Source organism: Parabacteroides sp. AF14-59 (assembly GCF_003479515.1).
GTDB lineage: Bacteria > Bacteroidota > Bacteroidia > Bacteroidales > Tannerellaceae > Parabacteroides > Parabacteroides faecis.
On sequence record NZ_QUHH01000018.1, the window covers coordinates 94,855 to 137,231 of the forward strand.

The 42,377-nt window shown below is 41.4% G+C and carries 26 protein-coding genes and 1 riboswitch; of the genes, 15 read left to right on the top strand and 11 right to left on the bottom strand.

Going from position 1 to position 42,377, the window contains the following annotated elements:
- Nucleotides 1-85: 85 nt before the first annotated feature.
- Nucleotides 86-568, top strand: a complete 483-nt coding sequence (locus DWW23_RS18180; RefSeq protein WP_122354827.1) for a CYTH domain-containing protein — start codon at nt 86-88, stop codon at nt 566-568.
- A gap of 18 nt (nt 569-586) precedes the next feature.
- Nucleotides 587-2,746, top strand: coding sequence for a S46 family peptidase (locus DWW23_RS18185; RefSeq protein WP_122354829.1), 2,160 nt, complete (start codon nt 587-589; stop codon nt 2,744-2,746).
- A gap of 79 nt (nt 2,747-2,825) precedes the next feature.
- Here the strand turns inward: DWW23_RS18185 and DWW23_RS26575 are convergent, their stop codons facing one another.
- The 3 genes from DWW23_RS26575 to hemW form a co-directional block, all read right to left on the bottom strand.
- Nucleotides 2,826-2,996: a hypothetical protein gene (locus DWW23_RS26575; protein WP_165359785.1), complete on the bottom strand. Its 171-nt coding sequence runs from the start codon at nt 2,994-2,996 to the stop codon at nt 2,826-2,828.
- Nucleotides 2,989-3,564 carry a zeta toxin family protein gene (locus tag DWW23_RS18190; RefSeq protein WP_122354831.1) on the bottom strand — a complete coding sequence of 192 codons (576 nt, stop codon included), beginning with the start codon at nt 3,562-3,564 and terminating at the stop codon, nt 2,989-2,991. The genes DWW23_RS26575 and DWW23_RS18190 overlap by 8 nt, the downstream gene beginning before the upstream one ends.
- A 140-nt stretch (nt 3,565-3,704) precedes the next feature.
- Nucleotides 3,705-4,832 (bottom strand): radical SAM family heme chaperone HemW, encoded by a 1,128-nt coding sequence (gene hemW, locus DWW23_RS18200; RefSeq protein WP_122354833.1) that lies wholly within the window; start codon nt 4,830-4,832, stop codon nt 3,705-3,707.
- A gap of 181 nt (nt 4,833-5,013) precedes the next feature.
- On the opposite strand from hemW, the gene DWW23_RS18205 reads away from it, so the two are divergent.
- The 6 genes from DWW23_RS18205 (at nt 5,014) to DWW23_RS18230 (ending at nt 16,266) form a co-directional block, all read left to right on the top strand.
- Nucleotides 5,014-7,170, top strand: coding sequence for a translation factor GTPase family protein (locus DWW23_RS18205; RefSeq protein WP_122354835.1), 2,157 nt, complete (start codon nt 5,014-5,016; stop codon nt 7,168-7,170).
- A gap of 193 nt (nt 7,171-7,363) precedes the next feature.
- Nucleotides 7,364-7,918: an RNA polymerase sigma-70 factor gene (locus DWW23_RS18210; protein ID WP_122354837.1), complete on the top strand. Its 555-nt coding sequence runs from the start codon at nt 7,364-7,366 to the stop codon at nt 7,916-7,918.
- A 54-nt stretch (nt 7,919-7,972) separates the two neighbouring features.
- A complete protein-coding gene (locus DWW23_RS18215; RefSeq protein WP_122354839.1) occupies nt 7,973-9,025 on the top strand; it encodes a FecR family protein in 1,053 nt (350 codons plus the stop codon).
- Nucleotides 9,026-9,262: 237 nt separating this feature from the next.
- Nucleotides 9,263-12,478, top strand: a complete 3,216-nt coding sequence (locus DWW23_RS18220) for a TonB-dependent receptor (RefSeq protein ID WP_233564383.1) — start codon at nt 9,263-9,265, stop codon at nt 12,476-12,478.
- 12 nt (nt 12,479-12,490) lie between these two features.
- Nucleotides 12,491-14,029, top strand: coding sequence for a RagB/SusD family nutrient uptake outer membrane protein (locus DWW23_RS18225; protein ID WP_122354841.1), 1,539 nt, complete (start codon nt 12,491-12,493; stop codon nt 14,027-14,029).
- A gap of 14 nt (nt 14,030-14,043) precedes the next feature.
- Entirely contained in the window at nt 14,044-16,266 is a 2,223-nt protein-coding gene (locus DWW23_RS18230) for a trehalase family glycosidase (protein ID WP_122354844.1), read from the top strand.
- A gap of 52 nt (nt 16,267-16,318) precedes the next feature.
- Here the strand turns inward: DWW23_RS18230 and DWW23_RS18235 are convergent, their stop codons facing one another.
- Entirely contained in the window at nt 16,319-16,801 is a 483-nt protein-coding gene (locus DWW23_RS18235; protein ID WP_122354874.1) for a YkgJ family cysteine cluster protein, read from the bottom strand.
- A gap of 132 nt (nt 16,802-16,933) precedes the next feature.
- On the opposite strand from DWW23_RS18235, the gene DWW23_RS18240 reads away from it, so the two are divergent.
- From DWW23_RS18240 to DWW23_RS18250, 3 genes are all read left to right on the top strand, one after another.
- Nucleotides 16,934-17,737: a UDP-2,3-diacylglucosamine diphosphatase gene (locus DWW23_RS18240; RefSeq protein WP_122354876.1), complete on the top strand. Its 804-nt coding sequence runs from the start codon at nt 16,934-16,936 to the stop codon at nt 17,735-17,737.
- Entirely contained in the window at nt 17,734-18,888 is a 1,155-nt protein-coding gene (locus tag DWW23_RS18245) for a glycosyltransferase family protein (RefSeq protein ID WP_122354846.1), read from the top strand. Before DWW23_RS18240 ends, DWW23_RS18245 begins: the two co-directional genes overlap by 4 nt.
- A 399-nt stretch (nt 18,889-19,287) precedes the next feature.
- Nucleotides 19,288-22,428, top strand: a complete 3,141-nt coding sequence (locus DWW23_RS18250) for a DUF6383 domain-containing protein (protein ID WP_122354848.1) — start codon at nt 19,288-19,290, stop codon at nt 22,426-22,428.
- Between the two features lie 265 nt (nt 22,429-22,693).
- Here DWW23_RS18250 and DWW23_RS18255 read toward each other — a convergent pair whose 3' ends face one another.
- A complete protein-coding gene (locus tag DWW23_RS18255) occupies nt 22,694-22,984 on the bottom strand; it encodes a hypothetical protein (RefSeq protein ID WP_233564384.1) in 291 nt (96 codons plus the stop codon).
- A gap of 107 nt (nt 22,985-23,091) precedes the next feature.
- Nucleotides 23,092-24,372 (bottom strand): O-acetylhomoserine aminocarboxypropyltransferase/cysteine synthase family protein, encoded by a 1,281-nt coding sequence (locus DWW23_RS18260; RefSeq protein WP_122354850.1) that lies wholly within the window; start codon nt 24,370-24,372, stop codon nt 23,092-23,094.
- 119 nt (nt 24,373-24,491) lie between these two features.
- Nucleotides 24,492-24,695: riboswitch (cobalamin riboswitch) on the top strand.
- Nucleotides 24,696-24,826: 131 nt separating this feature from the next.
- Here DWW23_RS18260 and DWW23_RS18265 point away from each other — a divergent pair.
- The 3 genes from DWW23_RS18265 (at nt 24,827) to DWW23_RS18275 (ending at nt 30,215) form a co-directional block, all read left to right on the top strand.
- Entirely contained in the window at nt 24,827-27,178 is a 2,352-nt protein-coding gene (locus DWW23_RS18265) for a TonB-dependent receptor (protein ID WP_122354852.1), read from the top strand.
- An 18-nt stretch (nt 27,179-27,196) separates the two neighbouring features.
- Entirely contained in the window at nt 27,197-28,471 is a 1,275-nt protein-coding gene (locus tag DWW23_RS18270) for a hypothetical protein (protein WP_122354854.1), read from the top strand.
- Between the two features lie 850 nt (nt 28,472-29,321).
- Entirely contained in the window at nt 29,322-30,215 is an 894-nt protein-coding gene (locus DWW23_RS18275; protein ID WP_122354856.1) for a transcriptional regulator, read from the top strand.
- 5 nt (nt 30,216-30,220) lie between these two features.
- On the opposite strand, the gene DWW23_RS18280 is transcribed toward DWW23_RS18275, so the two are convergent.
- Entirely contained in the window at nt 30,221-31,552 is a 1,332-nt protein-coding gene (locus tag DWW23_RS18280; RefSeq protein ID WP_122354858.1) for an MATE family efflux transporter, read from the bottom strand.
- Nucleotides 31,553-31,653: 101 nt separating this feature from the next.
- Here DWW23_RS18280 and DWW23_RS18285 point away from each other — a divergent pair, with 101 nt between their 5' ends.
- A complete protein-coding gene (locus DWW23_RS18285) occupies nt 31,654-31,896 on the top strand; it encodes a DUF6722 family protein (protein WP_122354860.1) in 243 nt (80 codons plus the stop codon).
- Between the two features lie 216 nt (nt 31,897-32,112).
- Here the strand turns inward: DWW23_RS18285 and DWW23_RS18290 are convergent, their stop codons facing one another.
- From DWW23_RS18290 to DWW23_RS18305, 4 genes are all read right to left on the bottom strand, one after another.
- The gene (locus DWW23_RS18290) at nt 32,113-33,909 is read right to left on the bottom strand and encodes a TonB-dependent receptor (RefSeq protein ID WP_122354862.1); all 1,797 of its coding nucleotides are present in this window, start codon (nt 33,907-33,909) and stop codon (nt 32,113-32,115) included.
- 9 nt (nt 33,910-33,918) lie between these two features.
- Nucleotides 33,919-36,918, bottom strand: a complete 3,000-nt coding sequence (locus tag DWW23_RS18295) for a tetratricopeptide repeat protein (protein ID WP_122354864.1) — start codon at nt 36,916-36,918, stop codon at nt 33,919-33,921.
- A gap of 316 nt (nt 36,919-37,234) precedes the next feature.
- Nucleotides 37,235-38,842 (bottom strand): SusD/RagB family nutrient-binding outer membrane lipoprotein, encoded by a 1,608-nt coding sequence (locus DWW23_RS18300; RefSeq protein ID WP_122354878.1) that lies wholly within the window; start codon nt 38,840-38,842, stop codon nt 37,235-37,237.
- Between the two features lie 34 nt (nt 38,843-38,876).
- Nucleotides 38,877-42,284 (bottom strand): SusC/RagA family TonB-linked outer membrane protein, encoded by a 3,408-nt coding sequence (locus DWW23_RS18305; RefSeq protein WP_122354866.1) that lies wholly within the window; start codon nt 42,282-42,284, stop codon nt 38,877-38,879.
- Between the last annotated feature and the right edge of the window lie 93 nt (nt 42,285-42,377).

Here is a 42,377-nt window from a genome sequence, read left to right on the forward strand (position 1 = left end):
ACCTGTAATGGCTAAGTCACTTTGATTAAGGGATAGCTCATTATTGATAATTATTGAAATATTCAAATCTGATAATAAATAAACTATGGCAACCGAAATAGAAAGAAAATTCATTGTTAAAGGGGACTTCTCTAAAGATGTCTATAGTTCTCAGCGGATTGTGCAGGGATATATCTGTTCCCAACCCGGTCGTACGGTACGTGTTCGTATCCGTGGCGATAAAGGGTATCTGACTATTAAAGGTCCGTCGGACGATAAAGGGTTGAGCCGTTATGAGTTCGAACAGGAAATACCATTGACGGATGCAGAGCAATTGCTGAAACTCTGTGAGCCGGGTGCCATAGATAAAGTACGTCATCTGATCCGTGCCGGACGACATACCTGGGAGGTCGATGTTTTTCACGGAGCTAACGAAGGATTGATCATGGCCGAAATAGAACTGGCCTCCGAAGACGAACCTTTCGAAAAACCGGAATGGATAGGAGAGGAAGTTAGTGGCGACCGCAGGTATTACAATTCGATGTTGACTAAAGAACCCTATACCGGGTGGGCGAAGAAACAATATTAATTTAAACAATAAAACACCATGAAGAAAATCTTATTATCTGTCCTGGCTGCTGCCTTATCGTTGCCTGCAATAGCGGACGAGGGTATGTGGTTGCTTCCGTTGCTCAAGCAACAGAAGTTTCCCGAAATGCAGGCACTAGGACTTAAATTGCAGGACTATGATATATATAGTCCTGATTCTGCATCCCTGAAAGATGCTGTCGTCATTTTTGGCGGAGGTTGTACGGGTGAAATCGTCTCGCCGGACGGTCTGCTGCTGACTAACCATCATTGCGGATATGGTCAGATCCAGCAGCACAGTACACTGGAACATGATTACCTGACGGACGGTTTCTGGGCAGTTTCCCGCGACCAGGAATTACCGAATCCGGGCTTGACTGTCACATTCATTGATAAAATAGAAGATGTCACCGATTATGTAAAGGCGGAACTGACAAAAGACACCGATCCGAACAGCATGAATTTCCTCTCTCCCAAATATCTGAATGGACTGGCTAAAACCAGGGTCGGCGAGAAGTTCCTGCAGGATAACCCCGGGACGGATGTCGAGATCAAAGCATTCTACGGAGGTAACGTATATTATATGTTCACGAAGAAAATCTATTCGGATATCCGATTGGTAGGTGCTCCTCCTTCATCTGTAGGTAAGTTCGGTGCCGATACCGACAACTGGATGTGGCCGCGTCATACCGGAGACTTCTCTGTATTCCGTGTATATGCCGATGTTAACGGTAATCCGGCAGAGTATTCTGAGTCGAACGTCCCGTTGCGTCCAAAGCGCTGGTTTAAAATCTCTATCAAGGGCGTTGAGGAAGACGATTATGCGATGATGATGGGTTTCCCCGGCCGTACCAATAAATATTATACCTCCTGGGAAGTAGCGGAGCGCCGTGATATCGACAATACGGTCCGTATCAATATCCGTAATCTCCGCCAGGAAGTCATGTTGGATGAAATGCTGAAAGACCCTTCTGTCCGTATCCAGTATGCAAGTAAATATGCCGGATCGACTAATGCCTATAAAAATGCGATCGGCAGTAACTGGGCGATTAAAAAGCGTAATTTCGAGCAGGTAAAGAAAGAGGAACAAGACCTTTTGATTGCCTGGGCACAGAAGAATAACGAAACAACCTATCCCGAAGCCTTGTCCACGTTGGAACAGATCGTTTCCGACCGTAAAGACCTGCGTTTTCGTAGCTGGATGTTGGATGAAGCGATCCTCCGTGGTATCGAGTTTACAAAGGTACCGGCGGAAGTACAATCCGTATGTAATGTCCTGAAAGGGAAAGACCGTAACGAACAGCAGAAGCAGATACGTTTGCTGGATATGTCTTATCACCGCTTTGCCGATAAAGACTATTCGCCGGAAGTAGACCGGAAGATAGCTAAGGTGATGTTGAAAGAATATCGCCGCCTGATCCCTGCCAAGTCTCAACCTGCTTACTTTGCTTTGATCGATAAAAAATTCAAAGGGGATGTCGACCGCTTTGTCGATTATCTCTTCGAAAAGTCTATCTACGGAAGTGAAGAGAACTTTGAAAAGTTCAAAACACGTCCGTCTGTTAAGACACTCGAGGAAGATCCCATGATTCTCTTTGCCAAATCGGTACAGGAAGAAAAAGCGAACCTGAATGCAGCATTGGCAGACTTTGACACTGGCTATGCCCTGGCACACCGGGAGTATGTGAAAGGTCTGTTAGCCATGTATCAGGATAAAGCGAACTTTCCCGATGCCAATTTCTCCTTACGTCTGACTTACGGGCAAGTAAAAGGCTATCGTCCGAAGGATGCAGTCTATTATAACTGCCAGACCACTCTTGACGGTGTCATGGAAAAAGAGGATTCGACAAATTGGGAATTTGTTGTTCCGGGCCGTTTGAAGGCTTTGTATGAAGCTAAAGATTTCGGTCGTTATCAATTGGCTGACGGAAGAATGCCGGTAGCCTTCAGTGCGACGACACATACGACCGGAGGTAATTCGGGAAGCCCGGTATTGAATGCGAACGGAGAGCTGATCGGTATTAATTTCGACCGTAACTGGGAAGGTGTAGGAGGCGATATCCAATATTTGCCCGATTATCAGCGCAGTATCATTGTGGATATCCGTTATGTCTTGTTCCTGATAGACAAATATGCCGGAGCAAGTTACCTGTTGAAGGAAATGGAACTGGTTGAATAGAAGGAAAGTAAACCTTTCTGGGTATAATAAAAAAAGCGAATGATCGATAATCACTCGCTTTTTTTATATTCTGAAATAATTAAAATATGCCTTTTTCCAGATCAGCCGCTTTAACGCGGAAAATATATCCGTTACGTGAGAATACTAATTCTCCGTCTTCTTTCTTTTTCTGGTTAACTAAGCGTTGAAAAGCTATATTGGCACCTTTTACTATATTCTCTTCAAATTCTCTTACTTCTTGTTCACTCATGATGTTCAAGTTTAGTGTAAATATCCGAATTATATATCTCTTTTTTATCCTTCCTGAATCCTTTGGCTATTACTTCCATCGGAGACATAGAATTGTCTGTTATCATCCAATAATCACTAATAGGGAGATATAGTTCAAACAAGTTGTGGATACCCGCCTCATATCTGCGACGGATTGTACTCTCCGGTATGTTATGACCACCGGCGGCCACTCTCATTTTTACCCGTTCCACTGCTAAATCCGGCGTATTCAACCAGAAATACAACAATGTAACATAATAACCTTCCCTTTGTGCTTCCCTGATCAGGTTTGCGACTGACCGGGTGGCGAGCGTAGTTTCCATTGCAAAAGTCTCACCGGCTGCGATGAGTTCCTTAATGCGTTTATACATAATACGGCTTGCTTCTACAGCTACGGCGATGCTATCTGCGTTAAAAGGGGAAAGCCCCTTGGCTATCTCGTCGGAGTTCACAAACTCTTTACACTTCAACATTTCCGGAAGAATTGTAAATGAAGCTGTGGTCTTCCCTGCTCCGTTGCAACCTGATATTATATATAAATATGGCACTATTTGCTGCTTTTTGACAGGGCAAATATAGATAATAGTTTTATATGTTGTACAATTTATTTCTCAAAAATAGTAAAAATGTGCAGAATTTGTACGAATAACCCGCCATTTCGTTGTTTCGGAGGCCTGTTTTGTTAATTTTAGACCCATAAAAGATCACTCATTATACTATCGGATATGAAAATTCCGTTGCGGGAAAGCGTGAGAATATCCTCTTTTTGGACGAGTAATCCCTGTTTGAGATAAGGGGAGGCCTGCTTCTTACAATAGATTAATTTGTCATTTCCGTACTGTCTTTGAATTTCGGTTAAACTGACTCCCCACATGGTACGAAGTCCGGTAATAATGAAATCATTGTAACGGGTGTTTATATCCAGTTCTTCCACTTCTATGTTCGGCAATCCCTTCTCAATCCCCCGGATGTAGGCCGGAAGGGAGGATATATTCCATTGGCGGCTTTTTCCGTTGTAGGAATGGGCAGACGGTCCTATACCCAGATATTTCTCGCCGGTCCAGTAAGAACTGTTATGGCGTGAGATCATTCCGGGACGTGCAAAGTTGGATATTTCATAGTGAAGATAGCCGTTTGCCGTCAGTCGGTCGATCAGGGAGGTGAAAAGAGTTACGCTGACCTCTTCTTCAACAGGAGATATCTTTCCCGCTTCCTTTAATTTATATAAGGCGGTCCCTTCTTCATATATTAAATGGTAAGCGGAAATATGGGGAATATCCAGGCGGATAGTCCTATCGAGGTTAGACTCCCATTCTTCCAATGTTTGTCCGGGTAAACCGTAGATCAGGTCGATACTTATATTCGACAGGCCGTTTTCCTTACATAACTCTACAGCCCGTAAAGCTTGTTCCCGGTTATGGCGGCGATTCAGGAAACGGAGGTCCTCTTCTTTGAAACTCTGTACCCCCATACTGATGCGGTTAAAAGGGAATGAACATAGAGAAGTCACATATTCAGGTGTCATATCATCCGGATTGGCTTCCAGCGTGATCTCAGAACAATGACTTACATCGAACAAGCGATGAATGGCATTGAATATGCGTTCGAAGTCTTTCGACTGTAGTTGCGAAGGTGTCCCTCCTCCGAAATAGATCGTTTCAAGCGGCTCGCCATCTATATAATCCTTCCGCATTTCCAACTCACGGATCAATGCGTCGACATACGGTTCTTTATATTTCATCTCCGTATTGGAGAAAAAATCACAGTACAAACAACGTTTTGCACAAAAGGGAATATGGATGTAAAGGCCTGCCATACTTTCTGTTTATTTCATGACAAAAGTAATGATTCTATTGTTTAAATCATAGGCCTGTTACATAACATAGTTCTCAAACAGGAGGCAGATAATTGCTTTTTTCCTGTACATTCTCTAATTTGCGGCCTCGTGAGTATTTCACGTAATGATATTTATTGTTAAACTCAAATTACCTGATATCATGAAAGTATACCAAACAAACGAAATTAAGAACATCTCTATCTTGGGAAGTTCGGGCTCTGGGAAAACCACTCTCGCTGAAGCAATGCTTTACGAGGGTGGAGTTATAAAACGTCGCGGCTCTGTAGACGCAGGAAATACGGTGAGCGACTATTTCCCGGTTGAGAAAGAGTATGGCTACTCAGTGTTCTCAACCGTTTTCAGTGTTGAATGGCAGGACAGGAAGCTGAATTTCATCGATTGCCCGGGTTCGGACGACTTTATCGGTGGAGCTGTTTCCGCTCTGAACGTGACTGATACAGCACTGATGGTGTTGAATGCCCAGTATGGAGTGGAAGTAGGAACATTGAACCAGTTCCGGTATACAGAACAATTTCATAAACCCGTTATTTTCGTTGTCAACCAGTTGGATAACGATAAAGCGGACTACGACGGAACTATTGCCCAGCTGAGAGATCAGTTCGGCAGCAAGATCGTTCCTATCCAGTATCCGGTGAATACAGGAGTAGCTTTCAATGCCATTGTCGATGTGTTGAAGATGAAGATGTATCGCTGGAAACCCGAAGGCGGTGTGCCTGAAGTATTGGAAGTTCCCGCAGAAGAAATGGATAAAGCAATGGAGCTTCATAAAGCACTCGTTGAGGCTGCTGCCGAGAATGACGATATGCTGATGGAGAAATTCTTTGAAGAAGGCACTTTAAGTGAAGACGATATGCGTGCAGGAATCCGTGCAGGTCTGGTGACCCGCAGTATGTTCCCTGTATTCTGTGTTTGCGCAGGACGTGATATGTGCGTTCGCCGTACTCTGGAATTCCTGGGTAATGTGGTGCCTTGTACCGATAAGATGCCTCGTCCGGTAACTACCGAAGGAGTGGAGGTTACTCCGGTGTCAGACGGTCCGACCAGCCTGTTCTTCTTCAAGACTACGGTAGAACCGCATATCGGCCAGGTTTCCTATTTTAAAGTGATATCAGGAAAGATAAAAGAAGGAGACGATTTGCTGAATGCCGACCGTGGCTCAAAAGAACGTATCGCACAGCTCTTTTCTGTTGCCGGCCAGACCCGTAACGAGGTGACTGAAATGGTAGCAGGTGATATCGGTGCAACCGTAAAACTGAAAGATGTACGTCGTGGTAATACCCTGAATGGTAAGGGATGCGATTACAAATTCGACTTCATCAAATATCCGGATCCGAAATACCGCCGAGCCGTTAAGCCGGTCAATGAAGCAGATTCGGAAAAAATGATGGAAATATTGAACCGTATGCGTGAGGAAGATCCGACATGGGTGATCGAGCAGTCTAAGGAACTGAAACAAACGATTATTTCCGGACAAGGAGAATTCCATTTGCGTACGTTGAAATGGAGAATTGAAAATAATGATAAGCTGCCGATCGAATATATCGAACCGAAGATTCCGTATCGTGAGACGATTACCAAAGCTGCCCGTGCAGACTATCGTCATAAAAAACAATCCGGTGGTGCTGGTCAGTTCGGTGAAGTTCACCTGATTGTGGAACCTTATTACGAAGGTATGCCGGCTCCGGATATGTATCGTTTCGGCGGACAAGAATTTAAAATTAGCGTACGTGATACGCAAACTATTGATTTGGACTGGGGTGGTAAGCTGGTATTTATTAACAGTATCGTTGGTGGAGCCATCGATGCACGTTTTTTACCGGCTATTCTGAAAGGTATTATGGCACGTATGGAACAGGGACCGTTGACCGGTTCGTACGCCCGTGACGTGCGCATCATTGTTTATGATGGCAAGATGCACCCGGTTGACAGTAATGAAATTTCTTTCATGCTGGCCGGTCGTAATGCCTTCAGTACTGCCTTTAAAGAAGCGGGTCCGAAGATCCTTGAACCTGTTTATGATGTAGAAGTTTCCGTTCCCGGCGATTACCTGGGTGATGTAATGAGTGACCTGCAAGGTCGTCGTGCCATCATTATGGGTATGAACAGTGAAAAGGGATTTGAAAAGTTGCTGGCAAAAGTTCCTCTGAAAGAAATGTCGAGCTATTCAACCTCCTTGAGTTCAATTACCGGTGGCCGTGCTTCGTTCACCATGAAGTTTGCTGCTTACGAACTTGTTCCGACCGATGTTCAGGACAAATTGCTGAAAGCATACGCTGCTACGCAAACAGACGAATAATTAATAGATTATTATTGAATATGAAAGCACTCTCTGTATCAGGGGGTGCTTTTTTTGTAGTTGTCTGGCATATGATATAATGGTAAATATCCAAATAGAGGAAACTTTTCCTAAAAAAGAATCGTATCGTATAAGTAAATGATGGAGGTAAGTCGTTTATACTTGTAAAGAGGATTCTTTGTTGACTACGAATATGAAGAAAATCGAAGAGGAAGATCGGGAATTAAATCAATTCAGGATGTTGTACAAAACAAATGTCCCGATGTTGATCTTTTATGCCCGTAAGTTTGTGGATCCCGCAACTGCGGAAGATTTAGTGCAAGATATTTTTTTAAGAGTATGGCAAAAGAGATTATTTCAATTTTTACAGGATGGAATAAAAACGTATTTATATCGTTCGGTCAGACACGCTTGTTTGGATTACCTGAAGCATCAGGATGTAAGAGGTGACTATGTAAAATCAATGGTTACTCGTCTGAAAATCGAAGAAATCTACTATAATGATGATCCCCGGTTCCTTTTCCCCGAAGATGAACGTATAGCATTTATTTATAAAGAAATGGAAAAACTTCCTGACAAATGTCGGGAAATATTCTCTATGTCTTATTTGGAAGAAAGAAAGACGGTGGAAATAGCTGATTTACTGAATATTTCACCTCGAACGGTAGAGGCGCAATTATATAAAGCTTTAAAATTGCTTAGAGCTGTGTTGATGGCAGTTTTCTTTTTTCTGATAAAATATTACTGAATGAGTAAGTAAAAAAGTAAAGTAAGTCGTGTATAATATAAATACAAGTAAATTATGTCGGAAAAAAATAGTATAGAAACTTTGATTGTCCGTTATCTAAAGCAGGAAATTGACGAGCATGAACTTCGGATTTTGGATGCTTGGCTGGAAGAATCTCCGGAGAATAAATCTTATTTTTTCCAACTAAAAAATGTTTCTGACGAAGCTATATATTTGTCTTTTACCCCTGAAAGTGTGGGTGAGGAGAGTTGGCAGAAAATGAAAAAACGAATGTTTCCAGAAAAAACAGAAATTATTTTATCAAAGAAACAGTTTTTTAAGAATGATCTGTTTTTTTCTTATTTTAAATATTCAGCAATTATTCTGTTGACTTTGAGTATAGGTTGGGGGATTAGTGAGTTTAGGTATCACAGTCAAAATTTATCTTCAAATACAGAAGAGGTTGTTTATAATGAAATCTCAGTTCAAAAAGGTGGGAGAGCAAATACTTTGATGCTTTCGGATGGTAGTAAGGTTATTTTGAATGCTGCCACAAAATTTCGGTATCCTGCCAATTTTACAACTGATACACGTACTGTTTATTTGGAGGGTGAAGCATATTTTGAAGTTACTAAAGATGTAAAAAGGCCCTTTATAGTAAAAGTAAAAAGGCAGGATATTACGGTTCTAGGTACCACCTTTAATGTGGAAGCATATAAAGATTTTCCTTTCAGTGTGGTGACTTTATTGAGTGGGAGCGTAGCACTTAAAGCTTTTGATGATAAAGGAAAAGTTATAAGTCATATGCTCTTAAGACCCAACCAGAAAGCTTTTTTTGATAACTATAGTGGTTCTTTGTCCGTCGAGAATGTAAATGCGGCGTTAGTTACTTCCTGGGTGAGAGGTGAGTTTAAATTTAAAGATGCCCCGTTAATTGCAATAATTACGCATCTGGAACATTATTACAATGTGCGTATACATTTGGATGATCAACGATTAGGTTGTATTAAATATACGGGGACATTCTCTTTAGATCAGAATATTGAAGAAGTATTGAAAATTATTGATTATGAAAAAGCTTTTATTTTCAAAAAGATAGGAAAGGACATTTATATTTCAAGAAACTGATTGTTTAACTTTTAAATACTGTTAGCCTATGTAATATGAATTTGAATACAACAAAAAGGGGTCAGAAAATGATTGAGACATCTTCTGACCCGGATTTAATTTTAATTAGTTAACCATTCTCAATCGCCTGTGTCTGGAAAATACTGCGAATGAGATAATTTAATAATAAAAACATTCAAATATATGGAAAAAGAGCGAGATAAGTATGTCTTATTGTATCAAAAAATTAGACGTGTTATGAAAATCACAACAATATTCCTTTTAGTAGGAATTCTGCAATTGTCTGCAACTACTTATGCACAGGAACAGCGTATCTCTGTAACTTTAAATAATGGGACATTTTATGATTTGGTTTCTCAGATAGAAAAACAATCAGAATTCATGTTTTTTTATAAGAGTGAAGAGATTGATAGTAATCAACGATTTAACTTGAAAGCGGATAATAAGGAGATTTCAGAAATTCTTAATGAGGTAACGAAAAAAAATAATTTGTCATATGCAATAACCGGAAAGCATATTATTATCACAAAGATAACGGGAGTGAGTCAGCAATCAAGGAAGATAACAGGTGTCGTTTTGGATGAGGCTGGTGAACCGATTATCGGAGCTAATGTGATTGAAAAAGGTACAACAAACGGAGTGATGACAGATATAAACGGAGCTTTTAGTTTGGAAGTGAAAAGAGGTTCGATTCTTCAGGTATCTTATATCGGTTATAAACCTATTGAGGTATCATCAGGATTAACTCCGTTTAAAGTTATTTTAGAGGAAGATAACCAACAGATAGAGGAAGTTGTTGTAGTAGGTTACGGAACGCAGAAAAAAATAAATCTGACAGGTGCGGTGAGTAATGTAAAAGCGGATATGCTTGAAAATAGAACAAGTTCGAGCCCGATCAATTTACTGACAGGTCAGGTTCCGGGTATGACAATTATTCAACGTTCTGGTCAACCGGGGGCTGACATGGGAACCCTTCGCGTGAGAGGTATCGGTACTTTGGGGAATGCTGAAGCAATGGTTGTTATTGACGGAGTAGAATCTTCTTTCAATAATGTCAGTCCCGATGATATTGAAAGTATATCTGTCCTGAAAGATGCGGCAGCATCATCTATTTATGGGGTCCGTGCAGCAAATGGAGTGATACTTATAACAACGAAGAAAGGCGTGGTAGGAGAACCTGTCGTTTCATATAATGGCTATGTGGGTTGGCAATCGGCTTGTCGTATGCCGGATTATTTGGACTCTTATCATTATGCTCAGTTGTTTAATGAGGCTTATGCCAACGATGGTTTACCTGCCCCTTATTCGGAACAAGACCTTCAAAAATTTAAAGATGGCAGCGATCCTGATCATTATCCGAACAGTAACTGGTTAAATACATTATTAAGTGAAAACGGTCTTTTTCATAATCACCATTTAAGTGTTGTCGGAGGAAATGATAATCTGAGATATTCTTTAGCACTTGGTTATCATGAGAAGAATGGTCTGATTCCTAACTCTGACTACAATAAGTTTACCGTGCGTTCTAATATTGATGCAAAAATAAACAGTCGTTTGAATATCGGCATGTATTTGAGTGCTTACCGGGATCGTTCTACATCTCCTGCAGGAGCAAGTATTGATGATATTTTTTATCATGCTTTGCGTGAAACACCTGTATCTCCGATTCAGTTCCGGAATGGTAATTATGGTTTGTATCTGAATGAACATAGTTCAGTCGCGGAAGCTCGTTTGGGAGGTAAAGACCAATTATATAATAATAATTTTCAGGGGAGTGCATTTTTTGAATATAAAATTATTGAAGGATTGACTTTAAAGGGCAATGCATCAGCAACTTTTAACTCGAACAATCAACATAAATTTCAGAAGAGCATCAAGTTCTATAATGCAGATTCGGATGATCCGATTAAAACAACCCGTAGTATGGCTGTCGATTTTGAAAAGAAAAGTTGGGAAGTTAATTTACAGGCTTATCTCAATTATAATAAATCTTTCGGTAAAAATAATATTGCAGCATTGCTTGGATATTCACAATTGTATAACCAATACAGGGAATTTGGAGCATCTCGTAAAGATTTACCGAGTAACAATAATCTGGGAGAAGTAAATGCAGGAGATGTGACCACACAGTCCAATCAAGGAAATATGGTGGAATATGCCTTGCGATCGGTGTTTGGTCGTGTAAACTATACTTTTGCCGATAAATATCTGTTTGAAGCAAATCTGCGTTATGACGGGACATCCCGTTTCCCTAAAAACAATCGTTTTGGTGCTTTTCCTTCATTCTCGGCAGGTTGGCGAATTTCGGAGGAAAGTTTTTATCATGCAGACTGGATGGATAATCTGAAGCTTAGAGCTTCCTGGGGACAATTGGGTAATCAGGAGATTGGAAATTATGCTTTTTATAATACCTATGTTTTCGGGCAGAATTACAGTTTTGGTAATATGTTGACCCCGGGTGTTTCTATTAATAGTAAGATGGGGAACTCTATTATTACTTGGGAAAAAACGGATCAGATAGATGCTGGTATTGATGCCTCTTTTCTGGCTGGGAAATTAAGTTTTTCTGGCGATTTCTTTATAAAGAATACAAGAGATATTTTGTTGGATTTGCCAATACCAGATGTCGTAGGGGTTGGTGCTCCGACTCAAAATGCCGGAAAGGTTCGTAATACCGGTGTTGAATTGCTATTGACACATAATAATCAGGTGCGTGATTTTAACTATTTTGCAACTATTAATTTCAGTTATGTGCATAATGAAATTACAGACCTAAAAGGTGGAGATACTCCTGGTCGTTCGGTAGGTGATCCGATTAATAATATTTATGGATATGTATGCGAAGGAATTTTTAAGGACCAGGCAGAAATAGATGCACACCCGAAACAGGTGACAGGTGATGTCGTTCCGGGGGATTTAAAATATAAAGACTTGAATGGGGATAATATAGTAAATGAAAAAGACCGTAAATCGTTAGGTACCTATTTCCCTAAAATAAACTTTGGTATTCGTCTTGGATTTGAATATCACAACTTCGATTTTTCTGCATTATTACAAGGTGCAGGGATGGTAGATGCGATTGTTCGTGAACAGGTAGGCAAAGCTTTCTACAATGGAGGTGGAGTTATAGTAGGTTATCTGGATAGGTGGACGCCTGATAATCCAAATGCAAAATATCCTCGTTTGTCAATGAAAGACACGCAGAAGAACTGGGAAACTTCAACTTTCTGGATGCAAAATGCCTCCTATCTGAAGATGCGTAATGTACAGTTGGGATATACAATTCCCCAAACGATCTTAAGCAAAAGTGGAATTTCCAATCTACGTATTTATTGCAGTATAGATAATCTGTTTACGATAACAGGCTTTGACAATGTAGATCCTGAAGTCCCTTATGGATCTTATTATCCTTTGACTAAGAATTATTCATTCGGTATCAATTTATCTTTTTAAAATCTAATCGATATGAAAAATACATATATAATAGTAACATTACTCTTTTGGGGATTAGTTAGTTGCAATGATTCTTTTTTGGACAGAGGTCCTAAAGATCAGTTGACGGACGAATCTTATTGGTCGACTGTCGAAGATGTGGAAATGTATACAACATCGGTTTATACTTATTTACTTGACCCTGTTAATTATATATTGATGACAGATGGTTATACAGATAATGCTGTTCCTGTTCATATCTATGATGCACAAGGAGCAATCTCTTCGGGTACTGCCACCTCTACGACACGTTATTTTGGGGAAACATGGAAAAATCAGTTTCAAGGTATACGCCGTTGTAATGTCTTTCTGGAAAATATAGAGCGGGTAGATATGAATGAAAACAGGAAACAAATCTTTATCGGTGAAGTGAAGTTCTTACGTGCATTCTTTTACACAACTTTGGTACGTTTGTTTGGAGGAGTGCCCATTTTGACAAAGCCTTTAGAATTGAATGAGGCTATTCCTGCCAGAGATTCTGAACAAGATGTATACGACTTTATTGTGAAAGATTTGGATGAGGCTGCTCAATTATTGCCTTTAAAACGAACTGAACAAACGGAAATAGGACGAGCAACTAAAGGTGCTGCATTATCATTGAAAACCTGTATCAGCACATATTTTAATAAATATGATGTAGCAGCCAGAACTGCTAAAGAAGTGATGGATTTAGGTGTATATGGCTTGTTTGATAATTATGAAAAACTATTTTTGCCGGAAGATGAAAACAATCAAGAGGTGATTTTTGACCATCAATATCTGGAAAATGCAAAAGATTTTACAGAAGGGAGCCTCATTGATCAGGCTTTTGGGCCACAAACTTCAAGTGGATGGGAAGCTTTGTCTCCTACACAAGATTTAGTTGACGATTATTTATGCACGGATGGAAAACCCATTGGTGAATCACCTCTTTATAATCCAATGAAACCTTATGAGAATAGGGATCCCCGTCTCGCTTATACGGTTTTATGGGAAGATGCTATTTTTGTAGGAAAGCCTTATAAACCGATGACTGGTTCTGCAAATGCTACCCGCACAGGTTATAATTTCCGTAAATATATTAACCCTAAAAATGATGGTTGTACAAAACCTGGTTGGACTAATTTTATCTATATGCGCTATGCTGAAATATTATTGTCATATGCAGAGGCTCAAAATGAAATTAGTGGTCCCGATCAATCTGTTTATGATGCAGTGAACCAGATTCGTCAGCGTCCTAGTGTTGATATGCCTCCTTTAACAAGAGGATTGACAAAAGAGCAGATGCGTGAAGTAATCCGTCATGAAAAAAGAATAGAATTTGCCTTTGAAGGTATTCGTTTATTGGATACCCGTCATTGGCGAATAACAGAAGATGTTGTGAAAAAGCCTGTTTATGGTGCAATGAAAGATGGAAAACATATCTTTGTAGAACAGCGTAATTTTAATCCGGAAAAAGACTATCTTTGGGCTATACCATTAACTGAGATAAATTTATCGAAAGGTGTTTTGGTGCAAAATCCCGGATATTAATAAATAGAATTAATATGAAAATACCAGTATCAAAAAAGGCTCAGATATGGATAACCGGACTGTTGCTGCTTGTGGGGTGTAACTTGCAGGCACAAGGCCAGGCTTTCGACCCGATGTCTGATCCTCAGTGTAAAATTCAGCCTTTTCCACAAAAGGAAGTGTGGAAAAGTTCTTATATGTGGTATCCGGGGCAATTAGCGGCACATATGCAAAAACTGCATAAAGAAAAATCAAAGGAACGATGTTCCTATGTCGGTTATCCTGGGAAATTCAATGAACCAATCGGACATGCTTATTTCAAAAAGACGATGAAGTTAGGAAAAGAGACGCTGGTGAAATGGAATGGGGCAGAAACTATTAGCTGTACTGTGAACGGTCGGAAAATGGAGAACTCTCATCGTTCTTGTACACTTCCCAAAGGTACAAATACATTGTTTTTTGAAGTACGATCCGAGAATAATCTGCCTTGTCTGATTATAGACGGAGAACAGGTTTCCGACTTGGTTGGTTGGCAGGTCAGTTTAGATAATAGTGAATGGAATAGTGCCGAAACGTATTCCATGTATGATCAACCAGATAAGCGACCGGATACAGAATGGGAAGAGACGGTCCGGATATTGCCTGATCAATATCTTTTTTTACGAAATACCGTTAGGGAAGGGAATAACCTGAAGTTGGGAAAACATGGTCGCCTGATTATTGATTTCCGCCATCTCGAAGTTGGTAATGTGTCTTTTACAGCAACAGGAAAAAGTAATTTGTCTTATAGGGTTGGGGAAAGTCCGGAAGAGGTATTGAATGAGGATGAGAAAGCCTTTGAACAAAAGGCTATTCCGTCCTATGTTCTTTCCGGCATAAAAGAGAAGATACGTTTGCCGGAACTGGCTTTGCGTTATTTGATAGTTGAATGTGATGAACCTTGTACGCTTTCGGATATTTATTTTGACGCGAAAATTTGGCCGGTGGATTTTCTGATGACATTTGAGTGCAACGATCCGAAGATGAATAATCTCTGGAATGCAGGTGTTGCAACGCTTCATACCTCCATGCATAATTTCTATTTGGACGGGGTAAAGCGAGACTATCTACCCTGGTCGATGGATGCAATTGTGAGTGCTTTTGCCGGAGACTATCTGTTTGGTGACGAACAGGTTTCCCGCAATGGTCTGTCAATAGCGTTGATGCCCCCTAATCCGAAAGTCTCAGATTTGGGAATTGTCGATTATCCGCTTCATGCCTTGATCGGTTTCAAACAGAACTATCTGCGTTATGGGAATTTAAGAACCTCTTTGCTTTATAAGAAGCGTATTATCCAAATGCTGGATTTTTATACTTCCATCCAGGATGAAAATGGGTTTATCTCAGCCAAGCACTCTACTTCCGGCTTTATCCCCGGGTGGTCTACTAAAATGGGACCGGATGGACAAGGGACGGCTGCTTACGGACAGATTATGCTATACTTGAATTTTAAGTATGGAGCTTATTTTGCTCGTCTATGGAAAGAGAAAACCCTTGCACACAAATATGAGCAGCGGGCTGAAGCGCTTCGCAAAAGTATATTGACACATTTCTGGGATGAAGGACAAAAGGCTTTTATTAACGGATATACGAAAGCGGGAGATAAGGATATGCGTATTTCCCATCATGCACAATATTGGGCTATTTTGGCAGACCTTTTCCCTTCTCAATATTTTGATAATCTATTTGATAAGGTATTACCTTCTATTAAATATTATAAGGAGAATATTAGTTATGAGAAAGGATATGAGTTTTTGGCCTATGTAAAAGCCGGACGGACCCGGGATATTTTTCCCTTCCTGAATGCTGTTTGGGGAGAATGGCTGGATCAAGGTTATACCCGCTTCCCTGAGAACTTTTCACCATACGCTTCGGTAAAGGAACAGCTTGTGTTTTACAATCGTCCTTTTGGGTTAAGTTTATGTCATGGAGGAAATGGTGTTCCTCCGGTGATAGCGGTATTGAACGGCTTGTTGGGGTTCTCGCAATCTGACCGGGATATTTCAGAATACAGTCTGGCTCCGCAGTTGATGGATCTGGATTGGGTAAAAGCCCGGATACCGGTTAAAGAAGGTTTTATTAAGCTGAATATCCAACGAACGGGTACAAGTACGATTGATATTCCGGCTGGTTGCGTTGTTCATTTGTATAATAAAGGTACGGCTTCACAAAAGAAAGTATTAAGAAAAGCCGGGCATTACGAATTTATTTATCAATAAGAATAATGGGAGGAGAATGAAATAGTTTTCCTCCTGTTTTATTCTACTCTTATCAAAACTCCCTCTTCAACTGTTCCAGTGCATGAAACACCGCCGGACAAGTCTCCGCATTCTTCACCGTCAGTGCATGTATCTGATAAAACTTCTTCCTGTCCGTATGTGGATATTCCCGGCAGGCTTTCGGTCTGTCCTCGTAAATACTGCAATAATTGTCATCTCCCAGGAAGGGGCAGGGCATCGACCGGAATACGTAATCCTTATCTTCATCGATATGCAAATGCCGTTGTACAACTTCATGTGGTTTAATGCGTAATGCCTGTGCGATCCGTTCGATATCACGGTCTGTGATACGTGGTCCCAATGTGCGGCAACAATTCCCGCAATCCAGGCAATCGATCGAATCGAATACCTCTTCATGGATGGCGTGTATCGTATCGTCCAGTTCCCGCATGCGGTTTTTCTTGATCGATTTGAAAAAAGCTTTTGTTTCCTTCTCAACTTTTTTAGCTCTCTCAGGGAGGGAGTTAATATCCATAAAATGATCCTGTTTTAATTTGAAGGGGCAAATGTAATCATTTACAGCGGAAAACGAAAAAGCATCTTCATACAGTTGTTGCAATACTGTAACAGCGACTATGTTTCTTTGTGTAGTGTAAATATCTTACGTATGAAACTAAGAAAATATTATCCGACCGTTGTGCTTTCCGACATTCACCTGGGTTCTGAACACTCCAGGACGAAAGAAGTAACCAATTTCCTGAAACATATCGACTGCGACCGCCTGATTCTGAACGGCGACATTATCGATGGCTGGCAACTACAAAAGTCCGGCAAGCGATGGAAGCAGGCACAGACCGATTTCTTCAAAGTCCTGATGAAGATGATGGAGAAGAAAGGGACACAGATCGTTTATGTACGTGGTAACCACGATGACTTCCTGGATAACCTGGTTCCTTTCCGCATCTCTAACATCTCTATTGTGAAAGACTATTTGCTGAATAGCCACGGGAAGCGTTACCTGGTGACTCATGGCGACATTTTTGACACGATAACCACAAATATGCGCTGGCTGGCCATGCTGGGTGATATCGGCTACACTTTCCTACTGTGGCTGAACAAAATTTATAACAAGAACCGTGAGAAGCACGGAAAACCTTACTTCTCCCTTTCGCAACATGTGAAGCACCGGGTGAAGAGTGCTGTTTCCTATATTTCCGATTTTGAGAAAGAACTGGTCAAGCTCGCTCAGATCAAGCATTTGGACGGGATTATCTGCGGTCATATCCATCAGGCTGCTAATGTCTGGTATGATAATGTCCATTACCTGAACTCCGGTGATTGGGTGGAAAGTATGACCGCCCTGGTAGAGAATGAACAAGGCGAGTGGAATATTGTTACTTACAATAAGGCAGAGTATGGTACGGACGAAGAGGCTGCCGGGAAACCTTTATTATATGCTGAAGTAATATGAAAATGCTGTTTATTATACAGGGAGAAGGCAGAGGGCATCTGACACAGGCTTTGTCTCTCCGTCAGAAGCTGGCTGATGAAGGCCATCAGGTAGTCGGTGTGCTTGTTGGGAAGAGTCCTGCCCGCCGTATTCCTGACTTCTTTACAGAGAAAATTGATGCACCGGTTTACCCTTTCGAAAGTCCGAATTTCCTCCCTACGGCAAAGAATAAACAGGTTAATTTGCTGAAAAGTGTGGGATATAATGTATTGCGTCTCCATACTTATGTGGCTAGCATACATTATATTAATCGGATGGTGAAGGAGACAGATGCAGACGTGGTTGTTAACTTTTACGAGTTACTGACAGGACTGACTTATCTGTTCTGCCGTCCGAAGGCGATGATGGTTTGTATTGCCCATCAATATCTGTTCCTGCATCCGGATTTCTCTTTCCCGAAGCTGAATGTTGTTTCTTTGTCCTTATTGAAGTTCTTTACCCGTATGACGGCTATCGGTGCGACGAAGAAGCTGGCTTTGTCTTTTCGGAAGATGCGCGAAGTGCCTGCCGATAAGATGGTTGTAGTTCCTCCTTTGTTACGTAAGGAAGTGATAAATAAGACTCCCCGCAAAGGACGCTATCTGCATGGCTATTTATTGAATAGCGGATTCAGTGAGGAAGTAAAGGAGTGGCATGCTGCTCATCCGGAAGTTTCGATGCACTTTTTCTGGGATAAGAAAGGGGCAGGGGAGGTTACCCGGATAGACAATACGCTTTCTTTTCATCAGTTGAACGATATTCGTTTTGTTAAATATATGGCAAATGCCAAGGCGTACGCAACGACTGCCGGCTTTGAATCTGTTTGCGAAGCGATGTACCTGGATAAGCCTGTATTGATGGTTCCTACTCATATTGAACAGGCTTGTAATGCCTATGATGCATCCTTATCAGGAGCTGGTGCGGTAGCTGATCGTTTTGACCTGGATGCTTTACTACATTTGTCAGAAAACCATCAATCGAATCCTGTGTTCCGTCATTGGGTACAACAGGCGGATTGGTTGATCTTGCGTGAGTTCCGCGAAGATTTGTTGATGGAGGAGATGCCGTCGTCAGTCTGGCATCGTTTGTCTATGCATTGGGTGTACCGGGTGGCAAAGACGTTCTCGATTTAATGTATGAAGCTCTTATTTGAACCAATAGATGGGGGCTATGAATCGAGATTGAGTAAAAGGTTTAATTATTAATGTACGTGTACATTAATATAATATTTACTTATGGTAGATAACCCATCTCTCTTTCTTTCTTGTTTTCCTGATTATAGTCAGTAATATAACCAAAAGCAAGGTTTGTCATTTTTATCGCCGATTTTGTACAGACTATCGTATTCAACTGATAAGAAAGGAGATGCCTACGTAAAAAAATCAATGAAAATAATTGCGGATAAAAAACTATTGTTTACTTTTGCTGAAGTATTTGACGATCGTATGAAAAGGCCGATAGAATAAGATTTCGGCATATTATATTTAGATAGAACTTTAAAATTACTTAGTATTAATATTAAATTTTTGATTATGAACAAAAAGTTTTCTACTTTTTTGGCTGGTGCTGCGCTGCTAGGTGCAATATCAGCTAACGCAGGAACTCCAGTTGATGGTATTGATACCACTAAAGGGCATCTTTATCAGTTAAAATCTGATGCTTCCGGTGTACTTGCCATGGATAAAGATGGTAAGTTAACTGTTACTTCAACAACACCTATTACTTCAGCTAATTTGGCAAGTACTCTTTGGTGTGTAGAGGTTGTTGAGCAGGGTCTTGGTAAAGCTCCCATTTTTGAATTTGTGAACAAATTAACAGGTCTGCGTTTGGACGTAGCTTATGCTCAAACAGATTTAGTTTCTTTGCCTAAAGAAACAAACTCTGATCCTATCACAGTTGGTGGTGAAATCCATGGTTGGGCTTTCTCTTCTCAGTACAAAGAAGGAATGAATGCAGCAACTCTTTATTCTTATTTTAAAGCTGACTCTGTTATTGGTCTTGCTTTGGATGGCAATGATGTTGTTGTTAAAAAGTATGCTGCAAAAGATGCAGCTGCTGATGCTCAAACTGGTACTAATTTAGCTAAGTTTGAACTGCAAACTGCTGATGCTGTAGTTCTTGGTGCAAAAGAAATCAACACAATCCTGGGTACATTGGATAATGAAACAACAGGTGTTAAGTTGACTTTCACTCCGGATGAAATGGGAGAAAAACTTCCTGTTCCTAATCCATTCACAAATGCTAAATTCTTTGCAGAAGATGCAGAAGCAAACTATGTATATGTAAAGAATGCTGCAACTAATGCTAAATATTTGCATGTCGACACTGCATATACGAATAATAATGGTAGCAAATTCTTAGCATTTAATTGGGCTACAACAACAACTACAGCAATTGCTGCTTCTGATTTGAAAGATCAATATAAATTTGCCTTTACTTATTTCCCTTCAATTGATAGTATGATTATTCAGGTTAAATCTGTTTATAGTAAGACTGATGATCAGACATATTGGAGCGAAGCTGTTGCAGCTGGTAGTCCAACTACAGCAGATTTAACAAATTTAAATGATTTGAAGAATAACTTTGTAACGGTTCAGGACTTGATAAAAGGTAAAGTTCGTATTATCACTATTGCAAATAAGAAAGAATCTGATATTAACTTTGGTTACAAAGGTTGTGTTCCTTCTGCTAACAACACTTCATTAGACAATGATTTGTATGTAATTAAAAATGCAGAAGGTAAATATTTAGCAGTTCCTTTGTATGGTGATAGCGTTGCTCAATGGGTAACTCTTGATAAAAATATGGATCCTTGGCATATGCCTGCTTACCAGTGGGTTGTAGAAAAGAGATATACAACTAATGAATTGAAAGAAACTTCTCCTATCACGATTACAAACCGTGAATTTGCAAAGATTTCTTATCCTACTATCCAGTTATATGTAGAAGGTGCATCTACATTGGCAGGTGACATTACAGTCGTTCCTTCTGATTTCGTAAAAGACCCTGCAAATGTAAAAGCTAATCCGTATGTAGGTTACAGATTCTTAGACAAGGATTCTATGATCGTTACTACTTATAAGCTGAGATATTTGCATGAATTTGCAAGTGATAAATACATGGGTATTTCTGATAATGAAAAAGATTCAGTTTTATATGTAGGTGCTAAGTCTTCTTTCATTCTGAAAGGCATGAGCGAAAATGGTGTAAATTATGGTTATACAACTGCTAATGTTTCTGGTTTGAAACAATTGGTAAGAAAAGCTTACACATTGAAGCTGAAATCTTCTGATAAATATATCGTATCAGATGTTGAAAACAGATATGCAGTTTCTAATGGAAAAGATAAAGTTGCTGTATTCTATATGAAAGAAAATAACGACAAATCGGGTGTTCACTACTTCGCTTTGATCGATACAGCTTCTTATGACAACGTTGCTCCGGATTCATTACGCAAAGTAGGTGTTGATGATAACAACGTATATCTGAAAGCTCAGAATATGACAGAAACTCGTACTTCTGCATTCTCTGTAGAAATCGATGACGCTCCTCTGTATCGTCGTTTCAACAATGTAGCATTAGACGAAAGCGCTGTTGATGCTGCTGATAGCTTGAGATTCTACGAAAATATTCGTCACGAATATTTGATGGATGAAACTAACAAAGAATTGCAGAATGAAGGTGTTAACTACCTAGGTATCTGGACTGCAGACAAAGCTAAAGCTGGTTTGTCATTCCGTATTGACACTGCTTGGGTAACACGTGGTCTGGGTTATATCAAACCGCAGTATTTGATTTCTGTATCTCGTAATGATCAGGCTGCTGACAAGGGTACTCCTTGTAACGAACCGGGTGGTCATAAAGACGCTCAGGGTAAACCAACAGATGAATGGGGTTGCGTTCACGCTAAACCGGGAAAAGCTGGATTCGTATATGGTAAATATTTGGTAAGCTTTGCTGATTCTGTAGCAACAGTTGGTCAGGATAAACCTTATACTGATGTTAAAGCAGGTTACACTCGCGTTGGTTTCGTAAAAGCTATTAAGACTGGTGATAGTTTGATCGTTTTGGTAAATGGTTACGAAAATATGAAACCTGAAGACTTGAATGTTGATGACATTATCAAAGCATACAAGGCTGCTAAGATTGATGGCAAATACATCAATAATCTGAAGGGTGATAATCATAAGAATTATACTTGGTCATTCCGTTATACAAATCCTGATGGTGCTGCTAATGTTACAGAAGAAGGTGCTGGAAACTCATTCTTGATCGAATCTAACAGCCATGATGGTATATCTATCGCTCCTGAAAAAGCAGCATGGATCAAAATGCAGAATGGTTGCATCGTATTGACAGATGAAAAATCTGAATTCAACAATGCTAAGACTGGTGGTGACGGTGCTCTGATTTTCAATGTTGAAAACATCGAAAACGACGAAATGGCTACAGATACTAAAGATATCACAACTAGCGACGTAACTGTTATCGCTGGTAAGGGTGACATCACTATCAAGGGTGCTGCAGGTAAGACTGTTACTATCAGCAACGTTCTTGGTCAGACAGTTGCTAACGCAGTTCTTTCTTCTAACGAAGCAACAATCTCTGCTCCTGCAGGTATCGTAGTTGTAGCTGTTGAAGGTGAAGCAGCTGTTAAAGCAATCGTAAAATAAGAATAAAGAATAATTAAATAGAAAAAGCTTCTCTGCTCTTCCCCTTTTGGGGAAGGGTGAGTAGCCTGTGAAGGTGAACAGATTGGAAGCGTAATTTTAGTAATAAAAATAAAATAAAGTTCATCCGTGAATATCCCTGCGAAGAGAGAAAATGGATAAAAAACAACCCCGGCGGTATTTGTTACCATCGGGGTTTTGTTTTTGAATAGCTCCCGGAAACGGAGTTCATTATGTTTAATAGGATTTCGACCTGAACCAAGTCTGTTTATGGCAGCAATAGCCATTTCCAGATAGGAATCACATGTATGGTAGTGCCATTTTCATGTGTAATAGTTCTCTCTTCGTCTTTGGTTATAATATACATCCTTTTTAAAGGATAAACATTGTTTAATTTGATCAGACCTTCTACTTCCCGTTGATAAGTGGCTTCATCTTGCAGGGAGTAACTTACCTGATAGGCTGTCTCTATTTCCGGAATAATGAAATCAACCTCTATATTCTGGTTGTAGAAATAAACTTTGTTGCCATATTGTTTATATAGATGTATAGCGACCATAATAGGGGTGAGATGTTACAAAGATAAGAAATCGTTTTGTATAGAAGACGATTCTTTGTTAAAATCGTCTTCTATACAAAACGATTCTTTGTTTTACTTGGGGGCTTTTACTGATTCAATGCCTGCTCGATATCTGCAATGATATCGTCTGCACTTTCGATGCCGACAGAGAAACGGATCAGGTCAGGAGCAATACCAGCTTCCTTCAACTGTTCGTCTGTCAACTGACGGTGCGTATGGCTTGCCGGGTGAAGCACACAAGTACGGGCATCTGCTACATGGGTAACGATAGCAGCCAGTTTCAGGCTATCCATAAACTTAATGGAAACATCGCGTCCGCCTTTCAATCCGAATGACAGCACACCGCATGAACCGTTCGGCAGATATTTCTTTGTCAACTCATAATACTTATTACCTTCCAGATCCGGATAGTTCACCCAGGCTACTTTGTCGCAATTCTGAAGCCATTTAGCAACAGCCAACGCATTTTTACAATGCTGTGGCATGCGCAGATGTAAAGTCTCCAAACCTAAGTTCAGCAAGAATGCATTCTGTGGAGACTGGATAGATCCCAGGTCACGCATCAACTGGCTGGTCGCTTTGGTGATATACGCCATCTTACCGAATGTCTTTGTATAAGTCAATCCGTGATAAGACTCGTCCGGCTGGCAAAGGCCCGGATATTTGTCGGCATGTGCTTCCCAATCGAAGTTACCGCTATCGACGATACAGCCTCCAACAGCAGTTGCATGTCCATCCATATATTTAGTTGTAGAATGGGTTACGATATCTGCTCCCCATTCGAACGGACGGCAGTTGATCGGTGTGGCAAACGTATTATCGACGATCAATGGTACCCCATGTTTATGGGCGATATGAGCGAACTTTTCGATATCCAGTACCATTACTCCCGGATTGGAAATCGTTTCGCCGAACAATAACTTTGTATTCGGACGGAATGCCTTACTGATCTCTTCTTCACTGGCATCCTGATCGATGAAAGTACATTCGATACCCAGTTTCTTTAACGTGACGGACAATAAATTGTATGTACCTCCATAAATACCGGTAGCACTTACGATATGATCGCCGGCTTCGCAGATATTGAAACAGGCAAAGAAGTTAGCTGCCTGTCCGGATGAAGTCAACATGGCTGCAACACCACCTTCCAGAGCTGCTATCTTACTGGCAACAGCATCGTTGGTCGGGTTTTGCAGGCGGGTATAGAAATAGCCGCTCTCTTCCAGGTCGAATAATTTCGCCATCTGTTCGCTGGTTTCATACTTGAAGGTAGTACTTTGATAGATTGGAAGTACGCGCGGTTCTCCCTTTTTCGGTTGCCAACCACCTTGTACACACAAAGTTGCCGGCTTAAATGAATTGCTCATATTATTAAATGTTTGCTATGTAATTGTTTCTGCAGACAAAAGTAAAGAATAGTTTGTTCCATTCGTACAAATCAGCGATCATTTATAAAAAATAGCTTACCGTTTAAAAATAATCTTTACCTTTGTACCCGAATTTTGGTGTCACGATTCCATTTCTACGGAAGAGTGATGAAAAGGGAATCAGGTGAAAATCCTGAACAGACCCGCTGCTGTAAGCTCCGCCAAAGTCTTTGAACACGACTCAATCCACTGTTCGCAATGAATGGGAAGGACGTTCAAAGATGGAGTAAGTCAGAAGACCTGCCAGAATAATAGTTGAAGGCTTTCGGGAAATAGGGCTGAAAACATATGAGTAAGAGCTTTTCACTATATTATTGGGGCTTTGTCTGTTCATGTGTTCTATTTTATTTCATCGGGAGCATACAGTATAATAACGGTTAACAAACTTGATGAAATGAGAGGTTTCATACATGTCCTTTTTCTATTTATTTACTTGTTTTCTGCCAATCTGTCGGCGCAGAATAAAGTGACTCTTTCCGGTGAAGTCAAAGACCAGGAGGGTATTCCGCTTTCTTCGGTGACAGTTGCCCTGGAGAATACGACGGTCGGTACTTATACAAACGATCGGGGATATTATTCCTTGACTGTAACTCCGGGAAGACATACTGTTATTGTCACTTCATTAGGGTATAATACGATAAAGACCCAGATCGATCTCCGTAAAAGTAAAACAGTGGATTTTACAATGGAGGAAAACTCCGTTACTCTGAATTCGGTGGAGGTATATGGCAAATCGAAAACCCAGAAGATCAAAGAAAGTGCTTTTTCAGTAAATGCCCTCGATATAAAGCCGCAGATCAACTCATTGAAGAACCTCAATGAGATCGTGAACCGGACAACCGGTATAAAGATCAGGGAGGAAGGTGGAGTCGGTTCCGACTTCGATCTTTCTATTAATGGGTTATCAGGCAATTCCGTCCGTTACTTTATCGATGGGATGCCTCTGGATACAAAAGGAAGCGGTGTCTCGCTGGCAAATCTTCCTGTCAATATCATTGACAGGGTGGAAATATATAAAGGGGTAGTTCCTGCCAGCCTGGGTTCGGATGCTCTGGGGGGCGCCATTAATATTATTACCAGTCAGGAAAAAAAGAATTATCTGGATGCTTCTTATGGTATAGGTTCTTTCCATACTCATAGAGCTGACCTGAATGCCCAATTCGTAGAACCGAAGACCGGATTGATCATCAAGCCGACCGTCGGTGTCAATTATTCCAAGAATGATTATAAGATGAAAGGTGTCGAGGTATGGGATGAAGATAGCCGTAAATATATTGAAGTCAACCGTAAACGGTTTCATGACGATTATTTTTCCTTGTTAGGACAATTGGAAGCAGGCTTTGTCGATAAAGCGTGGGCAGATGCTTTCTTTGTTTCCGGATCTTATTCCAAAATAGATAAAGAAATACAGACAGGGTCTATCCAGACAAAGGTGATCGGTAATGCAGAGCGTCATTCCGATGCCTGGAATGTATCAGCCCGTTATCAAAAACGGTTTGAGAAAATCAATACGAGCGCATCGTTTTCCCATACCTGGGACGCGTCGCTTACCGTCGATACTGCTTATCGTATCTATGACTGGAACGGTGATTTTACTCCCTCATCCCGAAACGAGCTTAATGGCCGTGGACGTTCTATGCGTCATTACAACCGTCCAATGACTATTTTCCGCGGAGGTGTCGATTATGCGATCAACCGGCATCATTCAGTCAGTCTGAACTATCTGCTTAACCGTACCGGAAATAAACGCCGTGATGATGTCGACGAAACTTTTGAACCGACCAACGATGTACTGACCAAGCATATTCTCGGATTGACTTACAATCAGTCTTTTTTCGACGGAAGATGGGAGAGTACTGTTTTTATTAAAGACTATATAAATGCAACCTCTATCGGACAAAACGATCTTGCCTGGATAACCGGTTCGGAGGATGCCAAAGGACATTCTTCCAACAGTTATTGGGGAGGCGGTTTGGGGCTACGTTATACATTTTGGGATGCACTGGCTGGAAAGGTTTCTTATGAACATAGTGTGCGTCTTCCTTTGTCGCGTGAGCTGCTCGGAAACGGAACGACCATCTATCCCAATCTCGCCCTTCATCCCGAAAGCAGCGATAATATAAACCTGGGCCTTTTTGGTAACTGGTATCCTGCTTACGGTCATTCTTTCTATTATGAGGTCAACGGATTTCTCCGCTTTGTCGACGATTATATTCAGGCAACCGTATCGGAAAAAGAAGGTATGATGCAATACGAGAATATTCCGGCTGTACATGTGAAAGGTATTGAAGGGGAAATGCGCTACAACTGGAAAAACAGCTTTCAGATAATGGTCAACTGTAGTTATAACGAAGCACGCGACCAGAAGAAATATAAAACCGACGGTAAGCCTTCGGCTACTTATAATAACCGTGTGCCTAATCGTCCCTGGGTGTATAGCAATGCTGATGTGAGCTATACATTTCACAATCTGGCGCAGAAGGAAGATAACCTTCGCATCGGATATTCCTGGCAATGGATACATTGGTTTTACTTATCATGGGAAGCATACGGAGCTCTTGAAAGCAAGTCGCGTATCCCGACTCAGAATGTATCGAATCTTAATGTGACCTATTCATGGATGAAAAGACGCTATAATGTGTCATTGGAATGTAGTAATCTGTTTGATGCTACGGTCTATGACAATTACAAACTCCAGAAACCCGGTCGTGCATTCTTCGCTAAATTCAGATTATTCATTAATTAATAATTTAAAAATTATCAAATGAAAAAGTTTCAATTACTATTTTGGGCATTATTAACGACATTGTTTACCTTGTCTTTTAGTGCTTGTTCTGACGATGATGATCCAACTCCGGAACCGGAGCCTACTCCTGAAGCGCAAACCTATCACTTCGATATCTGGATTGCTCTGGATAAACACGGTGGTATGGGACGTGACGTACAGACTCTTGTCAAGAGTATCGATTCTTTGAAGGCTGGCTCTCAGATGATCAGCTTTGAAGGAGATGGAACGGAAGTTCATAGTGTTATGTCTTTGGAAACTATTGTCAAAGGGAAATACTATTATCAGGTTCCTGTATCGGGTGATCGTTTTTCCAAATATACACTGTCGAATAATAAGATCAATGTTATCCAGGAGCAGAAATTCGGTACAAATACGTACGATACCCGTAAATATACACATGCCTGGATCGATGATAATACGCTTGTGATCATGGCTTCTAACGGAGATGGAGATAAAATCATCTGGACGAAGCTGAATACGACCGATATGACTATTATCAAGGAAGGTGTTCTTGATATCCCTCTTCCTGAAGGAGATAAATTATTCTCAACTTCAGGTATTCTGAACTATCGTAAAAGCGATAATAAACTTATTTATTTCTATTTGGGTAAGAAAAGCAAACGTGGAGATACAACACCTTTCTTCTTTACAACTGTGATCAATGCTGAAACAATGGCCGTTGAAAGTAATATACGTAATACGATGGCTCATCAGATGGTTGGTAGTGCTTATGGTGAATTGTTGCAGAAATGTACGCTGGTTGACGAGAGTGGAAATCTTTATCTTGCAGGTTTCTCTGAAAATGAAGATGGAACGGAGAAGAGCCATTTGATTCGTATCAAAGCCGGTGAGAAAGATTTTGATCCTAGTTACGATGCTTTCACCAATGCAGGAAAGCTTGTTTCTCTCGAATATCTGGGTGATGGTAAAGTGCTTGCTTATGCACGTCAGGATGAACTTGGAATGGAAATTGATAGTTACAGCCATTATTATACGATCATCGATCTCAATAGTAAAACCAGCAGCCGTGTAAAATACAACGGACAGGATCTTCCGTATAGCGGTGGCCGCTTCTCTCAGCGTACTGCTGTGGTTGATGGGAAGGCTTATATCGGTGTTAATCCGGAAAGTTCAAATCCTTGTGTCTACATTTATGATATAAAGACAGGTAATGTTGAGAAGGGTGCTGATATTAAAGAAGGCTACTACTTCGAGCAGATCCGTGTACTTGATAATGAAGATGCTGAATAAGAACCTTGCATTTGGTTGAACGGTGTATTGTCGGTTGATTTTTGACCGACAAGCAGCCGTGCTCCGGCCGATAGTTATCCGTTGAGGAACGGATAGTTGTCCGTTTTTTAAGTATAGGTGTTTTGAAATGTAAATAAGGGACTTTTGATTGCAAAACATATATGTTTCGCAATCAAAAGTCCCTTATTTTTTCGGAGGATGTGCTAACCCCGATTTTTGTATATATTTTTTATGATTCTATCCTTTCAGGGCGATGACTTTTGGGGCAGGCATATTGCAGAGAAACTATATTCAGTTTATAACCGAGCCTGTTATTTTTATATGGTTAACAAATAAGTCCTATCTTTGCAGAATCAAGTTGTCAGGAGGATAAATCCTTCGATTAATAATGATAAACAAAATAACAGATGAATTATCATAGGTTAAAATATTATTAATACGTATATTTGCAACTGAAAGGCTTTTGAATAGAAAGCCTTGTGTTGCGTGTGATATTTGTGCGTCTAAATGAAAATCGGCTAAATTTTCTCAAGAACGAATGCACAAAGAAAGCCCTCGCAACCCTTTACCGGATATACGTGTTATCTATGCTGCGATGCAGTGTGGATAATTATTGTATACAGATAAAGGGGGCGTGCGGCTGACTTTTATTCGTTGTTGGGTCTTAGCCGAACCTTCATTTAGATAAAAGTTCAGTCCGCCGCCCTTTCTTTTTTATGAAAGGACTACTCTACTATTATAATGCCATTTAACACCCGCATATTTTAAGGAAAAATCGTTTAAAGTTTATTCCATACCCTTGCTGCTGTATTGCAGGGAGGTATTATGTTTTACTTATAACCTTATTAATATGTCTGAACGTATTACCATTGAAAAAGCTGTCCAGATGACTGGTTTCCCGGCAGAAGATATTCGGGATTGGGCGAAATCCAAAAAGATAAAGTCTTATTCGTATAGAGACGGCGAACCATTGATAGATGCCACAAGTTTGCAGAATTTTGTATCCGGCGTCAAACGCCAGGGAATGCAAAAGTTATATCTCCAAGAGATCATTGAGGATAAAGAGGAAGAGATTAACGAAATCATTGCCTGGTATGACGATTATATTTTCTGCTTGCGTTCTCTCACAACTGTCTCTCCTTTGCTTAAAATAATAATTGCCGAACTGGCCTCTTTCATAGAGGATAAGAAAGCACGATATATATTCACAGAAATAACGGGGGGAGCAAGAATATTGGATGTTGCCAAACATTGTGGTATGTCGTACGATGGTATGTGCAAACGGTATAACACCATTTTGTCTCACCTGAAGTCGGATACCCGTTTTATGCTTGAATATCATAAAACAATAACGAATCAGGAACTGGAGATAGAACGCCTGGAACTTGAAAACAGAAATTTGGAGTATGAGTTAAACCGGTTGTATGAAAAAGGACTTAAAGCAGGTCTACAATTTAATATCTCCCAATCATTAATCCATGTACCTCTGGAGGCAGCCCAGCGGCTTTGCAGGCCGCTTACTGACCTGACACTGTCTCCCTATATCCGTAAAATACTTGAAAATCTCCATATAGAAACAATGGAGGATATGTTGCGTTATATAGAAACCAAAGGGCTTGACTCTTTGCTGGATATTCCCGGATTTGGTAAACTCGGACTGGAACAACTTAGGTTCCAGTTAGAGAAACATAGGGTACTCGATAAGAATGGCTATTCAGACCTCTATCAATATCTTGTTCGGTAAATATCTCATTTCAATATTTTCTTCTGCAATGCCCGGAACCAGATAAACGCAACAATCCCTTTCAGCATGCTGGAGATACTGATTGCCCACCAAACACCGATAATCCCTAATCCCATTGCAGATAAAACGATCGCCATCGGAATACGTAGCGAGTTGAAAGTAATGCTGATGATCGCAGGCGGAACCGTACGTCCTGTTCCGTAGAACAGTCCTTGCATGGTGATCTCAAGCATCATGAACAGCATCGAATACCCGTCTATCCGCAGGAAAATACCTCCGGCTTCAAATGCTTCCTTTTGGGGTACGATCAGTGAGAATACTTCGCTACCATAAAAGACGAACAATAAAGTACACAGGATTCCGAATATGGTCGTCATTTTCAATGTCGTGTGATAGGCCTCCAATACCCTGTTCTTTTCGGAGGCTGCATAGTTCTGGGCAACGAAGGCACTCAATGCCGTACTGAATCCCTGGGAGGTATTCCAGGCAATCGCTTCAATCTGCCCTCCGGCGGTAAGTGTCATCAGGCCGATATGACCTCCGTAAGTGGAGGCAGTCCGTGCCATGAAAATGTTGATAATGGCAAACAGCGTATTCAGCATGGCAACCGGTAATCCCAGTTGCAGGATCCTTTGTGAATAGTTTTTCTTTAGTTTGACGAAGAAGGAGAATCCTCCCAATAACTTGCTTCTCCATTTTAGTTGATATACGAAAATAGCGCATACCGTTGCTTGCGATAGCCACGTCGCCCAGGCTGCTCCGGCTGTACCCATGTCGAATACAAAAATAAATACCGGGTCGAGTATCATATTAATGATAAGTCCCGTTCCGCTGATATAAAACGGTATTTTACTTAGCCCTGCTGCATTGTGGATGCCGGTGAAGGCAGCCGACAGGAATATAAAGGGGAAGGCTGTCGATACGATCCGTAAATATTCTACGGCATTTTCCGCAATAGGGGCTTCCAGTTTATAAATGCCGATGATCGGGTGGGCAAAGACAAAAAGAAGCAATCCCCAGCATACAGAGATAATCAGGGCAATGGTAAGGTTATGTGAAGAATAGTTCCTGGCGTCTTCTTCATTCCGTGCTCCGATGCTTTGTCCGACACTCACTTCCGAGCCTACTTTATTCAACAGCGATATCGAGTTGGTCATCCAGGTAAGGATACCCACGGCACCGATAGCGGCAACAGCCTCGCTACCCAGACGTCCCACCCAGGCCATATCGGTAATGCTGTAAGCCATCTGAATAAAAGAAGTACCCATAATCGGCAGAGCCAGATTGAATAGCTGCCGTTTGATCGGGCCTTGTGTCAGGTTTTTTGTTCCTTGCATGTTCGTCTTATTTGGGTGCAAAAGTAGAAATAATCGTGCAGTTTATATTACTTTAAACTAGTTTGTGTCTTGAGATTGATTAATATATGTATTTTTGTATAATGAGTAACTGGGAAAAACAACAAGATGTAAAAAAGGAGGTGCTGGAGCGGGATAAATCCCGACGAGAAAACCTCGGTAAATTTTTTTATGACTTGGCAAAAGTAGCGTTTGCCGGACTGGTTGTAGGTGGGGTTGCTCCATTGTATGCAAATATGGATAATTCGGATAATTGGTATGTTGTTTTTGCCGGAACTGTTTTTACAATAATATTTGCGTGGATTGGTAATAAAATTCTAAAGTAAAGGATTATTATGGATATGTTGTCATTGGTATTTACAGTAGGTGCTGTTATTGGTGCTGTTTTTCTTGCTTGGCTTTATACTAAACCAGGAAAGAAATGGTTGGAAAATTTATAATCATTCTTGTGATATAGAAACTGCCTTCGTCGCGTTTCTAACGGAGAAAGCCGTACTATAACAAAGTTTGCTATAGTACGGCTTTCTTATTGAAAGGTACAATTAGAAGTTGATATTCACTCCGATCATTGCACTGAACTTCTGCAACGGATATCCGTAGTAAAGTTCATATTTCTGGAATAATACATTATTCAGTTTCAGATACATCCCGAAAGTATCGTTGAAGTTGTATGCTCCGGTCAAATTCAGTTCGTTGATGTTATCCATCTTTACATCCTGAGAACCCAGTTTGGCTTCACGTCCGGTTCCCAGATAATAGTCCAGGGAAGCAGACAGGTTTTTGATCGGGCGTACTGTTACACCGGCGGTGATCTCCATCTCCGGCATTCCCCATGCTTTAGCATCTTTACCTCTTAAATTCGTATCAGGGTATTTGTCGCTGTATTCTGCCGTCCAGTTGTTGTAAACACCTTTCAAAGATATTTCGAACAGTTGCTGGTAGCTGTATTTCAGGTTGGCTCCGATAAGCAATTGTTTTGTATCTATTTCGTTTAGCATACCACACGCTGAATCGAAGTAGTCTTCATCTCCGAAAGCGAATGAAGGAACAAAGAAATAGTTATTGCTGGTGATTTTATACCCTCCGAAAACATCAAACCAGAAACCGGGTGCGACGCCACTCTTGATTCCTATGATACCGTCCAGCCAGTTGCGTGAAGGGGTTAGTCTAGATGTAGGAGATGCATAACGGTTTACCTGAAACAAGTCGTACATACTGTTTGAATTTAATTTGCCATTAGCATTTAAATACAATACGGTCTTGTCCGCTACTTCAACGTCTGCTGAAATATTGGGAGATACCATGAATTCTTTTTCTGCTCCGCTAAAAAACATAGCGTTCACTCCCAGTTTAACATGCCAGTTATCACCTATTACCTTATAATATGGACTTAATGTAGCTGCGGCAAAATTGTCAAAATAATAGATATATCCGGCTTTTTCTCCGTCCGGTATCTTCATTTCATTTGGTAAGCTATAGTTGAAGTACTGGAAGTTACCATCTAATCCAACTCTTTGATTACCGCCAAAACCTGCGTTTAGTCCAAAATTAAGATTGAATGTTCCTTCTGTCGGTCCGTCGAATTGTTTGCCCGCTCCGTATTTATAAGAGAAATTGGTATAACCTAAATCCAGCAGATAACCTACAGGTGCATCTTCTTTTGATTCAACGCCTACATTCGCTTTGATCGTTTGAGCGACCTGGTTGGTTTCGACATCGCTGGCTAAATTCGGAACCGTACTGGAAATAGGATCTAATGCCGGCAATCCGTAATAGTTGAATCCTGAATAACCATACTTAACGCCCATCTTCAGTGCCAACTTATCGAAGTTATGCTTGAAGTTAAGGCCACCCATATTATCGTTCAGTTTCGCCTTTACCTTTTCATCTATCTGTAAATATTTCACCTTGCCGTTGGTAGAACGGTGTGAGAACCAGATATTCAGTTGATCCTTGTCTGTGCTGAGGATATGGTAGCCCAGGTCTCCGTTCAGGTTCAGATAGGTTCCGCCTCCGAAGTTGAAATAACCGCGGCGTTTGTTGTATTGGATATCCGTCATGATATTACCGGAAGGGAGCAGGCTGATCTCTTTCTGAGGATCGGCTGCAATTGTAAAACCGGCATAATCGATCGGCATCTTCTTTACTTCCGGTTCTTTGATGACCGGAAGGGTGTTCACTTTGCTTGCATCCTGTACCGTCGGATCATATTCACGTTCGAGCGTCATCTCCCGGTCCAGATTCTGTTTCTTCGAAGTATCTTCCTGTGCACTCATTGTGGCTGTAGTCCCAAGCAAGGCTACAACACACAGCGCTTTTACATTATATATAGTCTTCATTGTATTCAATTATTGCTTTAGTTTACCTAATCTGTCCTCTATCATACCGGCAATCTCATCGTCACCCTTGTAGTTGTTCTGCAGGTTGTTCAGATAAGCGCGTGCCTGAACGTCGTCTCCCTGGCGGATATAAATATCTGCCCACAGGATGAATCCGCGTGCCAGCCAGTACTGGTGGGGTGTTCCGTTCTTAGCGAAATCTTCCAGTATCTTTTCAGCATTCTTATCGTCTTTGGTGTCATAGAAGTATTGAGCCAACAGATATTTGGCTTCTGCTCCGTGAGCTGTACGGGTATCCTTGCTGAGAACCTTCAGGTCTTCGAGTGCTTTCGCCGGTTGCTTGTGGTCGATATAAGCTTTGGCACGGATATAACGGGCTTCGGCTTCTACTTCAGGAGACAGCTTCGGGTCTTTCAGCAATTCGTTGGCTGCGAGCTGTGCTTCTTCCTGTTGTCCGGTCTGCAGGGCACAACGCATGATACCCAGGCGGGCAGCCTGTTTGTTCTCCGGATTCTCTGCGATAACCTGTAAACGTTTGAATGTTTCCAGTGCTGCAGGGAAGTCCTGGGTGAGATATTGCATTTCGGCCGTACGTGCCACCGATTCTTCCAGGAATTTAGTGTCGCCGCTATCGATAACCGATTTGAAACGCTGCAGGGCTTCGTCATATTCCTTCTTGGCAAAGGCGATGCTTCCCAGATAATAGTTTGCATTCGAACTGAAAGCTCCTTCCGGGAATGTCTGCAGATAGTTGACCAGGCTGCGGCGGGCTTCATCGTTATTACCGCGCAGGAAGAGTTTTTCTGCTGCAATGTATGTCAGTGAATCCTGTTCGCTGACTTCCAGGCGGACATTACCTCCCAGTGAGTTGACATAGTTGGCATACGCATTGATATCGTTCAGGTCGATATAAACAGACTTCAGGTCCTGAAGAGCTACTCTGGCTTCTTCGCTGCCCGGATAGTTGCTGATAACCTTCTTATAGGCATCGGCAGCTTTCTGAGGTTGGTTGTCATTGAAATACAACAGACCTAACTGGATGCCGGCTTTACGGGCGAGACTGCTTTGCGGGAAACGCTGGATCAGTGTTTCGAAAGCCTGTGCTGCCTGTGAACTGTTTTCAAGCAATACATAAGAACGTCCTTTTTCGAAAAGAGCGTCGTCTACATATTGTGATTCCGGATAATCGCGGATCAGGCGGTCCATTGCACTGATCTTACCCCGATAGTCTTTCTGCAAACCGAGCAGGAAGCCTTTCTGGTAAACCGAATAATCTCCGGCAGAAGGTTGTAGTTGAGCGGCACGGCTATAGTTTTCTTCTGCCTGTGCGAACTGACGTTTCTGATACAGACAGTCACCGACACGGTTATAAGCATCAGCCAAAGCCGGAGCCTGCTGGTTGCTTTCCAGATTGATATACTGGCGGAAACGGTTTTCTGCTTCCCCGTATTCTTTCAGTTTGAAGTAGCAATATCCCAGATTGTAATGAGCCAGTGCGTACATGTCGGTATTTCGCTGGCGGGTATTGTTCAGATAGGTACGGTAATCGGAGATCGCCTGCTGATATTCTCCTTTGCGGTAGTATGATTCTCCACGCCAGAAATAAGCATCGTTGCGTGATTCCATATTATAGGAACCCAGATTGATCGCTTGTGTGAACAGATTAACCGCTTCATCCAGTTTCATATTGGTGAACGCCTGCGTTCCCAACTGGAACAAGATGTCTTGTTTGGCTTCCAGTATCTTTGTACTCGGATGGTTGATCTTATTGATGGAGTTGAGGGCTGCCTGATAGTTTTTAGTAGTCAGATAGACTTCCACCAGGTAGTCGTTTACTTTATCGGCATATTGTGAATTCGGGAAATCGTTGAGGAAGTCTTCGAAGATGGTCACCGACTCACCGAATCCTGTAAAGGCTGTTTCATGGATCAGCAACGCATAATTGAACATCGCTACTTCCTGGATCTGTTTGTCGAAAGAAGAGGTTGCCGCAGCCTCGAAAGCCATGCGGGCATTGTTCTTGTCTTTCAGTTTCAGGTAAGACTGTCCCAGATACAGATAAGCATTCTGTGTCAGTGCATCGTTTTCGCGTACGGTCTGTGACAAAGCGCTGACTGCACTGCTGTAATTCCCTTTATTATAATAGCAGACGCCGAGAATATACAGATCGCCTCTTAACGGACTGTCGGTAGACGATACATATTTGCTTAACATGCTGATCGCCTTATCCTGATTTCCCTGGTGGTAATACGAATTACCCAGGATACGATAGACTTCGCTGTTATTCTTGCTGTTCGGATAAGAGGAGAGAAGTTCTTCCCCTTCGCTTATCACCTTTTCATACTTGTTCTGTATAAAATAGATCTGTGTAATATAGTACAATGATTGTTCGCGGTAATCCGGCATGTCTTTCAGGCGGGTGAACTCGACCAGTGCATTGTTGTATTTGCCGGTTGCGTAATCTATATAAGCCACATAGTAGGTCGCGGCTTCCCGGTACTGGGTCCCTATTTGTTGTATCCGGGCAAAATAGTTCCGCGCCTTATCCATCTCACCCGTTTGCAGAAGTGAATAAGCCAGCCGGAAGCTATAGACTTCCTGTTGCTCCGGACTGAGCACATCTATATCCGATTCGTTGAACCAGAAAATAGCTTTCTGGTATTCTCCGCGTCCGAAATGAACAGAACCGATCAGGAAGTTCACTTCATCGCTATGGCGTGAAGCCGGATAATCTTCCAGATAATCTTTCAATAGTTCATCGGCATTGGGACGTCCCTGTTCATAAGCTGCATATACGATCATATAGTCAGCTTCCTGGATCAGGTCTGCATCTTTTGCATGCTGTTTATAAGCTTCCAGCTTATCGATGCAACCCGGATAGTTCTTTAAACTAAACAATTCTTTACCTTCTACGAACAAACGGTCCGGTGCCTCAAACTGGTACGACCGTTGCCCGCTAGCCACATGACTTCCTACCACCAGGCACAGTGGAATAAGTATTCTTTTCATCACTCCTTCGCTTTTATGTACAGATATTAAACAGTCTCTGTTAATTCTAAGTTGCAAATATAAAGAATAACATACAAAAGCTAAGTAAGTTATTAACAAAAAGAATTAATATTTGGAATCATAAACAAACGTGTTAAAGTAAAAATAGAGATCGACAGCATCAACGGGCAGGCTTCAATTGCGGAGTTCGGGGTGTATGATGAACAACGTTAAGAATAAATAAAACCGCCGCGAATCACTTCGGGGCGGTTTCAGGTTCCACATTTACCATCAATTATGTTTATAATTTATGTGGAGATATTTTTGTTTGTCAAAATTATTCAATGACTTTATACCAATCACTCTTCATCCAGAATAGCGTTGTGTACCAGGAGTCTTCTTTACCATTCAGGAATGCATTCAAACTTTCCTGATTGTAATCTTTTTCGTCAGAAGTATATTCCAGGCGGTTCAGAGGAAGTGGGGTATCTGCAGTCTGAGGATCTCTCTTGAAATAGAGTTCCGGATATCCTGTACGGCGTACAACATTCCAGGCTTCCAGTTCCTGAATAGCTCCGTGATGAATCCATCGTTGTGTCAGGATTGATTTTAACGGATTACTAGCATCCCACTGTGATTCAGCATAGGCTTCGACTGTAGCGTCATCTGGTGCCGGCAGTGCTGTACGGTATGTACCGGTTGAATTCAGGTTGAAATAAAACTCAGTAGATAATTTAACACCGTCTATATAAGCCGCTTTGGCATCACCGCTGGCCCAGTTGTTGGCATAGGCTTCCGCTTTCATAAAGGCAACTTCGGCAGCTGTCATCCAGATACCTGGGAAACCCGGGTTACGTGTGAAAGTCGAGGTATCCAACGCAGCATAATATTTAGCTGTACCATGTGTACTGATAGCCATATTTGCTTCCTGATCTGCTGCGCTTTCCGTAGGGTCCAGACCGATATACTGGTTATCCCAGTTTGCGTCATATAATACTTCCAGACGTGGATCCGGATTATCGGTATTTGCATTTAATGCCCGTTGCATGAAACCGGACATACGGTTATATGTCGAGTTTTCAATAGCGTCTTGCAGATCTTTATCGAAATTGAAAGCATCATCGCTTTGTGCTACCGTTGTGTTTTCTGCATTCGTGTCTACCATCGGGTAAGTGGAAGGATTACTAAGCATGGTTTGGATAGCACTGCGTGCTTCTGATGTCAGGTCACCGTTTGAAGCCAAATGAGTGGCGACGCGAAGACGCAGAGAATTGACATATCTCTGCCACATGGATACATCTCCTTTGTTTACATAGTCTTCTGCTGTCATGTAGGTGGCTGCGGAAGAGCTTAATGACGGATGATTGTTCAGGTATGTATTTGTTTCATCCAGATCTTTTAAGATCATGCTATACAGTTCCGTTTCAGAATCGTATTTAGGTTTGGACGAAACAATATCCCCGGTACTCCATAAGTATCCGGCTTCCGAGAAAGGCAGGCTTCCCCATAAAGACAATACTTCATATAGTTGTTCTTCCAGAACAGTGCGTCCCAAATGAAGGAAAATTTCGTTATCTTCTTTTTCTTTATCCGTCAGATTATTGTAAGTCTGTTCCAGTAACCTGTATTGGGCAAGCGTTGTATAGAAATTTTTCCATCTTTCGTTGAAATAAGTTGTTCCCGCACCGGTGAAACGACCTTTGTCGTTGGTGTGTCCGATTACCCCGGAAAAGCGGCCGGAAGTAGTCGAAGATACATAATATCTGTAATATACTGGATTCATCCAGGTATTACAAGCCTGCCAAAGTCCTACCATTACGCCAGGACATGTCACAGACTGTGCCTGTTCCGGATTTTGATATTGATCCGAAAATTTATCGTCGCTGCATGAGAAGGTGGATAATAGTGCCGCACATCCCAATACAAGTGAATATATTTGTTTCATTTTCTGCATTCTTTATATATTTCTTTACAATCAATTAAAAACTAGCACGTAGTGAGAAACCAAAGGAGCGGGTTGTTGCTGTAGATCCGCTGATATAAGATTGGTTCACCCAGTTTGTACCATCCGTTGATTCCGGGTCCATTTCTTTCAAACTCTTGTAGAAGTAGAATAAGTTACGTCCGTAAACAGAAACCATTAGATTTTTACAACCAAATTTGGCAACCAGTTCTTTCGGCAGGCTGTAACCTATGCTTAATTCGCGCAGTTTGAAATAAGTGTTTTCCTGGATAGCGTTTTCGTAGGTGACATTACCTGAGTATCCCCAGCCGTATTGGTTGTAAAATGTTTCACCTGCTGTCGCGATGATATCGTTCGGAGTTCCGTCCTCTTTTACACCGGGTAGGATTACACCATTGTCATATACTGTACAGCCGTTTACGGTAGAACCGGCTGCCTGGTCTGTCAGGTGGCGTATGGAAGGATCGGATAATACGTTGCCATCGGCATACCAGCTCAAGCCGCCATGAGAGGCGTCACGACCTTGCAGTGTATGTTCCAATGTTCCGATTTCAGACATGTATTGATAGGGCTTGTTCATTACGTCACCACCAATACGGAAGTCGATAGAAGCATCCAGATACCAGTTCTTGTAGCTGACGGATGTGCTCAGACCGCCGACCAGTTTCGGCATGGCATTACCTGCTTTTACGCGTTGTGTGTAATCGACTTTGTATAAACCGTTTTCATCAACAATTTTATTGCCGTTTTCATCTGTTACAGTTTTATATACATACCAGTCGCCCATTGCTTCTCCGACATGTGATTCCAGTACAGCTGCTCCGTTGTCGATGGTTGTATGTTCAAGTCTGTCAACGCCATCTGTTAACTTCACGACCTTATTACGGTTCCAGGCCCAGTTGGCGCGGATATCCCAGGTCCAGTCTTTAGTCTGGATCGGCGTACCGTAAATAGACATTTCCAAACCTTGGTTCTTCAACTCACCCACGTTCATCCAGATGGAAGTACCTCCCGAAGAAGCAGCTGTAGAGGTATTCAGAATTTGGTCTTTTATTTTGTTATGATAGAAAGACAATTCAAATCCTAAGCGGTTTTGTAAAAACTTGTTTTCCCATCCCAGTTCGAATTCGTATTTCTTTTCCGGCTGTAACTCGTTGTTCCCCAGTTCGCTTAATGAAATCTGATTATAAATATAGCTGTCTGCAGCATCTTGTTTATATCCGGTTGTTGCTTTATAGACAATTGGAGCATTACCTACGATACCGTAGCTTACACGAATTTTACCATAGTCATACCAACTTGGGTTCTTATCTTTCAGTAATGAAGTATAGATTACACTACCATTGACAGAAGGATAGAAGAAAGAGTTGTTGCCTGGAGCCAAGGTGGATGTTTTTTCCTGACGTATAGTTCCTTCCAGATAAGCCCAACTATCGTAACCAAACGAAGCGGTAGCGAAATATGCTGTTTTCAGCAATGACATTTTTGTCATACTGGGGGTAGCGGGAGATAAAGCGGAAGCATTCAAATGGAACCAGTTTTCCACGCTTAATCCACCACGGGTAGTGACAGAGGTCATCATCTGACGTTCCTGGCGGCCTGACCAGCCGACGTTGGCTGTAATATTGTACTTCTCTGCGAATGTACGGTCAAACATCAACATGATATCACCGTAGTAAATTTCATACTTGTCGTTTTTCAGAGAATAACTACCTGTATAGTTACCTGCCGTTGCCAATGCATTCGGATATTCTGTGTGGTTCTTATTCTCTTCTTCGTCAAATGTTAAGTCGGTAGACAAACGTCCCCGGGCTGTCAATCCAGGTATGATTTCCCAACTGGGAGAAACACTGGCAATAAAACGATTGTTGTTTTCGTATTGTTCCTTGCCGTAGATGTTCCATAAATAACGGTCGCCTATGTAACTGAAAGATGGGTCATATTCCCATGCTTCATCCAGGAATGTAGCAGCATATTCAGAGGTGTATGCTCTGTTCATGTAGCCCTGGCTGGTTACGATCCTGTTTTTCAAAGATGCGATATCGTCATAGCCGGTAAACATACCGTTATAACTACTCATCAACTGGTCGATACGATAGGTACGGTTCTTTACGTATTGACGCATATAATTAGCAGAATAATCAAGTTTTATTCCTTTCAGGATATTCTGAGAACCTGTCAATGAGAAATTGTGTTTGTTGTTATGAGAGTTTAACTGAGTCGGTGTAACATCTGTATAGGTATAAGAAAAACGCATATTTCCTTTTTCCGTACCGTTTGTAACAGCGAGGTTATATGTTTGATTGATACCTGTCTGGAAAAGATCGTTCCATTGGTTATGATCGATGGGGGAATAAGTTCGTATTGTTCCATCCCAGTTATATAATTGGGAGGTATTGTCGTACTTGGGTCCCCATGAATAATATGTATTACGTAAGCTGGTAACCGGGTTGCCGTTTCTGTCAGTACGTGTGTTTTGGAAACCGGTGGCCTTTTCAAAATCATTACCTCTTGTGTCAAGCAGAGAGTTGTCATAACCCGGTCCGAATTCTTTCTGAATATTGGGCATATAGGCTACTTTGTCAAAACTAACGTTTGCGCTGAAATCTACTCCTAAGCCGGAAGCTCCTTTACCGCTTTTAGTTGTAATCATAACAACACCATTAGCGGCCTCAGAACCATACAAAGCAGAAGCTGCTGCACCTTTCAGGATAGAGATATTTTCAATATCGGCAGGGTTGATGTCTACCAAACCATTTGATTCGACACGCTGTTGGCTCCAGTAGTCTTTATTGTTGGCATCCCCATTGTGAATGGGAACACCATCCATTACAATTAACGGCTGTGTAGAACCGGAAATAGATGATAAGCCGCGGACAGAGATAGATACAGACGATGTACCTCCACCGGGAGCTGCATTGATACGTACACCGGACGCTTTACCATACAATGAAGTGGCGAAATCAGGAGTACCGGTTTTTACGAGTTCTCCTGCCTCAATTGTACTTACAGCGTAACCCAGTTTTTTTGCATCTTTCTTGATACCCATAGCTGTTACAACTACTTCGTCCAGTTTTTGGGTGTCTTCAACTAATTTAATATTCAAAGAGGCTTGACCTGTGTAAGTGATTTCCTGGGTCGCATATCCGATAAAGGAAATCTGGATAACGTCTCCGTTTTTGACTCCTTCCAAGATGAAGTTACCATCCATATCGGTAATATTACCATTGGTGGTTCCTTTAATAACAACTGATGCTCCGGCAACAGGGCCGAAATCATCTTCTACAACACCCGTCACTTTTCCGTTTTGTTGGGAAATGGCGGTTTCTAGCTTCTCTGGCGCTAAATCAGCATATACGCTGGCTGGTAGTGCCATAGCTCCTGCGGCAAGGAGTAAGCTGACTTGTTTGAAGTGTTTCAACATAATAAATGATGTTATTGATGATAATACTAGTGTTAGTAAAGGTTCTTTAGATTTTGACGTTTATCGATCTTTGATCTTAGTTCTGAAAGAACT

What these genes read in the sequence shown, in the direction of transcription:
- DWW23_RS18230 (WP_122354844.1), top strand. Translation starts at nt 14,044, where the DNA reads ATGAAAATACCAGTATCAAAAAAGGCTCAGATATGGATAACCGGACTG.
- DWW23_RS18280 (WP_122354858.1), bottom strand. Translation starts at nt 31,552, where the DNA reads ATGCAAGGAACAAAAAACCTGACACAAGGCCCGATCAAACGGCAGCTA.
- DWW23_RS18285 (WP_122354860.1), top strand. Translation starts at nt 31,654, where the DNA reads ATGAGTAACTGGGAAAAACAACAAGATGTAAAAAAGGAGGTGCTGGAG.
- DWW23_RS18270 (WP_122354854.1), top strand. Translation starts at nt 27,197, where the DNA reads ATGAAAAAGTTTCAATTACTATTTTGGGCATTATTAACGACATTGTTT.
- DWW23_RS18265 (WP_122354852.1), top strand. Translation starts at nt 24,827, where the DNA reads ATGAGAGGTTTCATACATGTCCTTTTTCTATTTATTTACTTGTTTTCT.
- DWW23_RS18290 (WP_122354862.1), bottom strand. Translation starts at nt 33,909, where the DNA reads ATGAAGACTATATATAATGTAAAAGCGCTGTGTGTTGTAGCCTTGCTT.
- DWW23_RS18220 (WP_233564383.1), top strand. Translation starts at nt 9,263, where the DNA reads ATGAAAATCACAACAATATTCCTTTTAGTAGGAATTCTGCAATTGTCT.
- DWW23_RS18275 (WP_122354856.1), top strand. Translation starts at nt 29,322, where the DNA reads ATGTCTGAACGTATTACCATTGAAAAAGCTGTCCAGATGACTGGTTTC.
- hemW (WP_122354833.1), bottom strand. Translation starts at nt 4,832, where the DNA reads ATGGCAGGCCTTTACATCCATATTCCCTTTTGTGCAAAACGTTGTTTG.
- DWW23_RS18295 (WP_122354864.1), bottom strand. Translation starts at nt 36,918, where the DNA reads ATGAAAAGAATACTTATTCCACTGTGCCTGGTGGTAGGAAGTCATGTG.
- DWW23_RS18255 (WP_233564384.1), bottom strand. Translation starts at nt 22,984, where the DNA reads ATGGTCGCTATACATCTATATAAACAATATGGCAACAAAGTTTATTTC.
- DWW23_RS18260 (WP_122354850.1), bottom strand. Translation starts at nt 24,372, where the DNA reads ATGAGCAATTCATTTAAGCCGGCAACTTTGTGTGTACAAGGTGGTTGG.
- DWW23_RS18245 (WP_122354846.1), top strand. Translation starts at nt 17,734, where the DNA reads ATGAAAATGCTGTTTATTATACAGGGAGAAGGCAGAGGGCATCTGACA.
- DWW23_RS18250 (WP_122354848.1), top strand. Translation starts at nt 19,288, where the DNA reads ATGAACAAAAAGTTTTCTACTTTTTTGGCTGGTGCTGCGCTGCTAGGT.
- DWW23_RS18180 (WP_122354827.1), top strand. Translation starts at nt 86, where the DNA reads ATGGCAACCGAAATAGAAAGAAAATTCATTGTTAAAGGGGACTTCTCT.
- DWW23_RS18210 (WP_122354837.1), top strand. Translation starts at nt 7,364, where the DNA reads ATGAAGAAAATCGAAGAGGAAGATCGGGAATTAAATCAATTCAGGATG.
- DWW23_RS18205 (WP_122354835.1), top strand. Translation starts at nt 5,014, where the DNA reads ATGAAAGTATACCAAACAAACGAAATTAAGAACATCTCTATCTTGGGA.
- DWW23_RS18305 (WP_122354866.1), bottom strand. Translation starts at nt 42,284, where the DNA reads ATGTTGAAACACTTCAAACAAGTCAGCTTACTCCTTGCCGCAGGAGCT.
- DWW23_RS26575 (WP_165359785.1), bottom strand. Translation starts at nt 2,996, where the DNA reads ATGAGTGAACAAGAAGTAAGAGAATTTGAAGAGAATATAGTAAAAGGT.
- DWW23_RS18235 (WP_122354874.1), bottom strand. Translation starts at nt 16,801, where the DNA reads ATGGATATTAACTCCCTCCCTGAGAGAGCTAAAAAAGTTGAGAAGGAA.
- DWW23_RS18215 (WP_122354839.1), top strand. Translation starts at nt 7,973, where the DNA reads ATGTCGGAAAAAAATAGTATAGAAACTTTGATTGTCCGTTATCTAAAG.
- DWW23_RS18185 (WP_122354829.1), top strand. Translation starts at nt 587, where the DNA reads ATGAAGAAAATCTTATTATCTGTCCTGGCTGCTGCCTTATCGTTGCCT.
- DWW23_RS18225 (WP_122354841.1), top strand. Translation starts at nt 12,491, where the DNA reads ATGAAAAATACATATATAATAGTAACATTACTCTTTTGGGGATTAGTT.
- DWW23_RS18240 (WP_122354876.1), top strand. Translation starts at nt 16,934, where the DNA reads ATGAAACTAAGAAAATATTATCCGACCGTTGTGCTTTCCGACATTCAC.
- DWW23_RS18300 (WP_122354878.1), bottom strand. Translation starts at nt 38,842, where the DNA reads ATGAAACAAATATATTCACTTGTATTGGGATGTGCGGCACTATTATCC.